The sequence below is a fragment of the Mesorhizobium sp. WSM4845 genome (assembly GCF_055811455.1).
This window is the reverse complement of the sequence record NZ_JBVVQA010000014.1, coordinates 62,887-116,018: the sequence shown is the minus strand read 5'-3', so window position 1 is coordinate 116,018 and position 53,132 is coordinate 62,887. Positions and strand designations below refer to the sequence as shown.

Below are 53,132 nucleotides of genomic sequence, written 5' to 3'. Positions count from 1 at the left end.
GCAGATGGGACCCGGGCACATGGCCCGGGTTCGGATGAAGATAGAAAAACCGGTCAGGCGGCCTGTTCCAGTTCCGGCTGCCATTTGCCAAGCGCTGCCAGGTGGTTCATGTGGGCGCGGTGGGCGAAGGCTGCCTGGGCAGCGGCGACGTTGGCCGCCTTGCCGCTCCATGCCTTCTGTGGCGCCGCCTGCAAGGCGCGGCCATAGGAGAAGGTCAGCTTCCATGGATGCGGGCCGATGGCGTTGATGGCGTTGAGGTTGGCGGTCGCCTCCTCATCCGATTGCCCACCGGAGAGAAAGGCGATGCCGCCAATCGCTGCCGGCACCGTCTCGCGGAACAGTTTTATGGTCTTTTCGGCGACTTCCTCGGGGCCGCTGGTGTTGCCCGACTTTTTGCCGGCGAGAACCATGTTCGGCTTCAGAATGGTGCCTTCAAGGACGACGCGGGCGGCGTAGAGCTCGGTGTAGAGTTTCGTCAGCGTTGCCTTGCTGATCTCGTAGCAGGTGCCGATGTCGTGGGCGCCGTCCATCAGCACCTCCGGCTCGACGATCGGCACGATGCCGGCCTCCTGGCAGAGCGCCGCATAGCGGGCGAGCGCATGCGCGTTCGAGCCGATCGACGTGGCGGAGGGCACGCCCCTGGCGACATCGATGTCGATCACTGCACGCCATTTGGCGAAACGGGCGCCGAGCTTGTAATAGTCGGCGAGCCGCTCGCGCAGGCCGTCGAGGCCTTCGGTGATGGTGTCGCCTGGGTACCCGGCCAGAGGCTTGGCGCCGGCATCGACCTTGATGCCTGGAATGGCGCCGGTCGCCTTGATGATGTCGACCAGCGGCGTGCCGTCGGCGGCTTTCTGGCGAATGGTCTCGTCATAGAGGATGACGCCGGAAATGTATCTGGTCATCGCCTCCCTGGCGCGGAACATCATCTCGCGATAGTCGCGGCGGCTGTCGGCGGTCGATTCGACGCCGATGACGTCGAAGCGCTTCTTGATGGTGCCGGAACTCTCGTCGGCGGCCAAAAGACCCTTGCCGTCGGCCACCATCGCAGCGGCAATGTCCTCGAGACGTTCGCTCATTGTGCATCCTCCTGAACCGGTTGTTCCAAACAGTGTGAAAATCCGGGCTAGCAGACCACTAGAGCAAAGCAGGTTCAAGTCGAACCATTCCAGGCGGAAAGCTCGAATCGATTGAAACGCGCAAACGCCCCTGTTCGCCTGTTGCCCGGTGCCTAGGGCCTCAGCGCTTCAGCACGTCGACACCGGGCAACGGCTTGCCCTCCATCCATTCCAGGAAGGCGCCGCCGGCGGTCGAGACATAGGTGAAGTCGTCGGCGACGCCGGCATGGTTGAGGGCGGCCACCGTGTCGCCGCCACCTGCCACCGAGATCAATTTGCCGGCCTTGGTGCGGGCCGCGGCGTGCCTGGCCGCCGCCACCGTCGCCCGGTCGAACGGCTCGATCTCGAAGGCGCCGAGCGGACCGTTCCAGACCAGCGTCGCGGCGCGGTCGATCCAGTCGGCAACGGTCTTCACTGTTTTTTCGCCGACATCGAGGATCATGGCGTCGGCCGGCACCTTCGGTATGGCGACGGTTTCGCTGGCGGCGCCCGCCTTGAATTCCCTGGCGACGACACCGTCGACCGGCAGGATGACGGCGCAGCCGGCTTCGGCCGCCTCGATCATGATCTGCTTGGCGGTGTTGGCGAGATCATGCTCGCACAGCGATTTTCCGACGGCGGTGCCGCGCGCGGCGAGGAAGGTGTTGGCCATGCCGCCGCCGATGACCAGCGCGTCGACCTTCTTCACCAGATTCATCAGGAGGTCGATCTTGCTCGAGACCTTGGCGCCGCCGACGATGGCTACGACAGGGCGGACGGGATTGCCGAGGCCCTTTTCCAGCGCGTCGAGTTCGGCTTGCATGGTACGGCCGGCGAAGGCCGGCAGCAGGTGCGCAAGCCCTTCCGTCGACGAATGGGCGCGGTGGGCGGCGGAAAAGGCGTCGTTGACGAAGATGTCGCCATTTGCGGCGAGCTTTTCGGTGAAGGCCGGGTCGTTCTTCTCCTCGGCCTTGTAGAAGCGGGTGTTTTCGAGCAGCAGCACGTCGCCGTTATTCATGGCGGCGACGGCGCTCGCGGCCTTGTCGCCGATGCAATCGGCCGCGAAGCCGACAGGGCGGCCAAGCACCTCCGCGGCCGCCCTGGCGATCGGCTCAAGCGAGAATTCGGGCGAAGGTCCATCCTTGGGCCGGCCGAAATGGGCAAGCAGGATGACCTTGGCGCCCTTGCCGGAAAGCTCGGCGATGGTCGGCGCGATGCGCTCGATGCGGGTGGCGTCGGTGACCTTGCCGTCGGCGACGGGAACGTTGAGGTCGACGCGCACCAGCACACGCTTGCCGTCGATATTGCCGATGTCGTCCAGTGTCTTAAAGCCGGCCATGCTGTTCCCTTTCGCGAAAAATCGCGGGGACCTTACCCCGCATCAACGACGATGCAAGACCTGCATGGGAGTTCACGGAAAATATGATCCACGCCTCGGTCGCAAGCAGTCAGCGCTCGCCGGTTGTTTTTTCCATCACTGGCTGTGGAGCCGGTTCCGCGTCGTCCGGCGCCTCGGCACCCGGCTTTTTGGTCCGCTTGCGCCAATTGCGAACAAAGCCAACGATGCGGTCCGCGATTTCGCCGGCACTCAGGAACACCGGCACCCGCGCCACCGGCGCGGTCGGCTCGAGGGAAAGACCGAGACCGGTGATCCTGCCCTTGTCGTCGACGTCGCGGACGATCAGCTCGATCGGACCAATCAGCACGCGGTCGGCATATTCGGCATGGCCGCCGAGCCGCGCCGTCACCAGGTCGCCGACGGTCAGCTTGCGTTCCTCCTCGGTCAGGCCCGGCGCGTAAGCGGCTTCCAGTTCTGCGGCGGAGCGTGCCGGATCGACGGCGAAGGCGCCGAAGAAGTCGGCATCCTCGGGATCGACCACGGCGCGGCTGGCGAACAGCTTGTCGAGCAGGGCGGGATAGCGATCCGGCACGAAGATGTAGACATGGTCGCCGGCGGCGAGCCTGCCCATGTCCTGGAAGCGCATCGAGCGGCCGTCGCGCAGCACGAGCGACGGCCGCGCCCAGCGCGGAATGCGCTCGCCGCGCGCCACCGGGCTGCCTGGTGCCACGCGGTAGGCGAGCAGTTCGTGATGGGCGGAGCCAGGCAGTTCGAGCTCGACCTTGTCCAACGGACCCAGCCGGGCGGGCACGATCAGACCGAGCCGGCGCGCCAGCGGTCCGACGGTCCATCCCTGGATGACCAGCGATACCAACACCACGATGAAGGCGGTGTTGAAGATGAGGCGGCCATGCTCAAGACCGCCAAGCAGTGGCGTGATGGCGAGCAGGATCGACACGGCGCCACGCAGACCCACCCATGAGACGAAGGCGACTTCCGGGCGCGGCAGACGAAACGGCATCAGGCAAAGCCAGACGGCGATCGGCCGCGCCACGAATATCAGGAACAGGCCCAGCAGCACCGCCGGCAGCAGGATCGCCGGAAATTGCGAGGGCGTCGCGAACAGGCCGAGGATCAGGAACATGATGATCTGCGCCAGCCACGACATGCCGTCCTGGAAGCGCTTGAGGATGGTGACGGCGCGGATGTCGGAATTGCCGGCAATGAGGCCGGCGAGATAGACCGCCAGAAAGCCGGAGCCGCCAATGGCGCCGGCGGCGGCGAACACCATCAGCGACAGCGTCAGCACGAAGATCGGCAGCAGCCCGTGGTCGAGATTGAGCCGGTCGACGAGGCGAACGATGGCGAGGCCGCCGAAAATGCCGACGACGGCGCCAAGCCCCATGTTGAGAAGGAAGCCGAGGACAAGGTCGGTAACCAGCACCCTGGCCTCGGGGCTGGCGTTGGCGGCGATGATCTCGACCAGGCTTATGGTCAGGAAGATGGCGATCGGGTCATTGGTGCCGGACTCTACCTCTAGCGTCGAGCGTACGCGTTCGCGCAAATTGATCTCGCCGGCGCGCAACAGGAAGAACACCGCTGCCGCGTCGGTCGAGGCGACAGCGGCCCCGAGCAGGAAGGATTCCAGCCAGCTGAGATCGAGCAGATAATGGGCGACCGCGCCGAACAGGCCAGTGGTCAAAAGGACGCCGATGGTCGCCAGCGACAGCGCCGGTCCGGCCGCCTGGCGCAACGCGTTGAGCGGTGTGCCGAAACCGGAATCGAACAGGATCACCGCCAGCGCCAGTGAGCCGGCAAAATAAGCCAGCCGCGCATTGTCGAACTGGATGCCGAGGCCGTCGGTTCCCGTGGCCAGGCCAATGCAGAGAAACAGCAGCAAGAGAGGGGCGCCGAAGCGGAAGGCGATCAGGCTCGAAAACGCGGCGGCAACGACGAGAGCGGCGCCGACCAACGTCACGAGATAGATCGCATGCTCCATCCGCCAATTGCCCCTCGAATTCGTGTCCCCTCTCGCTTTACGGGAGAGTGAGGCGAAGACATGACCGGTGCAAGGCGTGAGGGTGGTTTTTTGCCCTATGCCGCTGATTTTCGAGTGTTTTGGCGCTCAAGGCGCGGGTCTTGCCAAACAAACCCTTAGAGCGTCGTTGCGCATTCAAAAGGGCGCTGCGCGCTCTCATGAAAACGCCCGGACAGGCCGGGCGTTTCAAGTCGCAAGAAGATGGTTCTGCGGTCAGGCGATGGTCTTGCCGAAGGCGACGGCGGTGTCGGCCATGCGGTTGGAAAAACCCCATTCATTATCGTACCAGGACAGCACCGAAACGAAGTTGCCGTCCATCACCTTGGTCTGGTCGAGCGCCATGATCGAGGAATGCGGGTCGTGGTTGAAGTCGATCGACACGTTCGGATGACGGGTGACGGCGAGAACGCCCTTCAGCTTGCCGTTGGAGGCGGCGATCACCGCCTCGTTGATTTCTTGCACCGTGGTCGAACGCTTGGCGATGAACTTGAAATCGACGACCGAGACGTTCGGGGTCGGCACGCGGATGGAGATGCCGTCGAGCTTACCCTTCAGATCGGGCAGCACCAGGCCGATCGCCTTGGCCGCGCCGGTCGAGGTCGGGATCTGAGACAGCGCTGCGGCGCGGGCGCGGTAGAGATCCTTGTGCATGGTGTCCAATGTCGGCTGGTCGCCGGTGTAGGAGTGGATCGTCGTCATCATGCCCTTCTCGATGCCCACGGCCTCATGCAGCACGGCTGCCAGCGGCGCCAGGCAGTTGGTGGTGCAGGAGGCGTTCGAGATGACGATGTGGTTCTTGGTCAGCTTGTCATGGTTGATGCCATAGACGACGGTGAGGTCGGCGCCCTCGGCCGGCGCCGAGACGAGGACGCGCTTGGCGCCGGCGGCGAGGTGCGCGGCGGCCTTGTCGCGTGCGGTGAAGATGCCGGTGCATTCGAGCGCGATATCGATGCCGAGATCCTTCCACGGCAGCTGCGTCGGGTCCTTGATCGCGGTGACCTTGAATTTTTCGCTGCCGACGGTGATCTGGTCACCGTCGACCGTCACTTCATGCGGGAAGCGGCCATGCACGCTGTCGTAGCGCAGCAGATGCGCATTGGTCTCGACCGGGCCGAGGTCGTTGACGGCGACGACATCGATGTCCTTGCGACCGGATTCGTGGATGGCGCGCAGGATGTTGCGGCCGATGCGGCCGAATCCGTTGATGGCAACTCTGACGGTCATTTTTCTCTCCCTGGGAGTTGGAGGCCGAAGATCAAGTCCGCAGCTTCATAACGGCGGGCTGGCAAAGAATCCAGCCGTCGATGGGTTGGATTTAAGTCCATTAGGTCGCGGCTGCCGGCGAAACCGCCATATGCGGCTTCGCTGGAGACCAACATGTTTACTCGCCGTGCAGGCGGGCTTCCGCCGCCTTCACTGTCGCTTCGGCGGTGATGCCGAAATGCGGATAGAGCTGTTCAATCGTGCCAGAGGCTCCGAAGCCGGTCATGCCGATGAAGATGCCGTCGATGCCGATGAAATGATCCCAGCCCTGGCGGATGCCGGCTTCGATGGCGATCTTGACCGGCGCGGTGCCGATCGTCTTGTTGCGGTAATCAGCACTTTGCTTGTCGAACAATTCGAAGCAGGGCACAGAGACGACGCGGGTCGGATGGCCGTGCTTCTCCAATGCCTCGCGCGCCGCCAGCGCAATCTCGACCTCGGAACCCGAAGCGAAGATCGTCACCGCCGCATCGCCACTGGCAGCGGCCAGCTCATAGGCGCCCTGGCGACAAAGGTTTTCCGCAACGAAGTCGTTGCGCACCGCCGCCAGGTTCTGCCGGGTCAGCGCCAGCGTCGAAGGCGTCTTTTCCTGTTCGAGGGCCAGCTGCCAGCACTCGGCGGTCTCGACCGCGTCGGCCGGGCGGAAGACATTGTGGTTCGGGATGGCGCGCAATGCGGCCAGATGCTCGACCGGCTGATGGGTCGGGCCGTCTTCGCCGAGACCGATGGAATCGTGGGTCATGACGAAGATCGAGCGGATGCCCATCAGCGAGGCGAGCCGCATCGACGGACGGGCATAGTCGGAAAAGCACATGAACGTGCCGCCATAGGCGATGAGGCCGCCATGCAGCGTCAGTCCGTTGAGCGCGGCGGCCATGCCGTGCTCGCGGATGCCGTAGTGAACGTAGCGCTGGCCGTAGTCGTCTGAGGTAATGTTCTTGGTCTGGCTGGTCTTGGTGTTGTTGGAGCCGGTCAGGTCGGCCGAGCCGCCGATGGTTTCCGGCACGGCGCCGTTGATGACTTCGAGCGCCATTTCCGACGATTTTCGGGTGGCGACCTTCGGTTTGTCCGTGGCGAGCTTCTTCTTGTAGTCGGTGATGACGGCGTCGAAATTCGCCGGCAGCGTGCCACTGATGCGGCGCTCGAATTCGCTGCGCAACTGGGCGTCGGCCCTGGCAAGGCGGCCTTCCCAGTCGGCGCGTGCCTTGACGCCGGTCTTGCCGGCGTCGCGCCAGGAATCGAGGATATCGGCAGGAACTTCGAAGGGCGGATAATCCCAGTCGAAGAATTTTCTCGCGCCGGCGATTTCCTCGGCGCCGAGCGGCGAGCCGTGCGCCTTGTTGGTGCCGGCCTTGGTCGGCGCGCCGAAGCCGATCGTCGTCTTGCAGGCGATCATCGTCGGTTTGTCGGAATGGCGCGCCGCCTCGATGGCATAGGCGATCGCTTCCGGATCCTGGCCGTCGATGTGGCTGGCGTTCCAGCCGGACGCCTGGAAGCGGGCGACCTGATCGGTGTTGTCGGCCAGCGAAACCGGGCCGTCGATCGAGATGTTGTTGTTGTCCCAAAAGACGATCAGCTTGTTCAGCTTGAGATGTCCGGCAAGCGCGATGGCTTCCTGGGAAACGCCCTCCATCAGGCAGCCGTCACCGGCCAGCACATAGGTGTAGTGGTCGACGAGGTCGTTGCCGAAGGCGGCATTCATGATGCGCTCGCCGAGCGCGAAACCGACCGAATTGGCAAGTCCCTGGCCGAGCGGGCCGGTCGTCGTCTCGATGCCGGCGGCATGGCCATATTCGGGATGGCCCGCCGTCCTCGACCCCACCTGGCGGAAATGCTTGATCTGGTCGAGGGTGATGTCGTCGTAGCCGGTCAGATAAAGCAGCGAATAAAGCAGCATAGAACCGTGGCCGGCCGACAGGATGAAACGGTCGCGATCGGGCCAATGCGGGTTCTTCGCATCGTATTTCAGGAAACGCGTGAACAGCACCGTGGCGATGTCGGCGCAGCCCATGGGCAGGCCGGGGTGGCCGGACTGGGCCTTCTCGACGGCGTCCATGGAAAGAAAACGGATCGCATTGGCCATCCGGTCATGTTGTTCACGCGAGGTCATGCTTCCTCCAGTGTCGGGGTTCGGGGCCTTGGGAGAGCCCTGGAAAGGGGTGCGCGACACATAGCAGGCGCGGCTTTTTAGTCAACAAACCGGCGCGCTTTTGCCGATCTTGTTGGTCAGTAAACCGGCGCTTTTGCCGGTCTTGCGATGGCGCCAGGAGGGCTTTGGTGGCCTAAATTAGCGTTAGCAGGGGACAGTCGCGAGAGCTTTATTGACGTTGGCTTCACACGGCGCGTAATGTTTCAGACATAACGCGTTCTGAACGTGGATGATTCGGCGATGGGCAGGGCGCAGGACGAAAGCCATGACCGGGGAAACGACACTCAAGGAAGTCATCGCCAGGCTGGGTAAGGCCATCGAGGGGCTGGAAAACGCCGTCGCGGCCAAGCTCGAGCACGAGCGCGACTATACGGAAGCCGAGGCGGAGGTGCAGCGCATGAACGCCGACCGCTCGCGGCTGGCGCAGGAACTCGACAATTCCGAAGCGCGCGCCGAACGGCTGGAAGACGCCAACAAGGAAGTGTCGCGTCGGCTGGTGACCGCCATGGAAACCATCCGCGCCGTGTTGGATAGATAGGGGCTGGCCCAATGGCACAAGTCACGGTTTCCATCGATGGCAAGCAGTATCGCATGGCTTGCGACGAAGGCCAGGAAGAGCATCTGATCGACCTTGCCGAGCGCTTCGACCGCTATGTCTCGCATCTGAAAGACTCATTCGGCGAAATCGGCGACCAACGGCTGACCGTGATGGCCGGCATCATGGTCATGGACGAGCTTTCGGAACTGCAAAAACGCGTCAAGGGCATGGAAAGCGAAGTGCTGACGCTGCGCAAGACGCGTGACGATGCGCTGACCAAGGCCGACAAGAACGATTCCGTGCTGACCCAAGCGCTTGGCGCGCTCGCCCAGCGCATGGAAGATCTGGCCACGACGCTGGCGGTGAACAAGGCCTAGATTTCCACTACTGTCGCGCCCAACGCCCTATTGCGCCGGCATCAATGGGCGGGAAATGCTGCTGTTTACGACAAAAGGCGAAAAAGTTGTCGTCGCCGGCCCCGGTACCGGTGCAACAGGCGTATGAAGGATGACGCCGCAGTGGTAAAAAGGCGGAAGCAGGGCCGGTGGATGGTCCATGCCGGCTGCAATCACAGGGTAGGGACGCATCATGAGCCTTCGTATCAACGACACCGCGCCGGATTTCACGGCCGAAACCACGCAAGGGACGATCAACTTCCACGAATGGATCGGTGACGGCTGGGCGGTGCTTTTCAGCCATCCGAAGAATTTCACGCCGGTCTGCACGACCGAGCTCGGCACGATGGCCGGGCTGGAAGGCGAGTTCAAGAAGCGCAACGTCAAGATCATCGGCATTTCCGTTGATCCGGTCGAAAGCCATGGCAAATGGCAGGATGATATCAAAAAGGCGACCGGCCAATCGGTGAACTACCCGCTGATCGGCGACAAGGACCTCAAGGTCGCCAAGCTTTACGAGATGCTGCCGGCGGGCGCCGGCGAAACCTCGGAAGGCCGCACGCCCGCCGACAACGCTACGGTGCGTTCAGTTTATGTCATCGGCCCCGACAAGAAGATCAAGCTGGTTCTCACCTATCCGATGACGACCGGCCGTAACTTCGATGAGATCCTGCGTGCGATCGATTCCATACAGTTGACCGCCAAGCACCAGGTGGCGACGCCGGCGAACTGGAAGCAGGGCGAGGACGTCATCATCACCGCCGCTGTTTCCAACGAGGATGCGGTCAAGCGTTTCGGCGCCTTCGAGACGATCCTGCCGTATCTCCGGAAGACCAAGCAGCCCTCCGCCTGAGAAGGCGGCACGGAAGGATTTTCGGCTTTTTTGCCTCGGCGAAGCATGCGGTGCTTGACGGCGTGGCGCTGGCGAATGACCATGCTCTTCTTTTACCCCGGCAGGGAAAACCATTCCTGCCGGGTGGGAGTCGAGGGAGCCGGGATTGGACGCATCATCGGCCAAGCTGCAGGTGGCAGGCTTTTACGACAAGCCGAGCGGGTCCATCCAGTATGTCGTTGCCGACCCGCAGACGCGACGATGCGCAATCATCGATCCGGTCCTGGATTTCGACGAGAAGTCCGGCAGCACTGCCACGAAAAATGCCGACGCCCTGCTCGACTTCATTAGAGATCAACGGCTGGTTGTCGAATGGATCCTCGACACCCACCCGCACGCCGACCATTTCTCGGCGGCGCACTATCTCAGCACGAAGACAGGAGCGCCGACGGCGATCGGCGAGAAGGTCGTCGACGTCCAGAAACTGTGGAAGGCAATCTACAACTGGCCGGGGTTTCCTGCCGACGGATCCCAGTGGAACAGGCTGTTTGCCGACGGCGAGACATTTTCGGTCGGCGGCATCCCGGCAAAGGTGCTTTTTTCGCCGGGCCACACGCTGGCCTCGATCACCTATGTGATCGGCGACGCCGCTTTCATCCACGATACGCTGTTCATGCCGGACAGCGGCACGGCGAGAGCGGACTTTCCCGGCGGCAGTGCCGCGCAACTCTGGCGCTCGATCCAAAATATCCTCGCGCTGCCGGACGAGACACGTCTGTTCGTCGGTCATGACTACCAGGCGGAGGGGCGCGAGCCCTTGTGGGAGAGCACGGTCGCGGAACAAAAATCCAAGAACAGCCATGTTGCCGCTTGCAGGTCAGAGGCCGATTTCGTTGCGTTGCGCGAGGCGCGCGACAGGACGCTGCCGATGCCGAGGCTGATCCTGCACGCGCTGCAGGTCAACATGAATGGCGGGCGCTTGCCGGAACCGGAATCCAACGGCCGCCGCTATTTGAAATTTCCGCTCGATTGCCTTTGAGGAGTCGTTGGCAGACGGAACTTCGCATTCCGGAAGCCAGCGCCGCCCCTCATTGTCCTGCCCGTCCTCCCCAGCAGCTGCGCTGCAGCTGCGGAGGGTGGACCGGACATTTCTTCCCGTATAGTGACGGGGAGAAAGACGCTTTCACTGACGATTTCGCTAATTTTCGACGTTGCAACAAAGAGTGCCGGCGGTGCGATCTGCCTCTTCTCCCCGCCACTATACGGGGAGAAGGTACCCATCTATCAACTGGACACCGGCAGCCGGATGAGGGGCAGCGCAGAGGACAGCCAGCCTAGCTTCAGGGCTTTGTTCGGCGGACTAAATGTTCATACGTGATTTGCCAAGGGTCGCACTCGGAAGATCTTTCCTCGCCGATCCAATGGAAGCTGTTGGCGGTGATCTCAGTGAAACGCCATCGAGTTTTCAGACCGCGCGCGTCAGTGCCGAGTTGGACAATGCCCTTACCCTCGGCCCGCCCGATCTGGCGCGAGTGATCTCGGTTGAGCGGGTCGTTCCATATGATGTGCCAGCCATCGATCCCAGGATCGAAGATGCGCAAAGTCGTGCCATACATCGTGGACGGCGCAGGGCGCTTGGGCCTGATCCAGACGTCCTGAATCGCGCGGCCTTCGAGCACCCAGCCAAAATGGCATTCTCCGGTCCACTTCTGGATTGTGCCGTCGTCGAGGTGGTGGACCGTGTCCATTTCCCAGCTTCCAATTAGCCATCCATACAGGTCCATGTCTTTCGCTCGGTCGGCTGGGGGACCTTCGGATCCGAGAGCGGTGAGAAACGGAGAAATCGTCATCGTCATACTGCCTTTGGTTTCCAAATAGGCGAGCTCAACTGCCCAGCGCAGCCCCGACGGCCCATCGTCGCGTCCGCTTGCCGCAAGCGCCGCCTCGTGAAATTTCGCGACGGAAGCCGGTGTCGGCGCCGGAACATTGCCGCCACAATTTGCAGCGTTGCGGTTTCCAGGGCTTGGGGAAAATTGCTATATTGCCGCTATGAGCCAGCCAGGCTGATCACACCGAAGGTTGAGCTGACGACGGATCGGGCGTTCGCAAAGGCGCGGCGGAACCGGCAATCCAGCTAGACTATGACACCAAGGGACAGTTCCCCCGCAGTCAGTGGACCATAAAAAAGGCGACGCCAGTTACCTGACGTCGCCGCTATTTGTTTTTGCCGGAGGTTTTACGCCGCCGGCTGCGCCTCGATGGTGCGCAGCGCCTGCATCTGGCGCTTGGCTGCGGCCTTGACCGCGTCCTGCACCTTCTCGAAGGCGCGCACCTCGATCTGGCGCACGCGCTCGCGGCTGATGTCGAACTCGGCCGACAGCTCTTCCAGCGTCAGCGGCTCCTCGGCCAGGCGGCGCGCCTCGAAGATGCGCCGCTCGCGCTCGTTGAGCACGGCAAGAGCGCCGGACAGCATGCCGCGCCGGTTTTCCAGTTCGTCCTGCTCGATCAGCGCCTCTTCCTGGCTTTCGTGGTCATCGACCAGCCAGTCCTGCCACTCACCGGACTCGCCTTCGCTCGCCCGGATCGGCGCGTTGAGCGAGGCGTCGCCCGACAGGCGGCGGTTCATCGACACCACTTCCGCTTCCGACACGTTGAGGCGGGTGGCGATCTCGGCGATCTGCTCGGGCTTCAAGTCGCCGTCGTCGAGCGCCTGGATCTTGCCCTTCACCTTGCGCAGGTTGAAGAACAGGCGCTTCTGGTTGGCGGTGGTGCCCATCTTGACCAGGCTCCACGAGCGCAAAATGTATTCCTGGATCGAGGCCTTGATCCACCACATGGCGTAGGTGGCGAGCCGGAAGCCGCGCTCCGGTTCGAATTTCTTGACGGCCTGCATCAGGCCGACATTGCCTTCCGAGATCACTTCGCCGATCGGCAGGCCGTAGCCGCGATAGCCCATGGCGATCTTGGCGACGAGCCGAAGGTGGCTGGTGACGAGCTTGTGCGCAGCCGTGGTGTCCTCGTGCTCAGCGTAACGCTTGGCGAGCATGTACTCTTCCTGCGGCTGAAGCATCGGAAAGCGACGGATTTCTTCCAGGTAGCGGCTGAGGCCGCCTTCGCCGGAAACGATACTGGGTAGTGACTGGGCCATGATAGCGCCCCTCTCTCTTGGAGTGGTGCCCCCTAACGCGGCGGGCATATGTCACGAACGCCAAAAGGCTCGTTCGCGACAGCGGATGTATACAGGAACAAAACCAGAAAGGACAGCATTTGGTTCAACACGAAACAGTGTGTCACGCCAAAGTGAACAACGCGGGTCAGGTTTTTGCCGATCTGGTTTTGAATGGATGAAGCTGGTTCAGAGTCTGCGGAAGCCGTCCACGAGTTCCTCCATGTCGCTCGGTAGCGGCGCCTCGAACCTCATCGACAAATGGGTAGTCGGATGCCGAAATTCAAGCAGGCGGGCATGCAATGCCTGTCGCTGAAAGGCCTTCACCTGGCCTTTCAGCGGCTCGGGCAGCCGGTTCGCCTTGGTGCGAAAGGCCTGGCCGTAATCGGGATCGCCGACGACCGGATGGCCGATATGAGCCATGTGGACGCGGATCTGATGGGTGCGGCCGGTCTCGAGCCGGCATTCGACCAGGCTCGCCGTGGCAAACTCCTTTTGCTGCTCGCCAAAGCGCTCGACCACCGTGAAGTGGGTGACGGCGTGGCGGGCATCGTCGCGGCCCTCTGGCACCACGGCACGGCGCACGCGGTCGGCGGCGCGACCGAGTGGCTCGTCGACCGTGCCTGTCGGTCTCATCGGAATGCCCCAGACCAGCGCCAGATAGGCGCGTTTGAGATCGCCGGTCAGGCCATGGTCGGCAAAGGCCTCCGACAATGATTTGTGGGCGCGGTTGGTCTTGGCCACGACCATGACGCCGCTGGTCTCCTTGTCCAGTCGGTGGACGATGCCCGGCCGCCGCACACCGCCGATGCCGGAAAGACTGTCGCCGCAATGGTGGATCAGCGCATTGACCAGCGTGCCGGTCCAGTTGCCGGCGCCGGGATGGACGACCAGCCCCGGCGGCTTGTCGATGACGATCAATTCATTGTCTTCATAGAGGACGTCGAGCGGGATGTTCTCGCCTTGCGGCTCCGCCGGCTCCGGCTCCGGCATTTCGACCGATACCCGGTCACCGGCCGCCATCTTGCGTTTGGTCTCGTTGACCGGCCGGCCGCCGACCTTGACGGCGCCCTGTCTGATCAGCATCTGCACCCGGCTGCGCGACATGTCCGGGCCGAGCTTGCCCGCCAGCCATTGGTCGAGCCGCTGGCCGGCCGCATCGGGGCCTGCTTCCAGCACGACCGATCCGTCTGGCGATCCCTCGACAGTGTCTGGTGATCCGCCCGTCATTCCATCCTCTATCAATATCGGGGTCTCTTCGTTATGAGCGCTCATCGAAAATCGTTCCGGAATGGTTTGCCATGGCTGCTGCCGATGAAGACGAGGAAAAGCCGCTCGACCCCGAAGTCGAAAAGGTGCGCAAGAAGCTCGTCCGCTTCGTCGCTATCAATCTCGGCTTGCTGTTCCTCGCCCTTATGGTGGTGATTGCAGCCCTTGTCTACAAAACGCGCACCGCGCCACCGGCAGACCCGTCCCTTGCCGGCGACATCCAGGTGCCATCAGGCGAGCCGCTGACCGGCGACATCGTGCTGCCGGTCGGCGCCAAGGTCATCAGCCAGTCGCTTTCCGGCGACCGCGTCTCCATCGATGCGGAGCTTGCCGACGGCAGCCGCGCCATTTTTGTCTACGACATCACTGAGCGCCGCATCATCGGTCGCTTTTCGATCCGCAACAAATGATTGGTTTCGCCGAAAATCGCCGCGTCGCCATTGTCGCGCTTGTCGTCGCAAATTACGATGAGGCGATCGCCTGGTATGTCGACAAGCTGGGCTTTTTGCTCACCGAGGACGTCGATCTCGGCGGCGGCAAGCGCTGGGTCACGGTGGCGCCGGCGAACGGACAAGGCGCGCAGCTGCTGCTGGCCGAAGCGTCGGACGATACGCAAGCAACCCGCATCGGCAACCAGGCCGGCGGCCGCGTCTTTTTGTTTCTCGAAACCGATGATTTTGTCCGCGACCACGCGGCAATGCTCGCAAAGGGCGTTGAATTCCGCGAGGCACCTCGCGTTGAGCCCTATGGCACTGTGGCGGTTTTCGCCGATCTCCATGGAAATCCCTGGGACTTGATCGAGCCAAAACGATAGGTCTGCAACCGATATTTCCCCGACATCATTGACTGCCAGAAGCCCAGTTGCTTTTTCCCGGCCGTCAGCCTATATCGCCGGTTCTTGAACGCGCCCATCGTCTAGCGGTCAGGACACCGCCCTCTCACGGCGGGAACAGGGGTTCGATTCCCCTTGGGCGTACCAAGGATTTCAACGACTTAGCTGAAAACCTCGCCGACCTGTCCAACATTTGGCCAATTTCCTTTTTGGCCACAAACGAATCGTTAGGCCCGTCGCATAGGGCCCAAGTTCCGTGCGACTATCGCAATCGCTTAACACATACGGGCGGGTCCGCATGACATGGGTGATTGGAGCTTCCTCGGTCTTTGGCGTTGGCGTGCTCGTCTCGGACGTCAGGGTTTCGCTTCGGAACGGCCAGCGCCGCGACATGCTCAGGAAGGTCTACGCCCTGGGCCCGTACATTGGGCTAGGATTCGCCGGCTCGGTAGCCTGCGGTTTTGCCATCTGGGAGGTTCTGCAGAGCCGCTACAGCGTGGCAACGCCACCGGGGAAGACGTACGAGCCCGAGGCAGCGGCAGTGGACATCCAGCGCATCGCGCGGGAGGTGTTCAGGCGCCAGCCCGCCGCTGAGCGTGACGTCGGCTGCCAGTTGCTCTTGGTGGGCTGCTCATTCAAACGCGACATGGGCTGGCCTGGCGCTACGCCCATCGCCATAATCCGCATGGTGGCGCCGCATTTCGTGCCACACGCTGCTAAGCGAGACCTCTTCGCCGCTCTCCATATCGGCTCCGGGTCCAAGGTCCGCGAGTACAAAAGGCTGGTCCGAACCTATTTCCGTGAACCGGGCGCCACAATCAGTATGCAAGCAAGCGAGGGCTGGTCACAGATGATGGCGCTGTCTCTCAGCCTCGAAGTTTCTGACCATCCAGTGGATGGTGTGAGCCCGCATCTACACTTCATGACTATCAGGAAGGGTCAAATTGCACTCCAGACCAACGAGGTCAGTACGACCGACAAGGATGGCACCGAAACGAGGCGCCTGAAGATGCCTAAGGTCGCGGAGAACTACTCTGCCTCCTTGGAGATGGTGAACGCCGCTGGGAACGAGGCCGGCGGCGCTATTGCTTGACTGTTCAACTACGGGAACCGCAATCCAAACAGCCCGCCACCCTGAGGCAGCGGGCCTACTAGGTTTTCGTCTTGGTGCCGGGTTTCAGTGCCGTCCCGTGGGCCCTTCAAGAAACTCCATGAAGTTTTCCACCACTCTGTGGCTTGGCGTTGACCGGGAGTTGCAAGCACTAAGGATGGCGGCCGCGATTTTCAGCATGTCGGTGCGACTTCCAACAATCTTTGAGACCACGGCGTTTTCTGTGCCGCCGTCATAGGTCGACCGCTGCAAGACGTGCAGGGTTAGCCTGAGATTTTCGCCCATGAACTGGAGCGGGCCGGCGCCGGTGACGAACGTGTCAGAGACGCAAAACGGTTCGACGGTCGGTGCGGCGGTAACCGGATTCATACTGCACCACCTTTCCCTGCCCCGATCATGGACAGCAAGAGCGCGTCGACGTGTTCTTCCAAAAGCTGGCTGTAGGAAGTGTTGTGGAACCGCTTGAGATAGCGGCCCTTTGTGGCGAGGTCGGCATGAGTGCTGGCGGGGAACCGACACACGTTCCAGAGCGCGGAATATTCGCCATTGCTGGCATCGTCCCACGTCCGGTGTTCTGCGGCTGTGGCTTTCCGGCCAAGGGCTACCTCGTCGCAGCTGCTGCAAACGCTGTCCCAATGGGCGCGCGCTCTCTTGTGTGCCTTGATTGCTGCACGAAGCTCGGGCGAGGCATTTGCCCTCCCGGCTGGTGCGGCGTCGATCGGCACTGCCGTGGCTTTTCGAACGCTGGCAGCGGTGGCGGCGAGAGCGAGCCCTGCCCCGGTCAGGTTGAGAAGGCGGCGGCGGTTGACATCGGGCATGCCTTCGGCGGTTGCCTGAACAAGGGTGTTCGGCATCGGATCTTCTCCAATTCGGTTGTGTGTGAGGCTCTAGCGCTTCCGCAAGAACGGGAATTCTGATATCAGAGTTTTTATGCCAAAGCAAGAAACCGTGATATCAAAGAAACGGCGCGGCCCGGCCCCAACTGGTAAGGGTGTGCCGATCATGGTCCGCCTTCAACCGGACATGCTGGCGGGCGTCGATCAATTCGTTGCCGAGCATGATGTTTCGCGACCTGAAGCCGTCCGATTGATCATTCGTGACTGGTTGATCAGACACCAGGTACTGAGAGCCGAGTGAAAAACCCTGGGCGACTTTCCGCGTAGCGCTCGAATCCTGCCGGCATCGAGTTCATCTTGAACAGGCGGCGCTAGCGTGAGGCTCAAAGCGGGCGGCGGCATGGACAGCGGCAGATGAAGGGCACGGGGGCGAAGCTTTCGCGCGCAGGCTACCGACTCAAAGTAACTATCTGGGATAGCTCGGCGATATCGCCATAGATCATCGAACCTTTGACGAGAAAACACTTGTCACCGAGGACTTCGAAGAGTGAGTTTGACCCGTTGCAAACCGGCAGGTTCTTCGAATTGGCGTACGTACCGGGCGTCGCGGTTTCGACCTTACGGTCCGCGGCTTCGGCATAGCTGACGCTGATCGCGAGCATAGCGATAGCAAGCTGGCTCGGGGATAAGTAAGGTCGCGACATGCATCCAAAATAGCACCGGCCCTTGATGGGCTTCGTCCATCAATTGGATGAAGCGGTCACCTATATTAGCTATCACTTGACTAAAATGCCGCCCGCTCCAGACTCATGGAATGGCGCGGGGAATTGGGATTGGAGACCTGGTGGCGATCACGGCCACCGTCCGCAGGCGGGTCACTGAGGACCGTGTCAGCCTCTCAATCCCCTCGTACAACTTCCCGCATTCGATCATCGACAATACCAAAGTGAAGAAGGGGCAGCAGATCGAGCTTACCGGCGAGATCACGCGCATAGACGAGGAAAGCGGCAGGGCGACAATTGACCTTGGAACGCTTGTGACGGTCGATATCGACAAAGTCAGGCTAGTCGAGAAGTACAGGCCACCGAAGCAAAAAAAGCCGTTGCGTGACATGGTAGTAGATTGAATTATCGCACCTCGCCATTGTTCATATGCGTTATGAGGAACTGCTTTCTGTTGTGGCGCGTTAATCCTGTATCGGGAGATAGAAACATGTCTGTGCAAAACGAAGACTATCGAACGAACAGAGCCGACTACGCGATTGCCGCAAAGGATGGCCGAGCGGACTCTAAGGGAAATCGCCACAAACTGCTCGCAAGAAAAAAGAAGTTGCTGGTGGCACGCGATCGGAGGCTGCTTGCAAACCCATCGGAAAGCGCGCCGGATGATCCGAAAGTTGGGACGCGCGGTTAGTGTAGTCCGACCACTTCCTTCTGCTCAATCGTAAAATCGCCCTTGCGCAATGGGCTGCTGGCGCCAGCGGGCGCTGGCCACTTTCAGCCCCCCTCGTTCGAAAGTTGCGCGCCCGCTGCTGGCCTTCGTAGTCAGGAATGCATGTGAAGAACACCGGCCGGCGGTCACGGTCGGCAGCTTTGCAAGCTGAGCAGACAAAGAGCCCGACCAGATCGTCGTGCATCGAGCCGTGGTCACGGCCGAGCCTGATCAGCGCCCGGATGTCGAGCTTCGTCGATTTGCAGCACATCGGGTGTCCGCAATTGACATAGATGCTTTCGCGGGCGGCCAGGGTGCGAGGGTCTTTTGGGGCATGGCGATCTCCGTTGAGGGGCTCGCCGCAACGGGGAGGAATATAATCCTGAATGCTGATCCCTTGCCACTGGTCGCTAACTCTCATCCCAAAAATCCTGCAGCGAAGCGTGCCGAAGGTCTTCCTCCTGGCTTTACGCGGCCGATCATCCCGGCTTGACCCATTTGTGTCGCCGGCCGCTTCATGCCCTTTGGCGGCTGTCCTGGGGCTTTCTGAACCCGTTTCCAGAGCCGTTCCCGCATTTCCCGGTTCAAGGTGATTCCAGGCCGTGACCTTCACACCTCCGCGGTGCGTAACGGAACTCACGGCGCTATAGAAGAAACCTGCCAGCCTTGGCGTACCATGCCAACCCCAACATTGAGAGCACATACAGAACCAGGAACGGAACCACGGAAAGCTGGCTGTTGAGGACGGCGTCAGCTTCTTCCCATTCCTCGACCAAATTGCGATCCCGCCACGCCTCCGTGACCACCACTAGATCCTCGGGCAGGTTGCCCGGAAAACGCTCAGGAGGATAGTCGCCATCGTTCTTGTCCATCGCGCCAACAATGTTTCTGCCTCACTAATCTTCCAAGTTTCTGATGCAAGGAAACCGTCGAACGGTTAACCCGATGCCCAAACGAGTACTCCTCGTCATTGAAACCAGCAGGCGGCGGACCTGGGTTCCTACCCTGGGTCCAGTGGTGGCGCGCTGCCTAAAACTCGTATCCAAATCGCTCTATGTCAGTCCTGTAGATGGTCCACACCATGTTCCTTGTCTCGGGAGTGTAGTAGTCGCGGTAGTCGGCCTTTCGAATTGACTTCTTGCTATGCGGCAAGCGACGTTTGCTAACCCGATTCTCTCGGAAACGTGGGTGAATTCCTCACGGATCTGCTCAAAACGCCCGACGTGATCAACCAGCAAGCTTCCGTTGTTGTCATCAATGAACACGTGTTGTGCCCGCCATTGAGGATGATCGACGCGCTGGATAGCCTTCAGATACGAACGGAAAGACATAAAGCGGGTCAGACCAAGCATTTTGCGCAAATCACGGCGCCAGGTCTTGGTGTAGAGAAACTGTGAAACGGCTTTGTCCCATGGGTTTCTGACGAGGGAAAACTTGAACATACGATCAAAAGTCTCCGCCCCTATCTCTGACCGGATTTGGGCGGCGGTAAGGTGGTGCAGCCCTTCTTTCTGATGCCGGTTTAGTTCTGGGTTCTTCCAATATTGGTCGGCTGTTCGGTTACACCGATCCGGCCAGATGGCATCCTCGACACTGGTCCCGCCATTCTTCGGAATGTGAATAAACAAGCAGCCTAATTCTCGACTCAGCATTACCGCCCCCGCGATCCTACCGCGATCGATAGCATCGAAGACACGAAATTAGAAGTGATGCATGCCCTATGGTTGGCCCCGCCGTCACTCGCTGGTTTAGGCACCAAATTGACTCTGAGCTCATCCGATTTGATAGCCAGGGGAACGGAACGTGACAATTTTACTAAATTAGCAATTATGCATATATAGAAGTAGCCGGCGACCGTCCCGCAGATGCTCCGCCGGTTAGGCCCAGCGGCCACCACCCAAACTCCAACTGACTGCTGGGCCGCCCCATATCAGCTAGAAAGTATGGACGGCCAAGATAACATCTGCAACGCATGGGCCGCCCTCAAGCTAGTGCGCATGGCTATTGAACCGACTTGCCCTGCCGGCGTGCTGCCGAGCGAAGAAGCTGTCCTGCTGCTCTATGGTCCCGAGTCGGTCCATGAGGGCGAATGCAGCCTTGCCCCGTTCAAGAGATGCAAAAAGCCCGCTAGCCGAAGCCAGCGGGCAATTTTCAAGCCCCGCCGGCTTCAATATTTACGTGTTCCATGAAGACAGCGCATCGTTCGAACAGATGGAAAGCCGCCGGGCGGCGCCAGTTCCTGCCGCCTGAGATCTGTGGAGCGTCAGTGCAGCGGCTGTCGGGCCGACCATCTCAGCGAAATCGGTAACGGTAGGAGAAGCCCGCGCCTCTGGCGGAGAGCGCGGGCCCGATCGGGTGCGGCCCGATCTGCAGCGGGCGGAGGGCATGCCCACTGATCACAGACAATTTTTAGAAATCGCTAAAGTTCCATCTACGGCTGCCCTGCTGCCCTGCGTGTCCTCGCCCGCCGATGAAGAGCATGGCCCGTTGGGCCTGCCCTAAACTTCTAGGCTGACTTGCCGAACGCCGATCACGTCCATGCACATCATGAAGAACGCGGCGGTGAAGCTGCCCCGGCTTATCTTGTTGGCCAGATTGCTCGCTCTCGTGCGCCGCTCGTTCATAGCTAATCCCCCGGCGTTTCAGCTCGCCCTTCAGAATGTTTTTTGCTTTTTCTTTATAGAACGCGGTGGGGGAAACATCCTCGGACATCATCATATCTCCAGCGAAAAACACCGCAAATGATGATGTACCCCCTAGCATCTGCTGATTCAATATCCCACATCCGGCGTGCAACATCATCGGATTTGATATGTCTCGGCGCTTTTTCCTCCTCGTGGTTCTTTTCCTCAGCCCCTCATTGGCCATGGCCGGGAAGAACGATGCCGAGTGGAATCCGCCTGCTCGGTATGACCATTCTTGAAGTCGCTGTCGGTATCCTTATGGATCAACCCGATATACTGCTTCATTGTATCTACCGCAGCTTTAGACCGGATTGACGTTCAATGCTCCGCAAGGTTCCCAAAGGAATATCTTTGGGATGTGGAACCGTCACTCTACGGTGTGTCCTTTCCTGATTTTCCCGGCGTTGTCACCGCCGGCACCGATCTGGACGACGCTCGTGCTATGGCTGAGGAGGCCCTTGCCTTTCACATCGAAGGGCTTGTGGAAGATGGCGAAGCCATTCCAGAACCCTCCAGCCTGGAAGGCGTCATGGCCGACGCCGATAATCGAGACGGCGTTGCAATCTTGGTTTCGGTGAAGACCGAGGCCAAGAAAGCTGTCCGCGTGAACATCACGCTCGCTGAAGATGTTCTAAGCCAAATTGACGCCTTTGCCAAGGCGCACGGTTATACCCGGTCCGGCTTTATCGCGAAGGCGGCTCAAAGAATCATCGAGCTTGAGGGCGGCCGAAAGGCTCGCAGCGCTTAGCTACCGTTTGCGCTACCCAGGGCCTTCCAAGAAGCGTCCCTATGTGGCCTGGCTTCTGGCGCATCGTCGCCGGTTGATTTAGCATCTTCTGATAATCCTCGTGCCAGGCACAAGGCAGCACAACTGCGAGCGGCACCGGGGCGAGGTGAACACGACGACGACATCCGGCTGCCAGGGAGACGGCCAATGCAGAAATTGCAATCACAAGGCGTCCATCACATCACGCTGGTCGGCGCCGGGCGCCAGACCTCGATCGATTTCTGGGAAGGCGTGCTTGGCATGCCTTTCATCTTCGAGCAGCCCAACCTCGACAAGGCCAGCGAAAGCCACCTCTATTTCGATCCGGGCGACGGCCGGCTGATCACCATCTTCACCGACGAGAGCCGCACGCCGGTCAAACGGCGCACGCCGACCGATCCGGGCTGCGTCCATCACATCGCGTTTGCGGTGTCGCGGGTCACCTTCCTGCAGGCGGTCGCCCGGCTCGACGAGCGCGCCATCAAGCACAGCGGCGTCAAGGATCGCGGTTTTATGGATTCGATCTATTTCGAGGATCCGCTCGGCCTGCTGATCGAGCTCGCTTCCTACCGTTTCGAGCCGCCGGCGGGATTTACCCATGCCGACGTGCTGATGCAGGCGCACAAGCTTCGCGTCGCGCGCGGCGACTACGCAATCGCCGAAGTGCATCTCGCCGACGCGATCCAGGCGCTGGTCGAGCGCTCCCGTGCGACCTTATCGGAAGACCGCGCGCCGAAAAATCCATACTGACGACAGGCCAAAAAAGGGAGGAACACAATGGCAAAGACGACCACGAAAAGTGCGAAGAAGCCGGCCGCCAAGGCCGCTACGAAACCAGCTGCCAAGGCGACAAAGCCTGCGGCCAAGGCGACAACGCCTGCGGCCAAGGCGTCAGGCGCTTCCGCCAAGTCGGCAACGAAAGCCGCCGCAAAAGCTGCAGACAAGGCGTCCGCGAAATCGGCGCGGAAGACCAAGGCGAAATCAGGAAAGAAGCCTGCGCTGACGCTCAGCATGCTGAAGCCGAGCGTCAACAATATGAGCGTACGGGTGTTTGCGCGCGCGGCCGGGCTCGACCATTCCGAGACCGACGTATGGGGCCGCACGCGCTCGCCCGAGTATATGGCGCGAAACCCGGCCCATCTGACGCCGATGATTGAGGACAAGGGCCTGCCCAGGAGTGTGTTGTGGGAAAGCTGCGCCATCATGCAGTATCTCGCCAACAAGCACGGGCTGGAGAAATTATATCCCAAGGCGCCGGCCAAGCGGGCGATGATCGACAGCGCCATGTTCTATCTGATCGGCACGCTCTATCCCTATGTGGCGCGCGCCACCTATCCTGCGCTGAATTTCCCGCAATATGCCGGCGAGGTCGGCCACAGCGACGCTCATCCCGACAAGAAGGCGGAAGCCCAGAAGGCCGCTATAGCAGCGATAGCCGAGCCGCTGGAGGTCTTTCACAGCTTCTTCAGGAACGGCAAGCCGTTCATCGGCGGCAAGAACCCGTCGATCGCCGACATCCGCCTGGCGGCGACGCTCGAATTCCTGGCCGCCATCGACTACGCGCTGCCCCAATGGGCGAAGGAGTACATGACGGCGATCGAAAAGAAGCTCGGCAAGGCCTATGCCGAGCCGGCGGCCGACGTGCGCGGCTATATCGCCCATGTGAAGTCGCAGGCCGGGGCGTGAGGCTTTCACTCTCACGGTTTTGCTTGCCCAGGCCGATCTAACCGAGCCCGAAGGCCCGCCGCCTTTTACGGGACGTAAGGATGTTTGAAGCGTCGACGACGAAGCGACGATTGACCTGGAGGCAGCGGTCCTGATGATCAGGCCTGCGCGGGTGGCGTCCATAGAAGGGACTGTGTATGACCCGCAAACTGCCCTTATTCGCCGCGTTCGGCCTGGCGCTTGCTGCCCTGGCGGCGTGTGACCAAACTCAATCGGGAGGAACGCAGGCGACGACCGCTGGCCAATTGCCGCCACCTCCAGCCGACACGATGACGCCGGCACCCGCAACCCCGCCAGCTCAGACAGCCCCTGTTCAGTAGCAGACCGTCGTTTTCAAAAAGGAACCCTCGCCCCGAGAGGCGGGGGTTCGCTTTTGCCATTTCAGCTGCAAAGCGGTGCGGCATGACTGATGCTGCGCTTGTCGTTCAGGGACCGAACATTACAAGCTCGGTGAACGACAGATCTCCAAGCGAGGGTGGTCTGGGACCCCTAAAATATTTCAGCCCGCTGTTGGCGCGGTACCACCCGAACAGACCTCCAATCGGCTCCCTGGCGTCGACGACGCAAAGCAGGATGCCGCTTCGCAAGAGAAAGCGCCCGATGGCACCGGCGCACCGGCTCAAATCCGCGAGGGAGCGGCAATAGACGATCTGATAGGATGGGATAAGACCGCGCAATATCCGGCGCGGCATCAATACGAAAGGAAACGCTGCTCCGTCGCAAATGCAAATCAATGACCGGCAGCCAAGTGCTGAGTGTTCCGAGAGTATGTACCTCTCGCTGTCGGACAGCATCGCCATTTCCGCAAGATCGGGACGAGCTTCAAGCACGCGACATGACCGCTGCGCCGAACTAAAAGCCGGCAAGAAGGCAAATTGTCCGGTGGTGAAGGGCCGAAAACCGAGCGCCCAGTTGGCTTTCAATGTTGCGGGCGCCGGCGAAATATTGGTGTAGGTCACGTCCCTTCGCTTGAGAATCGTCGTGACCAATTTGGCGCCATAGGGACGGAATTCTGCATCGACGGACCAGCTTGAAAGGTTGCAGCGGACTTCGTCGCCTTCCTGCCCGGGATAACGGGTATAAAGGGTCAGCACAACGCCGACGATCCGATCGGCCTTCTCCAAGGCCAAGCCGTATTGTGGGAACTCGGCGACGGGAGGCCGCTGCGCCAAACGGGTCAGCGCCTGTATCCAGTAACTCCGGTCACGCTTCGGAAACCCCCGGCACAGGCAGTCGACCACTCCTTGCCAATCTGCTTCGCGAATTGGTCGACAGCGAACGCCAGGAGGGAGAGCGCCAAGCACGGCCATGAGTCGACTTCCAGAATAGGCTAAAGCGCGTCGCGGCCGAACGGATCCAATGCGACGCGCTTAAGCGCGACATGCATCTTCGATATGCCTCATACGCTAATACGTTGGTGTACAACGATTAATAATATGTGGCGTATTTAAAGACGACTTTCTGCACTGATCACGAAGACGCAAATCAGATTGGCCACGACGCGTCGACGAGCGGTTCCCGTCGGTTAAGGAATCGTTACCAGATCCCTATCTACTGGTCGGCAATTCACCTCCAACCCGTGACCACGGATGTACTGGCGCGGCCGAGGTGGAAGGAAAGGTCGGCCATGTGCCGGCCTTTTTGTCTCGAGGGCTATTGTTCCCGGGAAGCCGCGGCTTCAAGCGTAACGGCACGCTGATCGGGCCGCCGATTCAGCCAAGCGCTGTTCGGTGGCGTCACCTCGAGCGATCTGACCGGTTCACCAGATATCAGTGTTGCCCGCGTCTCGCATTGACATGGCGTGCCAATTCCGGCGTCTCGAAGACGTAGTCGCTCCAGGCCGATTCCGGAATCTGACCGGCCAGGTAGCATTCCAGCAAAAGACGTTGCTCAGGACTGAGAGGCCTCGGCGCGCGCTCATGGTCCCTTCTCAGCGAGTGAAACAGATTTCTGGTCACGTCCGAGACAGTGAAGTGAATGGACATGTGTTCGGTCTCCTTTGACCACCTAGCGCCCAGGGATCGGGATCGATCTCCGCCTCGCTGCGTTCGGTTCGGAAAGGATGCGCCAAATCGAAACGCTACAGCGTGTGTTGTGCGGGCACTGCGATGGCTGTTTAACGTCGAAGGCCGGATAAGGTTCAACGCGGCTGCCGGCAACGCCGATCAGGCAGCCCGAAACCCACCAGTCGGCTCATGCTCTCGGCCTGCGCGGACCGAACCGCTGCGGCGGGTGCGCAGCAACGTTTTCAAGGCGGCGCATCTTTTTAGCTGCCAGCGCTTGAATGCCGGCTGGCTATTCGCAGACCATGCGGACCCGTTTTCCTGGTTGGCTGACGTTCCTGCAGGTGAGCGGTTTCGCCGGCTCGGATGACGGCGTCGGTGGTTGTCTGGCAATCCTGGCGATTTTCCTTCTCGGCGCCACGGAGGTGTCGATTTTGCGGGCCGCCGCTGTTTCCGGCGTTTCGGGCGCCGCAGGAAAGACATCGGTCTGCAGCAACTGCGGCTGTTCGGCTTGCGCCTGCTGCTGCGGCCGGTCCCAGAACCGCCGGACATCGAGCGGCCTTGGAATGACGACGGTGCCGTCGTAGCTGCGCGAGCAGCCGCCCCCTAGCAGCAGCATCGGGCACACGAAAAAAGGCAGGATCCGTCGCAACATCGGCAACACCCTTGCGGGATCTATAACGCGGCTTCGGTTCTACCGACAACCGTCGGAATACACTGCGGGCAAGGCTAGCGCATGACCCGGAGAATCGGAATCAATTTCGCTGGGGATCATGCGCAAAAATCAAAGTGCCGCAGCGTCCCTGGCGCGACTTTGGCGCGATTGGGGGTCGGGCATGGACGATTGCCTGCCCAAGCCCATCAGCCCTAAGCCCATTAGCCCCAGGCGGCGCCTTGCTCGAAAAGGTCCGCGGACGGGGAAATCCAAACGGGAGATAGCCACGTCAGCCTATCGGGTCCAGCCGATTCGGCGACGCGTTGCGACAAGACTATGGTGCGATCGCACCATACCAAATCATGCGTCTGGTTGGAACAATAAGCGCATTCGAGTTCCGCTCCTCCAGTTACGGGCGGGAGCAGCGACCGCCGGCAAGAAGCAGGGTCAGATTTACCCCAACGGACCTGCTTCGGCGATGGCACGGCCATGACCTCCTTGGCCGCATGCAACGCGCTCCCGCCCGGATTTTCTTTTTCGGCGCCAATTGTCCGTCCGTCCAGGCAAATGCCGGCCGCAAATCGCGCAAGCTGCTGATTCCAGCGGCAAACCACGGCTGTTGCGGCGAGACCCGCAGCGCTGCCTTTTCGACAGGGCTGTGCGGCGGTTACCGGGCTGACATCAAACTGTCATGTGACTGTAATAATCGGGGGCTATGGCCTCAGCGGGCGCCGAAGGAATGGCGCTGAGAGACCATTTTTCCGAACAGGAGCAGGCCACATGAAGAAATTCCTCCTTACGGCGTCGGCCGCGGCGCTTGCGCTCGCCGCGTCGGCTGGTTATGCCGCCGCGCGCGACCAGATTCAAATCGTTGGTTCGTCCACAGTGTTCCCCTTCACGACGGCTGTCGCTGAAAAGCTCGGCCAGAGCGGAAAGATCAAGACCCCGGTCGTCGAGTCGACTGGCACCGGCGGCGGCATGAAGCTGTTTTGCCAGGGCGTGGGCGAAAATACCGCCGACTTCACCAATGCCTCGCGCGCCATCAAGGATAGCGAGCTTAAAACCTGCAAGGCAAACGGCGTGACGCCGGTCGAGATCAAGGTCGGCTTCGACGGCATCGTACTGGCCAACTCGAAGGCAGGGACTGTCGTCGATCTGACCAAGGAACAGGTTTTCAAGGCGCTCGCCAAGAACGTCGCTGTTGACGGCAAGGTCGTCCCCAACCCCTACAAGAACTGGTCGGATGTCGATTCATCCCTTCCCGCGACAAAGATAGAGGTGCTTGGCCCGCCGCCGACATCCGGTACCCGCGATGCATTCGTTGAGCTCGTCATGGATGCGGCCTGTCAGGAAGAAGTGAAGGCGGCTAATGAAAAGGGCTGCGGCGAGATTCGCGAAGACGGCGCTTTTGTCGAGGCCGGCGAAAACGACAATCTGATCGTCCAGAAGCTGGAAGCCAACCCCAATGCCTTCGGCGTCTTTGGCTTCTCGTTCCTTGACCAGAACGCCGACAAGCTGCAGGGCCACAAGGTCGATGGCGTCGAGCCGACTTTCGAGAACATCGCATCCGGCGATTACGGCGTTTCCCGCTCGCTCTTTGTCTATGCCAAAAAAGAGCATGTCGGCGTCATTCCCGGCATGCAGGAGTTCATCGCCGAGTACACCTCGGAGGCTGCATGGGGTCCTGATGGTTATCTGGCCGACAAGGGCCTGATCCCGCTGCCGGACGCCGAGCGCGCCAAGTCGGCCGAAAACGCCAAGGCCCTGAAGGGCATGGGCTCCTGATGTTTCGGGGGTCCGAGCGTACCGCTCTGACCCCTCATATCCTAAAGCACAAAGCGCGGGACCATAGGTCCCGTGCTTTGAGCCGGTGAATGACCGGCGGTCGAGGGGACGTCCCGAATCATGGTCGGTTATCTCGTTGTTTTTCTGGTGGTTCTGGCCGCTGCTGCCTATTGGCTCGGCCGGACCCGCGCTATTGCCAGCGTCAATGGCGACGTCGCGCGACTGCATTCGCTGCCTGGCCAGCATGGCACGTTTCTGGCGCTTTTTGCCGCCGGTCCCGCGCTGCTTGCGATCGTGTTGTGGTCGCTGGTGACGCCAGGAATTGAATCGTCGATCGTTACCGACCGCTTCTCCTCCGAGTTGTCGGGAATGGGCGTCCCGCAGGTCGAAGCTTTCATCCGCGACGCTCGCGCGATGGCCTTTGGCGGGCTTGTCGGCTTTGCCGATCCGACGAAAGAGGCGGCCGCCGCCCTCTACAAATCGGTCCATGCGACCAGCACCTGGATCATCTGGACCGTCGCGCTCGTGCTTTCCGCGTCCGGATTTTACTGGGCCTATTCCCGCATCGCACAGGCCTACCGGGCGCGCCACGTGGTCGAGCGCGTTCTTCGCGCATCCTTGATCGCCTGTTCGGTGGTCGCGATCCTGACGACGATCGGCATCGTCCTGTCGCTTATCTTCGAGTCGCTGCGGTTCTTCCAACAGGTGCCGTTCTACAAGTTCCTGTTCGGCACGCATTGGTCGCCGCAGAGCGCCTTCACCGGCGCGGGAGCGGAGGCCGGGGCGGTCAACGAGGACATTTTTGGCATGGTGCCGCTCTTTGCCGGCACGTTGCTCATCACCTTCATCGCCATGCTGGTGGCTGCGCCTATCGGGCTGATGGCTGCGATCTACCTTTCGGATTACGCCTCCAAAAGCGTCCGCGCGGTCGCAAAGCCGGTTCTGGAAATCCTCGCCGGCATTCCGACCGTCGTCTACGGCTTCTTCGCCGCGCTGACGGTTGCGCCCTACTTCCGCGGTATCGGCGAAAGCCTGGGCCTCAACGTCGCGTCTGAATCCGCGCTCGCCGCAGGCGTGGTCATGGGTATCATGATCATTCCCTTCGTTTCCTCGCTTTCCGACGATGTAATCAACGCCGTTCCGCAATCCCTGAGAGACGGTTCTGCCGGCCTCGGCGCGACCAAGTCGGAAACCATCCGCAAGGTGGTCCTTCCCGCTGCCCTTCCGGGCATCGTTTCGGCGATGCTGCTTGCCGTCAGCCGCGCGATCGGCGAAACGATGATCGTGGTCATGGCGGCGGGGCTGGCGGCAAACCTCACGGCCAACCCGCTCGAAGCAGTCACCACCGTGACCGTGCAGATCGTGACGCTGCTGGTGGGCGACCAGGAGTTCGACAGCGCCAAGACGCTTGCAGCATTCGCACTCGGCCTGGTGCTGTTCTGCATCACGCTTACCCTCAACATCGTCGCTTTGCGCGTCGTCCAGAAATACCGAGAGCAATATGACTGATGCGATCTCGTCATTCGGCGCCGTCGGACGGCCGGTCAGCATTCATACCGACGATGCCGCGAAGGCGCGGCTAAAGGGCCGCTACCGTACCGAAACGTGGTTCAAATGGCTCGGCGCCGCAGCTGTCGCGTTGGCCGGCTTGTTCCTTGTGCTGCTCCTGTCGACGATCGTCACGCAGGCGATTCCGGCGCTGCGGCAGAACTATGTGACGCTGCCGATCGATCTTTCAGCGGCCAAGGTCGACCCGGCGAAACTCGATGAAGTGAACTACGACGCCATCGCTCAGGAAGCGCTTACGGCAAAATTTCCGGATGTGAAGAGCCGCCAGGACAAGCGCCTTCTGCGCGGGCTGATTTCCACCGGCACAGGCGTGTTCCTGCGCAAGGATATTGCGGCTGATCCGGGGATGCTCGGAGGAACGGTGGACTATGCGGTTCCACTTGACGATTTTGCCGACCTCTATCTCAAGGGTTTGCTTGCCGACGTCGGTTCGGACGAAGCGATTTCGACAAGCGTCACGCCTTCGGAAACCAGCGGCGACATCGATCTGACCTTCGGCGACGATGCCATGCTGGCGCTGGCGCGCGGCCATGGTGCGACCGAGGGCGAAAACGGCATGTTTACGCTGACGAGCGGCGCGTCGTCGCTGCTGGTCGCGTTCAATGGCGGCACGGTCAAGCTGACCTCGCTGTCGTCTGCGGCCAACGGCACGGTGATCGCAAAAGGCACGGTGATCGAGGCGCTGGACAGCACGGCGCCCGCCGCGAGCGGCCAGGCATTCCTGCGCGTCATCGAGACGCCGGAAGCATCGCGAAAGATTTCGGACAAGGTGATCGTCTGGCTCGACACGCTGAAGAGCGCCGGCCTGATCGAAAGCCGGTTCAACTCGATCTTCTTCTTCACCGGCGCAAGCCGCGAGCCGGAATTGGCTGGTGTCTGGGGCGCGGTCGTCGGATCGTTCCTGACCATGATCGTAACCCTCGCAATCGCCTTCCCGATCGGCGTTTCAGCGGCGATCTATCTTGAGGAATTTGCGCCCAAGAACCGGCTGACGACGATGATCGAAGTGAATATCAACAATCTGGCGGCGGTGCCTTCGATCGTCTTCGGCCTGCTTGGACTTGCCGTATTCCTGAATTTCTTCGGCATGCCGCGCTCAGCCCCGGTGGTCGGCGGCATGGTGCTGGCGCTGATGACCCTGCCGATCATCATTATCGCCTCGCGCGCTTCGCTGCGCGCCGTGCCGCCTTCGATCCGCGAGGCGGCGCTTGGCATCGGAGCGTCCAAGGTCCAGACCGTATTCCATCACGTCCTGCCACTGGCGATGCCGGGCATCATGACCGGCACCATCCTCGGAATGGCGCATGCGCTCGGCGAAACCGCGCCGTTGCTGATGATCGGCATGGTCGCCTTCATCGTCGACATTCCCGGCGGCTTCACCGATCCCGCGACGATCCTGCCGGTGCAGATTTTCATGTGGGCGGATTTCCCGGAAGCGGGGTTCCAGCAGAAGACTTCGGCGGCGATTTTGATTTTGCTGGTGTTTTTGGTCATCATGAATGCCATCGCGGTGATACTGCGCAGGCGCTTCGAGCGGCGCTGGTAAGGAGTAGAGGATATGAACATCATGACGGAAGCCGGCGTCGAGCAGAAACTGAGCAGCGCAACCAACGCCCCTTCGATCAAGATGAAGGGCGAAAAGGTCTCTGTTCACTACGGCGAGAAGCGAGCTCTGTTCGACGTCGATCTCGATGTCCGCGAGCATCAGGTGACGGCGTTGATCGGGCCATCGGGCTGCGGCAAGTCGACGTTCCTGCGTTGCCTGAACCGAATGAACGACACCATCGATATCGCGCGGGTGAGCGGCAAGATCACGCTCGACGGCGAGGACGTCTACGATCCGAAAATCGATGTCGTCGAGCTGCGAGCTCGCGTCGGCATGGTATTCCAGAAGCCGAACCCGTTTCCGAAGTCGATCTACGAAAACGTCGCCTACGGTCCGCGCATCCACGGCCTGGCCAGGAGCAAGGCCGAGTTGGACGGCATCGTCGAATCGAGCCTGAAGAAGGCCGGCCTGTTTAACGAGGTCAAGGATCGCCTACTCGAGTCGGGAACCGGTCTGTCCGGCGGACAGCAGCAGCGTCTTTGCATTGCGCGCGCCATCGCCGTGTCGCCGGAAGTGATCCTGATGGACGAGCCCTGTTCGGCGCTCGATCCAATCGCCACCGCCCGCGTCGAGGAACTGATCGACGAACTGCGCCAGAATTATACGATCGTCATCGTCACCCATTCGATGCAGCAGGCGGCGCGCGTGTCGCAACGCACGGCGATGTTCCATCTCGGGTATCTGGTCGAGGAGGGCGCGACCGACAAGATGTTCACCAACCCCGACGACAAGCGCACCCAGGACTACATCACCGGCCGGTTCGGCTGAGCGGTCCGGCGAATTTCGAACACGAGGACAGCACCATGGGTGAACACACCGTCGCATCTTTCGACGAGGAACTGGAGCACATCGACCGGCTGATCCGCGACATGGACGAGCTCGCCGCCGCAATGGTCGCGGCCTCGATCCGCGCGTTGCTTGCGTCGGACAATGCGATGGCGCAGCGCGTCGTCTCGGACGACGCCATCATGGATGCGCGGCAGCGCGAACTCGACGACAGCGCCATCACGCTGATCGCCAAACGGCAGCCGATGGCGCAGGATCTGCGCGCCGTGGTTGGCGCAATCCGCATGGCCGGCGATCTCGAGCGCATCGGCGATCTGGCCAAGAACATAGCCAAGCGGGTCAGCGCAGTCGGGCAGAGCGCGACGCCGCGGAATCTGTCGCACGGTATCGATGCGATGGCGGATCTCGTTCTTGTGCAGCTGCGCGGCGTGGTTGAGCACTATGTGTCGCGCGATGCCGGCGCGTTGAAGGAACTGCGCGCCGACGACCAGAAGATCGACGTGAAATACACGGCGGTTTTTCGCGAGCTCCTGACCTACATGATGGAGGACCCACGCAACATCACCGCCTGCACGCACCTTCTGTTCTGCGCCAAGAATCTCGAGCGTATCGGCGATCATGTCACCAACATCGCCGAAAACGCCTATTTTGTCGTGACCGGGCAGCAATTGCCGGCGGATCGCCCGAAGCTCGACGAAACGACGATGTCGGCGCTGGCGACATGACAGGAGTAACCGGCCGATGATCGCGCCGCGCATCATGGTGGTGGAGGATGAAGAGCCGCTGGGCGTCCTCCTCCGTTACAATCTTGAATCCGAAGGCTATCAGGTCGAGGTGGTGACGCGCGGCGACGAGGCCGAAATCCGGCTGCAGGAAAACGTGCCCGATCTTTTGGTGCTCGACTGGATGGTGCCGGCGGTTTCCGGCATCGAGCTTTGCCGGCGCCTTCGGGTGCGCCCCGAAACCGAGCGGCTGCCGATCATCATGCTGACCGCGCGCGGCGAGGAGAGCGACCGGGTGCGCGGCCTTTCGACCGGAGCCGACGACTATCTGGTCAAGCCGTTCTCGACACCGGAATTCATGGCCAGAGTCAAGGCGCTGCTGCGCCGCGCCAAGCCCGAAGTGCTGTCCAGCGTGCTCAAGGTCGGCGACATCATGCTCGATCGTGAATCGCACAGGGTCTATCGCAAGAAGAGCGAGATCCGGCTCGGGCCGACCGAATTCCGGCTGCTCGAATTCATGATGCGCCACCCCGGCCGGGTCTTCTCGCGCAGCCAGTTGCTCGACAATGTCTGGGGCGAGACGATCTACATCGACGAGCGCACGGTGGACGTCCATGTCGGCCGGTTGCGCAAGGCGGTCAACAATGGTCGCATGCCCGATGTCATCCGCACCATCCGCGGCGCGGGCTATGCGATCAGGGAAGACTAGGTCGTGAACTCATAAATTCGGCATGACCGGCATGGGTGGAAAGCGGAACCGCGGCGACATACAGTAGTGGCCATGATGGTCCGCAAGCCGAGCCTCATCGAAATGGCAGTCCTAGCATCTCTTTGCGTTTTCCTCCTGTTGCTCGTCCTTGACTATCTCGAAGCTTCGAAGGCGGCCGCATGCTGGCCACCACCGGCTGCGCAGCGGTGCTATCCTTGGGGAATGACGGAGGGACCGAGGAGGGCGGCTCCTGGAACTATGCGAACAAGGAAATCTATCTGAGATCAGCATTGGTCCGGGTTGGTATCCCCGCAATGGCTATTTTGTCGCCCTTCGCTATGCGGGGTATTTGGACCGGACTGGTTGCCATCGCTATCATACTTGCCGCAGGATTCTACAGCGCGGAATGGATGACCGGGTTCTTGCTATAGCGACCTCCTAGCGAGATCAGATTCCGCCTCAATATGAAAGCCTCAGTCGGAAAGCGATCCATTGCGGACGCTTTCCGACTTGGAATACCTTCCCTTCGCAATCATCCTAATCACAAAGGCAACTTGCACCGGTGGAGTTCGGATGACGCGAGGTTTAATTCTTCTTGCATGGATTGTCGTCGGAGCGTGGACTAGTTCGGCATTAGCTCAAGATGCCACCGAGAAAACCTTTCCCCACGACATCACGCTTAGCGATGTAGCTCCCTTGAAGCTTGCAATCCGGAAGCACCTTGCCATCTCGACGGAACCAATAGTGTGGATCGCGATGGCTCGCATAGGAGAAAGTGGGGGTGTCTACCTTTGTGGGCTTACGAATGGTGGCAGCGTGTCGACCTCCATTCTCTTCTTTGCGCATAAGACAGATGGGGCTGTCGAAGTCGAAGAAATTGATAGTGACTCCAAAATCGATGGCAGGGCCAAAAAGCTTTGCGACACTCACGGCTTCCGCACCCCTATCCCCGGCTGAACCTCCGCAACCTTTAAGGACAGCTTCCCATTTCACCCATCTTGGTCATCCCCGCATTTATGAGTTCACGGCCTAGCTGATGGTTCAGGTGATGCCGGCCTGCGAACGGCTGATACCTGCGCTTCCGGTGCTGACGTACCCAAAAGTACGCTCCGCTCCGGTTCTCGGAACCCACCATTCTCGACTCGGCCTGACCTGAATCTCAACACACCCCAAGTCGCGACCCGGGAATCCTTCAAGCCACGTTCTTTCCGACCGAGCCGGCTCGTGCCTGGATGCTCGGCGCGAAAATCTCCTGGTCGACGAAGCTTAGCGCCCGCATGGCGCAGCCTTCGCGGATCAGCGGCAACTCGTTCGGCTCGGTGTCGAAGGAAATCGAACCCGAATGCTGGCCGCCGGCGGTCTGGGCGATAGCCTCGCGCAGCGCCGGCTCGATCAGGTCGAAGGCGGCAGCGCTGGCGCCGACCATGGCCACGGGCGCCGGATCGATCAGCGCGAACAGGCTGCCGAGCCCGAAGCCGAGCGCCTCGCCGGCCTTGCGGTAGGCTTCGCGCTCCGGTCCGTCCATCTCGCGCGCCCGGGCCGCCAGTGCCCGCATCTCGGCGTCGCTGACATCGGCGACCGGCTCGGCGTTTTCGCTCAATTGCCTTGCATTGCGCCAGATGGCGTAGTTGCCGGCATAAGCCTCGACGCAGCCGCGCCGCCCGCAGCGGCAAAGCGCGCCGCCCGGCCGATGGATCATGTGGCCGAATTCGCCGCCCGAGGAGTGGGTGCCGGTGAACAGCTCGCCCTTCAGCACCAGCCCCATACCGATGCCGTGCGAGAGCAGGATGGCGATGAAATCGTCGCGGTAGCGATCCGGGTGGCGCCAGCGCAGCGCCACGGCCATCATGTTGCAGTCGTTCTCCATGATGGCCGGGATGCCGAACTCGCGTTCCAGAATGTCGGCGAAGGCGATGTTCGTCTGCGGCGTGATCGGCGACCACAACATGGCGCGCGCGTGGGAATCGGTGATGCCCTGGATCGCCAGCGCGATGCGGGCGACGCTTTGGACATCGAGGTCGGGATCTTCGAGCCGGCGCCGGACGATGGCGACACATTCGCCGATCAGCTCGTCGCGCGACATGGTCAGCGTGTCCAGCCGGCGCTGTTCCTCGGCGACCACTTGTCCGGCATAATCGATGACGGCGACCGACAGGAAATTCAGCGACAACACGACGGCCAACACCGCAGCGGCTTGCGGATTGAGGCTGAGGCCGACCTGCGGCCGGCCGCGTTTCAGCGAAACCGTCTCGCTCGCCTTGCTCTCGGCCAGGATGCCTTCCTGGATCAGGTCGGCAGAGATCGCGGATATGGTCGAATGGCTGAGGCCGGTGGTCGCGGCGATCTCGGTCCGCGACGGCTGGCCTGCCCGGCGCACGGCCGAAATCACCATCGCCCGGTTGCGCCGGCGCAGATCGTCATGACGGATTCCCACCGACATTTTTTGTTTCCTCCTCATCGCCGCGGCCGCTCATGAATCGGAAGGCCGTCGGTAATGCCGACAAATACTGGCAGAAGCAGAAGGGGCTGTCATTATTTATTCCGAGCCTCGAAAAAAAGCCCGACAGGACCTCAAAATCCATCAGAATTGGTGTTGACAGCGGTTCGGCGTTGGACCAGTATTTTTTCGAGGCTCGAAAAAATAGAGCCTTTGTGCCGGCCTTCGGGCCAGTTGGTCGCGCCCTACGCGGCGCAGGGAGGAATATCATGAAGAGATTCGCAGCCGCCATTCTGGCGGGGGTCGCCATGTCGCTGACGCTCGCGTCGGCCGCGCAGGCCAAGGACAAGGTCATTGGCGTTTCGTGGTCGAACTTCCAGGAAGAGCGTTGGAAGACCGACGAAGCCGCCATGAAGGCGGCGATCGAGGCCGCCGGCGACAAATATATCTCCGCTGACGCACAGTCCAATCCCGGCAAGCAGCTGACCGACGTCGAAAGCCTGATCTCGCAGGGCGCCAACGCGCTGATCATCCTTGCGCAGGATGCCTCGGCCATCGGTCCGGCGGTGCAGAAGGCGCTGGACGAAGGCATTCCGGTCGTCGGCTATGACCGGCTGATCGAGAACAAGGACGTCTTCTATCTGACCTTCGACAACCAGGAAGTCGGCCGCATGCAGGCCCGCGAAGTGTTCAAGGTGGCGCCGGAAGGCAATTACGTCTTCATCAAGGGCTCGGGCGCCGACCCTAATGCCGATTTCCTGTTCGCCGGCTCCATGGAAGTGCTCAAGGATGCCATCGACAGCGGCAAGATCAAGAATGTCGGCGAGGCTTATACGGACGGCTGGCTTCCCGCCAACGCCCAGAAGAACATGGAACAGTTCCTGACCGCCAACGACAACAAGGTCGATGCGGTGGTTGCCGCCAATGACGGCACCGCCGGTGGCGTCGTCGCGGCGCTGACGGCGCAAGGCCTGGCCGGATCCGTCCCGGTTTCGGGCCAGGACGGCGACCATGCCGCGCTGAACCGTATCGCGCTCGGCACACAGACCGTATCGGTGTGGAAAGACGCGCGCGAGCTCGGCAAGAACGCCGCCGAGATCGCCTCGCAGCTGGCCGACGGCAAGCCGATGACAGACATTGCCGGCGTCAAGGATTTCACCACGCCGGGCGGCAATGTCGTCAAGTCGCTGTTCCTGACGCCGATTGCCATCACCAGGGACAATCTCAACGTCGTCATCGACGCCGGCTGGATCAAGCAGGAAGAGGTCTGCGCCGGCGTGGCGGCGGGCACCGTCCCGGTCTGCAACTGATCCGCCTTCGCCAAAAAACCTGAAAAGCCGCGGCTTCACGCCGCGGCGTTTTTTTCAAAAGAGTTGTTTTTCCGCGTCTCGCGGGTAATTTCTAAGCTGCTTCCGGCATCCGCGGCAGACGGCAACGGTGGGAGGACATCATGACCGACACGACTTCCAACACGCCGGTTGCTGATCGGGCGCGTGAATCCGAGCTCAGCCCCTTCGGCCGCTTCCTCAAGGCGACCGAGCTCGACATACGCATGCTCGGCATGGTCGGCGCGCTGCTGATCATCTGGGTTGGAATCCACATCCTGTCGGGCGGGCTGTTCCTCACGCCGCGCAATCTCTGGAACCTGTCGGTGCAGACTTCCTCGGTCGCGATCATGGCGACCGGCATGGTGCTGGTCATCGTGATGCGCAACATCGATCTTTCGGTCGGCTCCGTCGAAGGCGTCATCGGCATGGTGATGGGCGTTGCGCAGGCAGAATTCCTCATCCGCGTCATCGGATTCCAGCTTGGAAATCCCTGGATATGGGTCATCGCACTGGCTGCCGGCGTGGCGCTTGGCCTCATGATCGGCGCGCTTCAGGGCTTCATCATCGCCTATCTCGAGGTTCCGGCCTTCATCGTGACGCTGGGCGGCCTGCTGATCTGGCGCGGCATGGCGTGGCTGATGACGAGCGGGCGCACCGTCGCGCCGCTCGATGCCACGTTCCAGCTGATGGGTGGCGGGCCGCGTGGCTCGATTGGGGCGACCGCGAGCTGGATCGTCGGCATTCTCGCCTGTGTGGCCGTCGCCTTGATGCTGCTCAACGGCCGGTCGCAGCGCAAGCGCTTCAAGTTTCCGTTGCGCCCGGTCTGGGCGGAGAGCCTGCTTGGTGTTGTCGCCTGCGCCGCCATCCTCGGCGCCGTCTGGATCGCCAATTCCTATCCCTGGCCGATCGGCATCGTGCGCCAATACGCCCAGCGGAACGGCATCACCATCCCCGAAGGCGGGCTGTTCATCGCCCATGGCATCGCCATACCGGTGCTGATCGCGGTCGCAGTCGGCATCGTCATGACCTTCATTACCCGGCGCACCCGTTTCGGCCGCTACGTCTTTGCCATCGGCGGCAACCCGGAAGCGGCGGAACTCGCCGGCATCAACACGCGCTGGGTGACCATGAAAGTGTTCATGATCATGGGCGTTCTGGCCGCGATCAGCGCGGCAATTGCTTCGGCCCGCCTCAATGCGGCGACCAATGCGCTGGGCACGCTGGACGAACTCTTGGTCATCGCAGCAGCCGTCATCGGCGGCACGTCGCTGGCCGGCGGCTCCGGCACGGTGCTCGGCGCCATGCTGGGCGCGCTTCTGATGCAGTCGCTGCAGTCCGGCATGGTGTTGCTCGGCATCGATTCGCCGCTTCAGAGCGTCGTCGTCGGCGCCGTGCTGGTCGTCGCCGTCTGGCTCGACACAGTCTACCGCAAGCGGGTCTGAGCATGATCCCGAGCCGAAGGTCCGCGTCAGCGAAAAGTGGACATCCGTCTCGGTCCAGCATCATGCTCGGCAAAACCATGGAAAGGAACGATCATGGCTGACACGACTGCTCCCACGCCACTGATCGACATGCGCAACATCTCGATTGCCTTCGGCGGCATTCGCGCCGTCGACGATGCGTCGATCGACCTTTTCCCGGGCGAGGTCGTGGCGCTGCTCGGCCACAACGGCGCGGGAAAGTCGACGCTGATCAAGATCCTGTCCGGCGCCTACAAGCGCGATTCGGGCCAGGTCTTCGTCAATGGCGAGGAGGCTTCGATCGCCAATCCGCGCGACGCCAAGAAATACGGCATCGAGACGATCTATCAGACGCTGGCGCTCGCCGACAATGTCGATGCCGCCGCCAACCTGTTCCTCGGCCGCGAGCTGATGACCGGCTGGGGCACGCTCGACGATGGCGCCATGGAGGCCGAGGCGCGCAAGGTGATGGGCAGGCTCAATCCCCGTTTCCAGCGCTTCAAGGACCCCGTGATCAAGCTTTCGGGCGGTCAGCGGCAGTCGGTGGCGATCGCGCGCGCCATCCTGTTCAACGCCCGCATCCTGATCATGGATGAGCCGACGGCGGCACTGGGACCGCAGGAAACGGCGCAGGTCGGCGAACTGGTCATGCAGCTCAAGGCCGACGGCATCGGCATCTTCCTGATCAGCCATGACATCCACGATGTGTTCGAGCTTGCCGACCGCGTCTGCGTCATGAAGAATGGCCGGGTCGTTGGAACGGCGCGCACCGGCGACGTCACCCAGGACGAGGTGCTCGGCATGATCATTCTGGGCAAGTGCCCGCCCGGCGCCATTCCGGGACCAGGCGCGCTGAAGATCGCCGCCTGAAGCGTCAACTACCTGTCATGTGATATGCCAGCCGTCATGATGGTTTGGCCGCGCCATTGTGTTGCCACGGGGACTTGCCCATAAGATGGGGAACCATGGGTCGCAGCAGCAATTTGAAGAAGTTCTTCCCGATCGTCGCGTTCATTGCCGTCGCGCTGATCAGCCTGACAATGGCGGGATTCGCCTATTTCGCCACTCAGGAAGCGGCGCGCATCAAATTCGAGGCGACGGCGGACGACGCCCTCAACCGGATCGATAGCCGCATCGACCTGCATCTGTCACTGCTGCGATCGACACATGCGCTGTTCGAGGCTCGCAATGGTGACATTTCGCGGAGCGAGTTCAAGGCGTTCTTCGATGCGCTGGGTATCAACGACAATTTCGCCGGCCTGCGCGGCATCGGCTTTCTCCGGCTGGTGAGAGCCGGCGACGAGGCAGCCGTCGAGCGTGCCATCCTGCACGACTATGGCGTCAGCGATGCGATCTATCCGGCCACGACAACGCTGCCATGGCGTGCGCCCATCACGCTGTTCGAGCCGCTGGACCCTTCCAATCAATCCGGCATCGGCTACGACATGTTCACCGAACCGGTGCGGCGCGAGGCGATCGAAAGGGCGATGGCCGACAACCAGCAGCACGCGAGCGGGCGCGTGCAGCTGGGCCAGGAAACAGGTGCTGCGCAGACCTTCACCGGCTTCCTGGTCTTCGTGCGGCTCAACATCGAAACCGCGGCGGACGGCATCGATGCGTCCAGATCCTCGACAACAGGCTTGCTTTATGCGGCGTTCCGCGCCCGCGACCTGTTCCAGACCGCGCTCAGCCGGACGCCGTTGCTGCCGGTCAACATCGAAATCTATGACGGCAAGGTGGATGCCGACCATCTTTTGTTCCAGTCGGAAACGCCGCCGGCGTCGAGCTTCGGCGACAGGTTGCTGGTTTCTCGCGAACTCACCATCGCCGGGCGTCCATGGACCGTCCTGTTCAGGCCGACAAGCGCCTTCTCGCAACCGTCCTCGCGCGCCATTCCGGTGATGCTCGGCCTGTTCGGCCTGCTGCTCGCGGGAACCATCGCGCTGGTGGCGCGCTATCAGGAGCGGGCCTATGACGCGGTCTCGCTGCTTCATGAGACGACGGAAAAAAGCCTGCTCGAAAAAGACCTGATGCTGCAGGAGATGAAGCACCGCATCAAGAACTCGATCACGCGGGTGCTGGCGATTGCGCGCCAGACGGCGTCGCACGCCACCGACGTCCACGAGTTCTCGTCCTCTTTTTCGGCCCGGCTGCAAGCGATGGCGGCGTCCCAGGACATGCTGACGCGCTCGCGCTGGCAGAAGGCCGATCTTGGCGATCTCTTGCGCATCGAGCTTGGCCAGGTGTTCGGCAAGGAGCTTCCCGACGGGATATTGTCGGGGCCAGAGGTGTTGCTCGACGAGACGACGACGCAAGCGCTCGGCCTGACCTTTCACGAACTGGCGACGAATGCGCTAAAATATGGGGAAACCGGCAATTCGGCCATTACCAGGAACGGCGACTGGTCACTCAAGGTCGACTGGTCGGTCGAAGGCCACAGGAGCGACCGAACGTTGGTTCTCAACTGGCGCGAAGCCGGCAAGAAGAAGCTCGAGCCACCTGTCAAAACCGGTTTCGGCACCAAGTTGATCGATCTGAACGTGACGCGCGAATTGCGCGGTACGATCAATCGCGATTTTCACGATGGCGGGTTGAGCGTGGAAATCAGGATCCCGCTGTCGGACTGAAACACTGCCGCAAACCGAGCGTTTTCGAAGGCGCCCAAATACAGCGTCCCAAATACAGCGTCCAAGTAAACAGAGACCGGCTCGTCCGGTCTCCGCTTCCAATGCCTCTTGCGTTTGAAACGGATCAGCAGCGCGCCGTAAACAGACGGCCACGGTTGTCGCGGTACTGGCAATAGCCATTGCGCAGGTTGCGCACCAGCAGGCCGGTACCGGCACCGATGGCTGCGCCCACCAGCGCACCCTTGCCGCCGTCAATCAGGCCGCCGGCCAGAGCGCCGACACCGGCGCCGACGCCGACATCCTGCTCGGTGGTGCTGCAACCGCTGACCGCGATTGCGGCAACCATGGCAATAATCATCTTCCGCATAGGGTCACTCCTCGCCTTTGTCCTCAATTGTAGCTCCGCCCGTCATTTATCACGCGAAAAAGTGTTTTGCCCTGTTCGATTTCATTGTTGGCTAAGAGAGTCTTTTTCCGGACGCGTGCCGCTCGAGGCAAGCTCGAGGTCGGAAATCTCCACGGAAGCGTCGAGCGTGCCGTCTGCGCGCACGTTCCAGACGATCTGGTCGTAATCATCCTCAAGTGCCGGATCGACCGAAAGGCATTTGGCAATGATGCGCGGAGCCTGACCCTGCACATCGCTCATGGCAAACGGACGCGCGGCTGTGCACTCCTGAGCGGTTTCGAAAACGCTCACCGATACGGGCAATTCACGGCACTCGGTCATCGTGTTCGAACAGCCGATGACCAGCAGCACGGCAGCGATATGTTCCATGGCGACGGTCCTCCCGCCATAGAACGGGCCACATCCGCCAAAGTTCCTGCGATGCCGGCTGGCGCGACCATTGGAGATCAAGCCGACATCAGGCAAGCGCGAGCCGCCGGCCACTTGCGTCCGACGCTTTGCATTAAATTGTTATCGCAAAACCGCTGCACACCCTCGGTTCAAGCCCGAGGGCATCCCTTTGCGTGACATGCACTAGACCAACTGGAACGCGGCGGCCAGGACGACCACTGCAGCCAGCCCGATTGCGGCGAGGCCGAGGATCGGCAGGGAAGCACGGGGCGACCGCATTGCGGATGCTTCGGGATCCTGAAACCCGCTCATCGAAACGCGTGCGGCCTGTTCCAGCCTGTTGATGTCGGCAACCGTCAAAGCCATTCCTCCCGTGCGCAGCAACTGCGATCGAAAACGTCATGCGGAGTGGTGCCTGAGAAAAACAGCATCGAACTTTATGGTGAACAGATGGTTAAGCCGGCGCGACCGGTATCAAATCCCAGCTCTTGCCCAACCCCCTCGGGCTCGGCTGTTGCCCCTTCAATCCGTCTCGAAATTGCTGCGAGGAACGACGAGATGGTACTCGAGACGATCCCCGCTGATTTCAAGTTTCGCCGTGCCGTTCAACGACGCAGGCACGACGCGCTCAAGCGCGACGCTGCCAAAGCGCTTCTCGCTGGGCTGATTGTCATTGGCTCCGATGGCCTCGGCCCATGTCAGCGACAGTGCGGTCTCGCCAGCGGCAGCGGCCGTCAGGTCGGCCGTCACCTCGACGAACCCGTCGGCTCGCGACAGAGCGCCATAACTGACAGAATTGACGGCAAGTTCGTGCATGGCCAAGCCGATATGCAGGGCGGCATTGGGATTGAGGTAGGGGTTTGCACCGCGAAAACGCAGGCTGCGCACAGGGTCGGCTCCATAGCGGCCGACCTGGCCGGACACCAGTTCGCGCAATGCCGCTCCCCGCCAGTTGGACGAGGTCACCAGGTCCTGCGATGAGGCAAGCGACTGCAGCCGGCCGCGAAAGCGTGTCAGGAAATCACTGAGCGTGTCCGAATAACGGCTGGTCTGGGTGGCGATGCTCTGGATGATGGCCAAAAGGTTCTTCGAACGGTGGCTGACCTCGCGCAGCAGCGTCTTCAGGGTTTGCTCGCGACGTTTCTGCTCGGTCGTTTCGACCATGGTGGTGACGACGCCCTGCACGGCGCCGCCGTCGTCATGATCCGCGTCTACCCATATTTGGAACCAGCGGACGCCATCGTCGGCGGGAATGCTGAGCTCAAGATGTTCCGGATTGCCGGATGCGACGACCTTGCGTTTGGCCGCGCCGATGCGCTCCGCCTGCGCAAGCGGCAGGATGCCGTTGCCGTCGCCCGTGTCGGAACCCCCCGTGTCGGAAACCTCCGTGCCGGAAATCCCCGTGTCGGCAATCCAGGGCGGGCGCATGTTGCGGGCCCAGACGGTGTTCATCTCGCGATCCTGATAGAGAACCGAAATACCGGCATTGTGCAGTGCATGGAGAAGGGCCCGGCCAAGCTGCATTCCACTCTCAGCGGACTGCAAAGCAATGATCTCATCGCTCCGTCCGCTGTCTTTCATGTCTCCCACTCTGGATTGCATCGGTCAGTTCGCCCGCCCAATGCAGGCTGAACGGCTGACGGAAAATTGGGTTCCAAAAAGAAGTCCGCCGAGCGACGTCCTGCTAAGGACATCGCCCGGCGGTAGCTGGAAACCGCTTGAGGGGTGCGGCTCCCAGTGTTCGATCGCAGTTCACGACGCGCGTTTGAACAAGCCCGCAATAAGCGAAATGATCAGGAACGCGAGAAAGATGAAAAACAATATCTGCGCTATACCAGCCGAGGTGCCGGCAATACCGCCGAAGCCAAGAGCGCCTGCAATGATCGCGACGACGAGAAATACGAGGGCCCAGTAAAGCATGGTCCATCTCCTTCAAATAGTATGCCAAAAACGTCTTTCGCTGCCGTTTGTTCCAGCATTTCCGAAAAAGACGATCCCTGGAAAGCTTTCCCGCTCGAATTGACTCGAAGGACCATCATGCGCAGGGAGTTGCAAGTGATGGTCGCCGGCCGCAAGCGGCCAGTTCTACCATCTGTGGAAAACGGGCGATCAGAGGAACTGTGGAAAGGGGCGCTCAGGGCCGGGCTGCCCGGCCCTATGCAGCGGCTTTCGCATGCCGGTCGAAGAACAGCGCCTGGCTGATCAGGGCCTTGACCATCTCCGGATTGAACGGCTTGGTGACGAGGAATGCCGGCTCCGGCCGCTCGCCGGTAAGGAGGCGCTCGGGAAAAGCGGTGATGAAGATCACCGGCACCGGGGTGGTCGACAGGATCTCGTTGACCGCTTCGATGCCCGAGCTGCCGTCGGCAAGCTGGATGTCGGCCAGCACCATCTTCGGCCGCGTCTTGGCGAACATCGCCACCGCCTCGGCATGGGTACGCGCCGTTCCGACAACGCGATGGCCCAGACTCTCGACCATTTGCTCGATGTCCATGGCGATCAGCGGCTCGTCCTCGATGATCAGCACATCGGTTGCCACCTGGCGGGAAATCTCGTTGCTGGCCTCGGCAAGAAGCTCGGAGAACTCCTGATCGTCGACGTCGAGGATCTCCGCCGCCTCGTCTTCGCTGAAACCTTCGACGGCGACCAGCAGGAAGGCTTGGCGCGGACGGGGTGAGATCGCGTTCAGATTGGCGGCGGCGCGCTGTTCCCACGCCGACTGCGGGTGTTCTTGCGGAACGCGGATGGCGACCGAGGTGAACAGCCTGGCGAAGACCTTGTAGAGCGCGATGCGGTCGTTCGACGCGTTCGGAAAGATGTCGACGTCGGCGATGATGGCTTCAAGCATCGCGGCGACCAGCGCGTCGCCACTCTCCTGCGATCCGGAGACGGCCCGCGAAAAGCGGCGCAGGAACGGCAGGTGTGGAGCGATGGTTGCGGATAGGCTCATGATAGACGTCTCCCTCTGACGTAATTGCATAGGTTGCAGGCCAAGCTGATGACAAGCCCCGAAAATAAAACCCTGAAGACATAAACGCCGGCTTTCCGAAAAAGTTCCGAGGCCTTGGAACTAATCTAAGCGGAAGGCGTTTGAGATCGGGACTGGCAACCAGACGAGGGGGCCGCCTGCTTTGCGTCGTGTATTGAAGGGCGGCAGGGTACTGGGAACAAAGGGCGAAATGACGACATGAGGAAAGACAACACGGCTGGCGCTGCAACGAACAGGCGCCGGGCTGCTTCCGGCGACCCGCTCGGGCCAAACTCGGAAATCGGCCGCAAACTCAAACAATATTACGACGAGCTGGTCTCCGACAATGTGCCGGATCGCTTCGCCCAATTGCTCAGACAGTTGGAACAGGCCCAACCTGCACCTGCACGGAAAAAGGATTGAGGCATGGCGGCCGTGTCCCAGAGCTTCAAGACGGATCTGCTCGCCTCGATTCCGAGCCTGCGGGCCTTTGCCGTGTCGTTGACGCAAAACGCCGACAAGGCCGACGATCTGGTGCAGGAAACGCTGGTGAAGGCGTGGGACAAGCATGAGAGCTTCGAGCCGGGCACCAATCTCAAGGCATGGCTGTTCACCATCCTGCGCAACGAATTCTATTCGCAGATGCGCAAGCGCGGCCGCGAGGTGCAGGACAGCGACGGCATCATGACCGCCAGGCTAGCCGTCCATCCGGCCCAGCACGGCCAACTCGACCTCAAGGACTTTCGGAGCGCGCTCGAGCAATTGCCTGAGGACCAGCGCGAAGCCATCATCCTCATCGGCGCGTCGGGCTTTTCCTACGAGGAAGCCGCCGAAATTTGCGGCTGTGCGGTCGGAACGATCAAGAGCCGCGTCAGCCGCGCCCGCACGCGGCTGCAGGAAATCCTGAAGATTTCCGGCGATGACGAGTTTGGTCCGGATGCGATCTCGGCTCAGGTGACGGGGTCGAACGCCGCCTGAATACGCACCACCGGTAATGGGACCCTGTAATCGGGCTCCGGTTTCTGGGACATCAAACAACAGGTCCGCGCCCGCACGCCGACGCCACTGCCTCCACGAGATCGTCTCCCGAATAGGGCTTGGTGACCAATCTGACATCCGGAAACGTCACCTTGATTTCGTCCATGTCGGAATGGCCCGAGGCGAAGACGAAAGGCACGCCCGATTCGTGCAGCCGCGAAGCGAAATCGAGTGTCGAAGTGCCGCCCAGCATGAGGTCGACGATGGCCGCGTCGAATCGCGAGGCAATGCTCTGCCGATCGATCTCAGCCAGATCGCGGGCGACGACCACATCGCCGGCGCCATAGTCGCGGCAAAGCTGCTCGACATCCATGGCGATCAGGAATTCATCCTCCAGAACAAGAATCCGCAATCCGTCCAGCAATGGGGGCACGTGGCGATGTCTCCGTGGGGCGCAGGGAACAGGGAGCGCAAGGGCTTTAGGAGTCATGATCCCTATTTGGCTTCCTGTCATTTAAAGTTATTTCGCATCCTGTCATTTAAAAAAGACATGCCGCCGCAGATGGCGGAACCTCGACGCCTGCAGGACGTTTGCTATCGCCCTCCGGAAGAGGGCTTCGCAGAGGGATTGAAATGTCTGGCCAGAACGGCCGTTCCTTGTCCGCCCGCCGGTATTCATGTGAGAACTGCCCACTGCGGCCGTTGCCGGCGTTCCGGGCGTTCGAGAAGCAGGAACTCGTCTTCGTCAATGGCTTCAAAAAGGGCGAACTGGCCGTCGAGAAGGGCGACACGGTTCTGGTTGAGGGAAGCCGCAGTGCCCATCTGTATACAGTGCTGTCGGGTTGGGCCTTCCGTTACAAATTGCTGTCGGATGGCCGCCGGCAGATTTTGAATTATTCCATGCCAGGCGACCTCATTGGTCTGCAAGGCAGTCTGATGGGCGAAATGCAGCACTCCGTGGAAGCTCTGTCGCCGATGCTGCTCTGCCTCTTCGAGCGGGAGGCCCTCCCCGAACTCTACCGCAGCCATCCGGGCCTCGCCTACGACATCACCTGGATCGCTGCGCGAGAGGAGCGCATGCTCGACGAGAACCTGCTCAGTATCGGCAGACGCACCGCGCTCGAGCGTGCTGCCTATCTCATCGCCTTCATCTCCACTCGCGCCATCTCCACTCGCGCCAGGGTGGTCGGGTTGAACGGCAGGAAGCCCGTGCAGATTCCGATCACTCAGCAGCACCTCGCCGATACGCTCGGCCTGTCGCTGGTCCACACCAACAAGACGATCCGCAAGCTGATCGACCGCAAGCTTATCTTCTGGCGCGACGGCGGCTGCGAGGTGGTCGACAACGAAAGGCTCAAGGACCTCGCCCGCTGGGAAGGGTTGAGCGAAGGTCGCCGACCGCTGATCTGAGCGGCTAGCGGAGACGTGCCGGCTGGACTCGGCCGCGCAAACACCCTTTCATGGCAGTTGTTCCGATTTCGGAACCTTGGGGTGGGTCGAACGTTTCGACCCGAGCAAACGCAAGGAGTCAAGCAATGGCGACTGCCGCAGGAAAGTCCCCGAACGAAAGCCGGCCGAATTCGGACCTTGAAGAAGACATCAGGCAGCTGAAAGTCGACATTCAGAAACTCACCGAACAGCTGGCCGAGACCGGCCAACACGGTTACGGGGCTGCTCGTCGGGTTGCTGCGGAAGGGGTCGAGCAATTGCGCTCCCAAGGCGAAGCAGCCTTTGAAAATATGCGTAGCAACGCCAAGGATATCGAAGCTCAAGTGGTGGCGAGCGTGCGCGAAAAGCCGGTCACGTCGCTGGCAATCGCGGCAGGCGTCGGCTTTCTGTTTGCGCTTCTCGCACGCCGCTAGTCTCAGCCCAGATGGGAATGCTGGCATCGTTACTCTCGGGCCTCGCCTCGGGTGAAGCCGTTGCCGCCGTGCGCCGCGCGCGCACGGCTGCGATCGTCTATGCGTTCGCAGCACTTGCAGCACTGTGCGGCCTCGGTTTCCTCGTCGGAGCGGCCTATGTCTGGGTGGCGGGTCGCTATGGGCCGATGGCAGCTTGCCTTGGTTTCGGGGTCGGCTTCCTGGTGATCGCAGGGCTCCTCCTGCTCATCCATCAACTGTCGGCCGGCGCGCGCGCCCGACGCCGGGCGCGGAGGCGCAATGCCGATATGAAGGCGGTCGGCATCACGGCCGCGCTCGCCGTGCTGCCGGCGCTACTCAAGGGGAAAGGCGGCCTCGGCACCATACTCGCCCCGGCGATTGCGCTCGCCGCCTACGCCATCTACCGCGAGAACACAAAGCCCGATGCCGACGATCCGGATGCCGGCGCGGCGAAATAGCTCGAAGCGTTTCTTCTTCTTGTTCGGCAATGATCCGAAAAACCGGGTTCCACTTTTCCCTGACGCGGACCTTTGGTTCGGGTCCATAGTCGAGCGGTCACTTCGGCAGATCCTCCAGCGGCATCGATATTTCGGCGAACACGCCTTCCGGCCGGAATTCGTGGGTCACTTCACTGGAGATGACCTTGGCCAGGCTGCGGCGGATCAGGATCGAGCCAAAGCCGTGGCGTTCGGGCGAGGCAACTTCAGGCCCGCCGCTTTCGCGCCAGGTCAGCACCAGGCGCCGGGCGCCTTTCCTAACCTGTGCCTCCCAGTCGAGATCGACCTTGCCCGACACCGCCGACAGCGCTCCGTGTTGCAGCGCGTTGCTGGCCAGTTCATGCAGGATCAGGCCAAGCCCGACTGCCTGGTCGGGCGAAAGCAGCAGATCGGCGCCTGAGATCGTCATGCGCGGCTGATCGGCGGTGTCGAATGGCTTGACCTCGATCTGCACGAGTTCGCGGATGCCAATGCCGCGCCACTCGCGGTCGGACAGCAGGCTGTGGGCGGCGCCCAGCGCCTGAAGCCTGGCGCTGAAGGCGTCGAGGAAATCCCTCGGCTGGCGGGCATGGCGAACTGTCTGCGTCGCCAGCGCCTGGACGGTGGCCAGCGTGTTCTTGACGCGATGGTTCAGCTCGCGCAGCAACAGCCGCTGCCGCTCATCGCCGAGCTTGCGTTCGGTGATGTCGTAGTTGACGCCGAAGATCAGCGTCGGCTTGCCGTCGCCGTCACGCTCGATGACCCGGCCGCGCGTAGCGAGCCAGCGCGGCGGGCTGAAGCCCTTGACGCGGTATTCGCCAAAATAATCGTCGCCGCCGCTCAGCACGTCGCGAAAGCGCGTCTCGGTGTGGTAGGCGTCACGCGGGTCGATGGCGGCGAGGATATCGCGTGCTCTCAGCCGGGTCGAGCGCGGCAGGTCGAACAGCTCGGACAATCGGGCATCGCATTCGATCATATCGCTATGGATATCCCATGCCCAGCTCGCGAGCGATGCGGCATCGAGCGCAATGCCGCGCCGCTTTTCCTCGCGCGCCAGTGCCGCAGCGGCGCTGGCGGCGTTGCGGGTGGCGTTCTTCAACGCGAACAGGCTGGCAGCGAGGCTGGCGAGCGCCGTCAATTGTTCGAGCTGGGCGGCGGACGGCCACGCGCGCGGCCTCCGGTCGAGCACGCAGAGCGTGCCGACCCGGGCGCCGGCCACCACAATCGCCGCACCCGCATAGAAACGGAAATGATGCTCGCCAGTGACCAGCGGGCTGGCGTTGAAGCGTGAATCCGTGGTCGCGTCGGTCACCACCATCGGCTGGTCGCCGGCGGCGATGGTGTGGGCGCAGAAAGACGTATCGGTCGCGGCCTCGGTCTCGTCGAGGCCGACACAGGACTTGAACCATTGCCGCTCGACATCGACGAGCGTCACCAGCGCGACGGGCGCTTGCATCGCCGCGGCGGCGAGCCAACTGATTTTGTCGAAGTCAGGATCGGCCGCCGGGTCGATTGCGTCGAGACTGTGGAGTACGGCAAGCCGGTCCTGCGCCCTTACCACGCCAAGGACATCGACCGGCAGATTCGGCTTTTTCACTACCGTGCTATTCACAAGGCCCCCAAATGCATCGGCTTGCAGCCATCCGCGCTGGGCCCAGTTGCCGGGCCCTGAAACCGGAACCTTCGCCCTGAGGAACCGTTACCCAACCACATTTTGCCAGCCGCGCCGCCAGCGCCAACCGACATGCCAGCGCCAAAAGAAATGCCAGCGCCAAACGAAATGGAGGCCGATCATGCCCAAGATCGTTCCTGAAGACAAAGCCCGCCAGGGACGCTGGGGGTGGCACACCTTCCGTATCTTGATCGCCGCGCTGCTTTTGGCGTTTATCGCTTGGGGCATCGCTGAGATCTACGGCAACATGATAGACCGGACGCCGACAACCGAACAGGGCGAGCTTCCCAGGAACGAACAGGGCGAGATTCCCAGAGGCTGAAGCCTTCCGATCGACTATGCCGGGATGCATCACGCGGCCTTCGCCTGGACAGCGCGCGGCGGGACGAGAACGTTCAGCGCACCAGGATGAATTTCGATCGTGGTTTCGCGGTCAAGCCTGACCAGTTCGCCATCCATGACGGCGCGAAATGTCTTCGCAGCCGAGTGGAGTTTCAAAACGGCCCGGTCAGCCTGGTGGATCTCCACATGCTCACTGTCGCGCCATTTGCCGCGCGCCATGTCGAAGAGGACCCTGACCAGTTCGCCACGCCGCCGCGCCACCGTGACATAGATGCCGAGCACGCCGCCGGCGGGGTTGTCGGCATAGGGCAGATGACCCTCACCGAACAGATTGTTGGTGATGCCGATGCCAGTGGTGCGCGTCACGATCTCAGCCTCGCCGATGGTCAGCGTCACCTTCATCGCCGAAGGGTTTTTGATCGCCGCCCAGGCAGCCTTTGCCGAAGCCCGCATCTTTCCCAACCGCGAGCCATACTCCATGGCCTGGCGAAGCTGAACCATCCTGGCATGCATGCCGATCGAGAACTGATGCACGAATGGCTTACCGTTGGCGGTTGCCATATCGACTGCGATAACCTCGCCGTCGGCAAAAGATTTCACGGCCGCGTCAAGGGTCTGTGGAATGCCGAGCCCGCGCGCGAACAGGTTCATCGTGCCAGCCGGCAGAATGGCCAATGCTTTCTTGCTGCCCATCAACCGAGCCGCCGCGGCCGAAATGGTGCCGTCGCCGCCACCGGCCAGCACAATGTCGACACTGTGCCTGGAAGCGATGCGGTCCAGCGTTGCGACGATGTCCTTGCCGGCAACGATTTCGATATCGATGCAGTGACCTGCTGCCTCCAATGCCTGGCGCATCCGGTCGGTGAAGGCGGAGAGATCAATCGTTCGCAGGGTGCCGCCCTCCTGGTTCAGCACCGCCGCAAATCGCATTCCCCCGCTCCGATTTTTCTTGGCTACCATTGGATAATCATCGGCCGCAACAGACCGAGCCATGGGCCGAAACGGGGCGGTTGAAAAAAAGTTCCGCAGCTCTAACGAAAATACAGGAGCCAATGTCACCCGGCCAAACGCATAATTGAGCGCGATTCGGGTGGTTTTTTCACAACGCTCGCCCTGGTGTCGGAACAACGGCGCGGTCACGACGTTGTGAAATGTGTAACGCCGCGACCGATCTCCCTGCTCGCGGCCAGAGATAACGCACGAGGAGGATTACGATGATCCGCACCCTTTTATCCACCACCGCACTGGCAGCGTTGATTGCGACCGGTGCGTATGCGCAGGAAGCCACAACACCGGCGCCCACCCAGGACCCGGCGGTCCAGGAGACCGCTCCGGCGGCTCCCGTTGCGCGGGCCGAGGGCAGCCTGATGACCAATATCATTGGTGAATCCGTCTATAACGGCACCGGCGACGATGCCGAGAACATCGGTGAGGTCAGTGATGTCGTCTTCGATGAAAACGGTCAGGCGAAATCCGTCGTCATCGGCGTCGGCGGCTTTCTTGGCGTCGGTGCCAAGAATGTCGCTTTCGACTACAACAAGCTGCAATGGGCCGAACGGAATGGCGACCGCTGGCTGATTGCCGAAACCACAAAAGATGAGTTGACGGCTCAGCCGGACTTCGATCGCAAGCCCTATGATCCGGCTCCTACGGCCACCGACACCACGGCTACGGCTCCCGCTCCATCGACCTCGACGGATACAACGGCGCAGAATGCTCCGGCGGCTCCAGCCGATAGCGCCGCAGCTCTGGCCGAACCTGTGAAGAGTGCCGACGGCAACCTTGCCACGAACATCATCGGCGAAACCGTCTATAACGGCACTGGCGACGACGCTCAAAACATCGGCGACGTGAACGATATCGTCCTGGCCAAGGATGGCAAGGCCGAGTCGCTGATCATTGGCGTCGGCGGCTTCCTCGAGGTTGGCGAAAAGAATGTCGCCTATCAGTTCGACAAGGCCAAGTGGGCGGAGAGGGACGGCGACCGCTGGCTGGTCGCCGAGACCACGAAGGAAGACCTGGAGGCGCTGCCGGAGTTCGACCGCGAGCCCTATGATCCCGCCCCGGCGACAACCGCATCGACTGACGCGGCGACGCCGGCGCCAGTGACCACCACCCCTGCTGTCACTGCGGCTCCAGCCCCGGCGGAGAAGACTGCGGAAGCTCCGGCGGCAACGCCTGAACCCGCTGCTCCGGCTCCAATGGACAAGACAGCCGAGGCTCCGGCGACGACGCCAGACCCGGCTGCTCCGGCACCGGCGGACAAGACAGCCGAGGCTCCGGCTGCAGCAACGCCTGACACCACTGCTCCGGCGCCGGCGGACAAGACGGCCGAGGCTCCGGCTGCAACAACGCCTGACGAAACCCCCGACCAGACGAAGACCGCGGCGATCGACAAGTCGGCGCTGACCGAAATGCCGATCAACGAAATCCGCTCCGAGGATTTGGTTGGAACCACCGTCTATGGCGCCAACGATGTCAACGTCGGTGAGATTGGTGACGTCGTGCTGACCGGCGACAAGAAGGTCGACGCCGTCATCATCGACGTCGGTGGTTTCCTCGGCGTTGGCGAGAAGGAAGTGGCGATCGGCATGGACAACCTTAAATTCATGACCGACAAGGATGGCAATCGCTATCTCTACACGAACTTCACCAAGGAGCAGCTCGAGGCGCAGGCTCCCTATGACAAGGCCACATATACGCAAAACCGCGACACCCAGCGCATGATGATGCGCTAGCTCGCGCCAACGATGAAAGAGGCCCGCGCCGGCCACGGCCCGGGCCGTTTGCTGCCGGGTAAAGTGGCAGGCCGGCGGCGTGGGCGCCCCCGCCCGCCCCGGGGCGTTGGGCCCGCGCCCGCGG

At 61.5% G+C, this 53,132-nt stretch carries 58 protein-coding genes, 1 tRNA gene and 1 pseudogene; 32 read left to right on the top strand and 28 right to left on the bottom strand.

What is annotated here, in order from left to right; all coding sequences use genetic code 11:
- Positions 1–53: 53 nt before the first annotated feature.
- The 5 genes from AC0L2C_RS17640 to tkt all read right to left on the bottom strand — a co-directional run bounded on the left by AC0L2C_RS17640 (position 54) and on the right by tkt (position 7,847).
- Positions 54–1,079, bottom strand: coding sequence for a class I fructose-bisphosphate aldolase (locus AC0L2C_RS17640; protein WP_128246009.1), 1,026 nt, complete (start codon positions 1,077–1,079; stop codon positions 54–56).
- 160 nt (positions 1,080–1,239) lie between these two features.
- On the bottom strand, positions 1,240–2,436 hold the full coding sequence (locus AC0L2C_RS17635; RefSeq protein WP_128246010.1) for a phosphoglycerate kinase: 1,197 nt from the start codon (positions 2,434–2,436) through the stop codon (positions 1,240–1,242).
- Positions 2,437–2,545: 109 nt separating this feature from the next.
- Complete coding sequence (locus AC0L2C_RS17630) at positions 2,546–4,435, bottom strand: potassium/proton antiporter (protein ID WP_128246011.1); 1,890 nt, start codon at positions 4,433–4,435, stop codon at positions 2,546–2,548.
- A gap of 252 nt (positions 4,436–4,687) precedes the next feature.
- A complete protein-coding gene (gene gap / locus AC0L2C_RS17625) occupies positions 4,688–5,698 on the bottom strand; it encodes a type I glyceraldehyde-3-phosphate dehydrogenase (protein ID WP_473524000.1) in 1,011 nt (336 codons plus the stop codon).
- Between the two features lie 157 nt (positions 5,699–5,855).
- Positions 5,856–7,847 (bottom strand): transketolase, encoded by a 1,992-nt coding sequence (gene tkt / locus AC0L2C_RS17620; RefSeq protein WP_473523999.1) that lies wholly within the window; start codon positions 7,845–7,847, stop codon positions 5,856–5,858.
- A 304-nt stretch (positions 7,848–8,151) separates the two neighbouring features.
- On the opposite strand from tkt, the gene AC0L2C_RS17615 reads away from it, so the two are divergent.
- From AC0L2C_RS17615 to AC0L2C_RS17600, 4 genes are all read left to right on the top strand, one after another.
- Positions 8,152–8,424, top strand: coding sequence for a DUF4164 domain-containing protein (locus AC0L2C_RS17615; RefSeq protein WP_023797069.1), 273 nt, complete (start codon positions 8,152–8,154; stop codon positions 8,422–8,424).
- Between the two features lie 11 nt (positions 8,425–8,435).
- Positions 8,436–8,801: a cell division protein ZapA gene (locus AC0L2C_RS17610; RefSeq protein ID WP_023797070.1), complete on the top strand. Its 366-nt coding sequence runs from the start codon at positions 8,436–8,438 to the stop codon at positions 8,799–8,801.
- 211 nt (positions 8,802–9,012) lie between these two features.
- Positions 9,013–9,672 carry a peroxiredoxin gene (locus AC0L2C_RS17605; RefSeq protein WP_077380501.1) on the top strand — a complete coding sequence of 220 codons (660 nt, stop codon included), beginning with the start codon at positions 9,013–9,015 and terminating at the stop codon, positions 9,670–9,672.
- A gap of 145 nt (positions 9,673–9,817) precedes the next feature.
- Complete coding sequence (locus AC0L2C_RS17600) at positions 9,818–10,690, top strand: MBL fold metallo-hydrolase (protein ID WP_128246014.1); 873 nt, start codon at positions 9,818–9,820, stop codon at positions 10,688–10,690.
- A gap of 301 nt (positions 10,691–10,991) precedes the next feature.
- Here the strand turns inward: AC0L2C_RS17600 and AC0L2C_RS17595 are convergent, their stop codons facing one another.
- The 3 genes from AC0L2C_RS17595 to AC0L2C_RS17585 form a co-directional block, all read right to left on the bottom strand.
- Positions 10,992–11,399 carry a hypothetical protein gene (locus tag AC0L2C_RS17595; protein WP_287238262.1) on the bottom strand — a complete coding sequence of 136 codons (408 nt, stop codon included), beginning with the start codon at positions 11,397–11,399 and terminating at the stop codon, positions 10,992–10,994.
- 488 nt (positions 11,400–11,887) lie between these two features.
- On the bottom strand, positions 11,888–12,799 hold the full coding sequence (gene rpoH / locus AC0L2C_RS17590) for an RNA polymerase sigma factor RpoH (RefSeq protein ID WP_023797074.1): 912 nt from the start codon (positions 12,797–12,799) through the stop codon (positions 11,888–11,890).
- 207 nt (positions 12,800–13,006) lie between these two features.
- Positions 13,007–14,092, bottom strand: a complete 1,086-nt coding sequence (locus AC0L2C_RS17585) for an RluA family pseudouridine synthase (protein ID WP_287238261.1) — start codon at positions 14,090–14,092, stop codon at positions 13,007–13,009.
- Positions 14,093–14,118: 26 nt separating this feature from the next.
- Here AC0L2C_RS17585 and AC0L2C_RS17580 point away from each other — a divergent pair, with 26 nt between their 5' ends.
- The 4 genes from AC0L2C_RS17580 to AC0L2C_RS17565 all read left to right on the top strand — a co-directional run bounded on the left by AC0L2C_RS17580 (position 14,119) and on the right by AC0L2C_RS17565 (position 16,011).
- On the top strand, positions 14,119–14,496 hold the full coding sequence (locus AC0L2C_RS17580; protein WP_287177018.1) for a fimbrial protein: 378 nt from the start codon (positions 14,119–14,121) through the stop codon (positions 14,494–14,496).
- Positions 14,493–14,900 carry a VOC family protein gene (locus tag AC0L2C_RS17575; RefSeq protein WP_473523998.1) on the top strand — a complete coding sequence of 136 codons (408 nt, stop codon included), beginning with the start codon at positions 14,493–14,495 and terminating at the stop codon, positions 14,898–14,900. The genes AC0L2C_RS17580 and AC0L2C_RS17575 overlap by 4 nt, the downstream gene beginning before the upstream one ends.
- A gap of 90 nt (positions 14,901–14,990) precedes the next feature.
- Positions 14,991–15,065: transfer RNA gene (locus AC0L2C_RS17570), tRNA-Glu, on the top strand.
- A 151-nt stretch (positions 15,066–15,216) separates the two neighbouring features.
- Positions 15,217–16,011, top strand: a complete 795-nt coding sequence (locus tag AC0L2C_RS17565) for an Ntn hydrolase family protein (RefSeq protein ID WP_473523997.1) — start codon at positions 15,217–15,219, stop codon at positions 16,009–16,011.
- A gap of 84 nt (positions 16,012–16,095) precedes the next feature.
- Here the strand turns inward: AC0L2C_RS17565 and AC0L2C_RS17560 are convergent, their stop codons facing one another.
- Complete coding sequence (locus tag AC0L2C_RS17560) at positions 16,096–16,398, bottom strand: hypothetical protein (protein ID WP_473523996.1); 303 nt, start codon at positions 16,396–16,398, stop codon at positions 16,096–16,098.
- Entirely contained in the window at positions 16,395–16,883 is a 489-nt protein-coding gene (locus AC0L2C_RS17555; protein ID WP_473523995.1) for a hypothetical protein, read from the bottom strand. The genes AC0L2C_RS17560 and AC0L2C_RS17555 overlap by 4 nt, the downstream gene beginning before the upstream one ends.
- A gap of 76 nt (positions 16,884–16,959) precedes the next feature.
- Here AC0L2C_RS17555 and AC0L2C_RS17550 point away from each other — a divergent pair, with 76 nt between their 5' ends.
- Both AC0L2C_RS17550 and AC0L2C_RS17545 read left to right on the top strand, forming a co-directional pair.
- On the top strand, positions 16,960–17,166 hold the full coding sequence (locus tag AC0L2C_RS17550; protein WP_031256390.1) for a ribbon-helix-helix domain-containing protein: 207 nt from the start codon (positions 16,960–16,962) through the stop codon (positions 17,164–17,166).
- Between the two features lie 543 nt (positions 17,167–17,709).
- A complete protein-coding gene (locus AC0L2C_RS17545; RefSeq protein ID WP_353842963.1) occupies positions 17,710–17,991 on the top strand; it encodes a hypothetical protein in 282 nt (93 codons plus the stop codon).
- A gap of 162 nt (positions 17,992–18,153) precedes the next feature.
- Here the strand turns inward: AC0L2C_RS17545 and AC0L2C_RS17540 are convergent, their stop codons facing one another.
- The 5 genes and pseudogenes from AC0L2C_RS17540 to AC0L2C_RS17520 all read right to left on the bottom strand — a co-directional run.
- Positions 18,154–18,717, bottom strand: coding sequence for a hypothetical protein (locus AC0L2C_RS17540; RefSeq protein WP_287238256.1), 564 nt, complete (start codon positions 18,715–18,717; stop codon positions 18,154–18,156).
- A gap of 223 nt (positions 18,718–18,940) precedes the next feature.
- Positions 18,941–19,168 carry a hypothetical protein gene (locus AC0L2C_RS17535; RefSeq protein ID WP_287238255.1) on the bottom strand — a complete coding sequence of 76 codons (228 nt, stop codon included), beginning with the start codon at positions 19,166–19,168 and terminating at the stop codon, positions 18,941–18,943.
- 180 nt (positions 19,169–19,348) lie between these two features.
- The gene (locus AC0L2C_RS17530; protein WP_473523994.1) at positions 19,349–19,948 is read right to left on the bottom strand and encodes a sulfotransferase family 2 domain-containing protein; all 600 of its coding nucleotides are present in this window, start codon (positions 19,946–19,948) and stop codon (positions 19,349–19,351) included.
- A 757-nt stretch (positions 19,949–20,705) separates the two neighbouring features.
- Positions 20,706–21,071 carry a DUF6471 domain-containing protein gene (locus AC0L2C_RS17525; RefSeq protein ID WP_473523993.1) on the bottom strand — a complete coding sequence of 122 codons (366 nt, stop codon included), beginning with the start codon at positions 21,069–21,071 and terminating at the stop codon, positions 20,706–20,708.
- A 199-nt stretch (positions 21,072–21,270) separates the two neighbouring features.
- Positions 21,271–21,366: pseudogene (locus tag AC0L2C_RS17520) on the bottom strand (type II toxin-antitoxin system HicA family toxin); the annotation flags it as partial.
- Between AC0L2C_RS17520 and AC0L2C_RS17515 the strand changes: the two are divergent.
- The 3 genes from AC0L2C_RS17515 (at position 21,339) to AC0L2C_RS17505 (ending at position 23,432) form a co-directional block, all read left to right on the top strand.
- Positions 21,339–21,728, top strand: coding sequence for a type II toxin-antitoxin system HicB family antitoxin (locus tag AC0L2C_RS17515; RefSeq protein ID WP_287238252.1), 390 nt, complete (start codon positions 21,339–21,341; stop codon positions 21,726–21,728). The pseudogene AC0L2C_RS17520 and the gene AC0L2C_RS17515 overlap by 28 nt on opposite strands.
- A 186-nt stretch (positions 21,729–21,914) precedes the next feature.
- A complete protein-coding gene (locus tag AC0L2C_RS17510) occupies positions 21,915–22,496 on the top strand; it encodes a VOC family protein (RefSeq protein ID WP_027153486.1) in 582 nt (193 codons plus the stop codon).
- A 27-nt stretch (positions 22,497–22,523) separates the two neighbouring features.
- Positions 22,524–23,432 (top strand): glutathione S-transferase family protein, encoded by a 909-nt coding sequence (locus tag AC0L2C_RS17505; protein WP_473523992.1) that lies wholly within the window; start codon positions 22,524–22,526, stop codon positions 23,430–23,432.
- Positions 23,433–23,896: 464 nt separating this feature from the next.
- Here AC0L2C_RS17505 and AC0L2C_RS17500 read toward each other — a convergent pair whose 3' ends face one another.
- The 3 genes from AC0L2C_RS17500 to AC0L2C_RS17490 all read right to left on the bottom strand — a co-directional run bounded on the left by AC0L2C_RS17500 (position 23,897) and on the right by AC0L2C_RS17490 (position 26,093).
- Positions 23,897–24,781, bottom strand: coding sequence for a hypothetical protein (locus AC0L2C_RS17500; RefSeq protein WP_236368840.1), 885 nt, complete (start codon positions 24,779–24,781; stop codon positions 23,897–23,899).
- A gap of 459 nt (positions 24,782–25,240) precedes the next feature.
- Positions 25,241–25,456 (bottom strand): hypothetical protein, encoded by a 216-nt coding sequence (locus tag AC0L2C_RS17495; RefSeq protein ID WP_473523991.1) that lies wholly within the window; start codon positions 25,454–25,456, stop codon positions 25,241–25,243.
- A gap of 310 nt (positions 25,457–25,766) precedes the next feature.
- On the bottom strand, positions 25,767–26,093 hold the full coding sequence (locus tag AC0L2C_RS17490; protein ID WP_287305578.1) for a hypothetical protein: 327 nt from the start codon (positions 26,091–26,093) through the stop codon (positions 25,767–25,769).
- 816 nt (positions 26,094–26,909) lie between these two features.
- Here AC0L2C_RS17490 and AC0L2C_RS17485 point away from each other — a divergent pair.
- The 8 genes from AC0L2C_RS17485 (at position 26,910) to AC0L2C_RS17450 (ending at position 34,263) form a co-directional block, all read left to right on the top strand.
- Positions 26,910–27,914, top strand: coding sequence for a PstS family phosphate ABC transporter substrate-binding protein (locus tag AC0L2C_RS17485; protein ID WP_128181844.1), 1,005 nt, complete (start codon positions 26,910–26,912; stop codon positions 27,912–27,914).
- Positions 27,915–28,034: 120 nt separating this feature from the next.
- Positions 28,035–29,423 carry a phosphate ABC transporter permease subunit PstC gene (gene pstC, locus AC0L2C_RS17480; RefSeq protein WP_473523990.1) on the top strand — a complete coding sequence of 463 codons (1,389 nt, stop codon included), beginning with the start codon at positions 28,035–28,037 and terminating at the stop codon, positions 29,421–29,423.
- On the top strand, positions 29,416–31,029 hold the full coding sequence (gene pstA, locus AC0L2C_RS17475) for a phosphate ABC transporter permease PstA (RefSeq protein WP_473523989.1): 1,614 nt from the start codon (positions 29,416–29,418) through the stop codon (positions 31,027–31,029). Before pstC ends, pstA begins: the two co-directional genes overlap by 8 nt.
- A gap of 12 nt (positions 31,030–31,041) precedes the next feature.
- The gene (gene pstB / locus AC0L2C_RS17470; RefSeq protein WP_023797094.1) at positions 31,042–31,857 is read left to right on the top strand and encodes a phosphate ABC transporter ATP-binding protein PstB; all 816 of its coding nucleotides are present in this window, start codon (positions 31,042–31,044) and stop codon (positions 31,855–31,857) included.
- Between the two features lie 35 nt (positions 31,858–31,892).
- The gene (gene phoU, locus AC0L2C_RS17465) at positions 31,893–32,600 is read left to right on the top strand and encodes a phosphate signaling complex protein PhoU (RefSeq protein WP_473523988.1); all 708 of its coding nucleotides are present in this window, start codon (positions 31,893–31,895) and stop codon (positions 32,598–32,600) included.
- 16 nt (positions 32,601–32,616) lie between these two features.
- A complete protein-coding gene (gene phoB, locus AC0L2C_RS17460; protein WP_031254097.1) occupies positions 32,617–33,306 on the top strand; it encodes a phosphate regulon transcriptional regulator PhoB in 690 nt (229 codons plus the stop codon).
- Between the two features lie 179 nt (positions 33,307–33,485).
- Positions 33,486–33,737: a hypothetical protein gene (locus AC0L2C_RS17455; RefSeq protein ID WP_473523987.1), complete on the top strand. Its 252-nt coding sequence runs from the start codon at positions 33,486–33,488 to the stop codon at positions 33,735–33,737.
- Positions 33,738–33,879: 142 nt separating this feature from the next.
- Positions 33,880–34,263 (top strand): hypothetical protein, encoded by a 384-nt coding sequence (locus AC0L2C_RS17450; protein WP_287229973.1) that lies wholly within the window; start codon positions 33,880–33,882, stop codon positions 34,261–34,263.
- Positions 34,264–34,498: 235 nt separating this feature from the next.
- Here the strand turns inward: AC0L2C_RS17450 and AC0L2C_RS17445 are convergent, their stop codons facing one another.
- Complete coding sequence (locus tag AC0L2C_RS17445; RefSeq protein ID WP_287175720.1) at positions 34,499–35,746, bottom strand: ROK family protein; 1,248 nt, start codon at positions 35,744–35,746, stop codon at positions 34,499–34,501.
- A 266-nt stretch (positions 35,747–36,012) separates the two neighbouring features.
- On the opposite strand from AC0L2C_RS17445, the gene xylF reads away from it, so the two are divergent.
- From xylF to AC0L2C_RS17425, 4 genes are all read left to right on the top strand, one after another.
- Positions 36,013–37,053, top strand: coding sequence for a D-xylose ABC transporter substrate-binding protein (gene xylF, locus AC0L2C_RS17440; protein ID WP_091593248.1), 1,041 nt, complete (start codon positions 36,013–36,015; stop codon positions 37,051–37,053).
- 140 nt (positions 37,054–37,193) lie between these two features.
- A complete protein-coding gene (locus AC0L2C_RS17435; RefSeq protein ID WP_287259261.1) occupies positions 37,194–38,513 on the top strand; it encodes a sugar ABC transporter permease in 1,320 nt (439 codons plus the stop codon).
- A gap of 93 nt (positions 38,514–38,606) precedes the next feature.
- On the top strand, positions 38,607–39,401 hold the full coding sequence (locus AC0L2C_RS17430) for an ATP-binding cassette domain-containing protein (protein ID WP_128246030.1): 795 nt from the start codon (positions 38,607–38,609) through the stop codon (positions 39,399–39,401).
- A gap of 113 nt (positions 39,402–39,514) precedes the next feature.
- On the top strand, positions 39,515–41,158 hold the full coding sequence (locus tag AC0L2C_RS17425) for a CHASE domain-containing protein (RefSeq protein ID WP_473524018.1): 1,644 nt from the start codon (positions 39,515–39,517) through the stop codon (positions 41,156–41,158).
- Between the two features lie 124 nt (positions 41,159–41,282).
- Here AC0L2C_RS17425 and AC0L2C_RS17420 read toward each other — a convergent pair whose 3' ends face one another.
- From AC0L2C_RS17420 to AC0L2C_RS17395, 6 genes are all read right to left on the bottom strand, one after another.
- On the bottom strand, positions 41,283–41,525 hold the full coding sequence (locus tag AC0L2C_RS17420) for a YMGG-like glycine zipper-containing protein (RefSeq protein ID WP_027153471.1): 243 nt from the start codon (positions 41,523–41,525) through the stop codon (positions 41,283–41,285).
- Between the two features lie 81 nt (positions 41,526–41,606).
- Entirely contained in the window at positions 41,607–41,933 is a 327-nt protein-coding gene (locus tag AC0L2C_RS17415) for a hypothetical protein (RefSeq protein WP_473523986.1), read from the bottom strand.
- A gap of 204 nt (positions 41,934–42,137) precedes the next feature.
- A complete protein-coding gene (locus tag AC0L2C_RS17410; protein ID WP_473523985.1) occupies positions 42,138–42,320 on the bottom strand; it encodes a hypothetical protein in 183 nt (60 codons plus the stop codon).
- A gap of 156 nt (positions 42,321–42,476) precedes the next feature.
- Entirely contained in the window at positions 42,477–43,556 is a 1,080-nt protein-coding gene (locus AC0L2C_RS17405) for a sensor histidine kinase (RefSeq protein WP_473523984.1), read from the bottom strand.
- A 150-nt stretch (positions 43,557–43,706) separates the two neighbouring features.
- The gene (locus AC0L2C_RS17400; RefSeq protein ID WP_023797107.1) at positions 43,707–43,874 is read right to left on the bottom strand and encodes a DUF1328 domain-containing protein; all 168 of its coding nucleotides are present in this window, start codon (positions 43,872–43,874) and stop codon (positions 43,707–43,709) included.
- Between the two features lie 235 nt (positions 43,875–44,109).
- Entirely contained in the window at positions 44,110–44,904 is a 795-nt protein-coding gene (locus AC0L2C_RS17395; protein ID WP_023797108.1) for a response regulator, read from the bottom strand.
- Positions 44,905–45,141: 237 nt separating this feature from the next.
- Between AC0L2C_RS17395 and AC0L2C_RS17390 the strand changes: the two genes are divergently transcribed.
- On the top strand, positions 45,142–45,345 hold the full coding sequence (locus AC0L2C_RS17390) for a NepR family anti-sigma factor (RefSeq protein ID WP_287066581.1): 204 nt from the start codon (positions 45,142–45,144) through the stop codon (positions 45,343–45,345).
- Between the two features lie 3 nt (positions 45,346–45,348).
- Positions 45,349–45,900, top strand: a complete 552-nt coding sequence (locus tag AC0L2C_RS17385; protein ID WP_023797110.1) for an RNA polymerase sigma factor — start codon at positions 45,349–45,351, stop codon at positions 45,898–45,900.
- A gap of 52 nt (positions 45,901–45,952) precedes the next feature.
- Here the strand turns inward: AC0L2C_RS17385 and AC0L2C_RS17380 are convergent, their stop codons facing one another.
- Entirely contained in the window at positions 45,953–46,273 is a 321-nt protein-coding gene (locus tag AC0L2C_RS17380) for a response regulator (protein WP_473496905.1), read from the bottom strand.
- A 260-nt stretch (positions 46,274–46,533) separates the two neighbouring features.
- Here AC0L2C_RS17380 and AC0L2C_RS17375 point away from each other — a divergent pair, with 260 nt between their 5' ends.
- From AC0L2C_RS17375 to AC0L2C_RS17365, 3 genes are all read left to right on the top strand, one after another.
- Entirely contained in the window at positions 46,534–47,310 is a 777-nt protein-coding gene (locus AC0L2C_RS17375; protein ID WP_287066579.1) for a Crp/Fnr family transcriptional regulator, read from the top strand.
- 125 nt (positions 47,311–47,435) lie between these two features.
- A complete protein-coding gene (locus AC0L2C_RS17370; RefSeq protein WP_287066577.1) occupies positions 47,436–47,762 on the top strand; it encodes an ElaB/YgaM/YqjD family protein in 327 nt (108 codons plus the stop codon).
- Positions 47,763–47,773: 11 nt separating this feature from the next.
- On the top strand, positions 47,774–48,238 hold the full coding sequence (locus AC0L2C_RS17365; RefSeq protein ID WP_473523983.1) for a hypothetical protein: 465 nt from the start codon (positions 47,774–47,776) through the stop codon (positions 48,236–48,238).
- 97 nt (positions 48,239–48,335) lie between these two features.
- Here AC0L2C_RS17365 and AC0L2C_RS17360 read toward each other — a convergent pair whose 3' ends face one another.
- Positions 48,336–49,853 (bottom strand): sensor histidine kinase, encoded by a 1,518-nt coding sequence (locus tag AC0L2C_RS17360; protein ID WP_473523982.1) that lies wholly within the window; start codon positions 49,851–49,853, stop codon positions 48,336–48,338.
- A gap of 196 nt (positions 49,854–50,049) precedes the next feature.
- On the opposite strand from AC0L2C_RS17360, the gene AC0L2C_RS17355 reads away from it, so the two are divergent.
- Positions 50,050–50,250 carry a hypothetical protein gene (locus tag AC0L2C_RS17355; protein ID WP_023797117.1) on the top strand — a complete coding sequence of 67 codons (201 nt, stop codon included), beginning with the start codon at positions 50,050–50,052 and terminating at the stop codon, positions 50,248–50,250.
- A gap of 29 nt (positions 50,251–50,279) precedes the next feature.
- Here the strand turns inward: AC0L2C_RS17355 and AC0L2C_RS17350 are convergent, their stop codons facing one another.
- Positions 50,280–51,200: a diacylglycerol/lipid kinase family protein gene (locus tag AC0L2C_RS17350; RefSeq protein ID WP_473523981.1), complete on the bottom strand. Its 921-nt coding sequence runs from the start codon at positions 51,198–51,200 to the stop codon at positions 50,280–50,282.
- A 284-nt stretch (positions 51,201–51,484) separates the two neighbouring features.
- Between AC0L2C_RS17350 and AC0L2C_RS17345 the strand changes: the two genes are divergently transcribed.
- Positions 51,485–53,008 (top strand): PRC-barrel domain-containing protein, encoded by a 1,524-nt coding sequence (locus AC0L2C_RS17345; RefSeq protein ID WP_473523980.1) that lies wholly within the window; start codon positions 51,485–51,487, stop codon positions 53,006–53,008.
- The last annotated feature ends 124 nt before the right edge of the window (positions 53,009–53,132 follow it).

What these genes read in the sequence shown, in the direction of transcription:
- AC0L2C_RS17640 (WP_128246009.1), bottom strand. Translation starts at nt 1,079, where the DNA reads ATGAGCGAACGTCTCGAGGACATTGCCGCTGCGATGGTGGCCGACGGC.
- AC0L2C_RS17635 (WP_128246010.1), bottom strand. Translation starts at nt 2,436, where the DNA reads ATGGCCGGCTTTAAGACACTGGACGACATCGGCAATATCGACGGCAAG.
- AC0L2C_RS17630 (WP_128246011.1), bottom strand. Translation starts at nt 4,435, where the DNA reads ATGGAGCATGCGATCTATCTCGTGACGTTGGTCGGCGCCGCTCTCGTC.
- gap (WP_473524000.1), bottom strand. Translation starts at nt 5,698, where the DNA reads ATGACCGTCAGAGTTGCCATCAACGGATTCGGCCGCATCGGCCGCAAC.
- tkt (WP_473523999.1), bottom strand. Translation starts at nt 7,847, where the DNA reads ATGACCTCGCGTGAACAACATGACCGGATGGCCAATGCGATCCGTTTT.
- AC0L2C_RS17615 (WP_023797069.1), top strand. Translation starts at nt 8,152, where the DNA reads ATGACCGGGGAAACGACACTCAAGGAAGTCATCGCCAGGCTGGGTAAG.
- AC0L2C_RS17610 (WP_023797070.1), top strand. Translation starts at nt 8,436, where the DNA reads ATGGCACAAGTCACGGTTTCCATCGATGGCAAGCAGTATCGCATGGCT.
- AC0L2C_RS17605 (WP_077380501.1), top strand. Translation starts at nt 9,013, where the DNA reads ATGAGCCTTCGTATCAACGACACCGCGCCGGATTTCACGGCCGAAACC.
- AC0L2C_RS17595 (WP_287238262.1), bottom strand. Translation starts at nt 11,399, where the DNA reads ATGGACACGGTCCACCACCTCGACGACGGCACAATCCAGAAGTGGACC.
- rpoH (WP_023797074.1), bottom strand. Translation starts at nt 12,799, where the DNA reads ATGGCCCAGTCACTACCCAGTATCGTTTCCGGCGAAGGCGGCCTCAGC.
- AC0L2C_RS17585 (WP_287238261.1), bottom strand. Translation starts at nt 14,092, where the DNA reads ATGAGCGCTCATAACGAAGAGACCCCGATATTGATAGAGGATGGAATG.
- AC0L2C_RS17580 (WP_287177018.1), top strand. Translation starts at nt 14,119, where the DNA reads ATGGCTGCTGCCGATGAAGACGAGGAAAAGCCGCTCGACCCCGAAGTC.
- AC0L2C_RS17575 (WP_473523998.1), top strand. Translation starts at nt 14,493, where the DNA reads ATGATTGGTTTCGCCGAAAATCGCCGCGTCGCCATTGTCGCGCTTGTC.
- AC0L2C_RS17565 (WP_473523997.1), top strand. Translation starts at nt 15,217, where the DNA reads ATGACATGGGTGATTGGAGCTTCCTCGGTCTTTGGCGTTGGCGTGCTC.
- AC0L2C_RS17560 (WP_473523996.1), bottom strand. Translation starts at nt 16,398, where the DNA reads ATGAATCCGGTTACCGCCGCACCGACCGTCGAACCGTTTTGCGTCTCT.
- AC0L2C_RS17555 (WP_473523995.1), bottom strand. Translation starts at nt 16,883, where the DNA reads ATGCCGAACACCCTTGTTCAGGCAACCGCCGAAGGCATGCCCGATGTC.
- AC0L2C_RS17550 (WP_031256390.1), top strand. Translation starts at nt 16,960, where the DNA reads ATGCCAAAGCAAGAAACCGTGATATCAAAGAAACGGCGCGGCCCGGCC.
- AC0L2C_RS17540 (WP_287238256.1), bottom strand. Translation starts at nt 18,717, where the DNA reads ATGAGAGTTAGCGACCAGTGGCAAGGGATCAGCATTCAGGATTATATT.
- AC0L2C_RS17535 (WP_287238255.1), bottom strand. Translation starts at nt 19,168, where the DNA reads ATGGACAAGAACGATGGCGACTATCCTCCTGAGCGTTTTCCGGGCAAC.
- AC0L2C_RS17530 (WP_473523994.1), bottom strand. Translation starts at nt 19,948, where the DNA reads ATGCTGAGTCGAGAATTAGGCTGCTTGTTTATTCACATTCCGAAGAAT.
- AC0L2C_RS17510 (WP_027153486.1), top strand. Translation starts at nt 21,915, where the DNA reads ATGCAGAAATTGCAATCACAAGGCGTCCATCACATCACGCTGGTCGGC.
- AC0L2C_RS17505 (WP_473523992.1), top strand. Translation starts at nt 22,524, where the DNA reads ATGGCAAAGACGACCACGAAAAGTGCGAAGAAGCCGGCCGCCAAGGCC.
- AC0L2C_RS17500 (WP_236368840.1), bottom strand. Translation starts at nt 24,781, where the DNA reads ATGGCCGTGCTTGGCGCTCTCCCTCCTGGCGTTCGCTGTCGACCAATT.
- AC0L2C_RS17495 (WP_473523991.1), bottom strand. Translation starts at nt 25,456, where the DNA reads ATGTCCATTCACTTCACTGTCTCGGACGTGACCAGAAATCTGTTTCAC.
- AC0L2C_RS17490 (WP_287305578.1), bottom strand. Translation starts at nt 26,093, where the DNA reads ATGCTGCTGCTAGGGGGCGGCTGCTCGCGCAGCTACGACGGCACCGTC.
- AC0L2C_RS17485 (WP_128181844.1), top strand. Translation starts at nt 26,910, where the DNA reads ATGAAGAAATTCCTCCTTACGGCGTCGGCCGCGGCGCTTGCGCTCGCC.
- pstC (WP_473523990.1), top strand. Translation starts at nt 28,035, where the DNA reads ATGGTCGGTTATCTCGTTGTTTTTCTGGTGGTTCTGGCCGCTGCTGCC.
- pstA (WP_473523989.1), top strand. Translation starts at nt 29,416, where the DNA reads ATGACTGATGCGATCTCGTCATTCGGCGCCGTCGGACGGCCGGTCAGC.
- pstB (WP_023797094.1), top strand. Translation starts at nt 31,042, where the DNA reads ATGAACATCATGACGGAAGCCGGCGTCGAGCAGAAACTGAGCAGCGCA.
- phoU (WP_473523988.1), top strand. Translation starts at nt 31,893, where the DNA reads ATGGGTGAACACACCGTCGCATCTTTCGACGAGGAACTGGAGCACATC.
- phoB (WP_031254097.1), top strand. Translation starts at nt 32,617, where the DNA reads ATGATCGCGCCGCGCATCATGGTGGTGGAGGATGAAGAGCCGCTGGGC.
- AC0L2C_RS17455 (WP_473523987.1), top strand. Translation starts at nt 33,486, where the DNA reads ATGCTGGCCACCACCGGCTGCGCAGCGGTGCTATCCTTGGGGAATGAC.
- AC0L2C_RS17450 (WP_287229973.1), top strand. Translation starts at nt 33,880, where the DNA reads ATGACGCGAGGTTTAATTCTTCTTGCATGGATTGTCGTCGGAGCGTGG.
- AC0L2C_RS17445 (WP_287175720.1), bottom strand. Translation starts at nt 35,746, where the DNA reads ATGTCGGTGGGAATCCGTCATGACGATCTGCGCCGGCGCAACCGGGCG.
- xylF (WP_091593248.1), top strand. Translation starts at nt 36,013, where the DNA reads ATGAAGAGATTCGCAGCCGCCATTCTGGCGGGGGTCGCCATGTCGCTG.
- AC0L2C_RS17435 (WP_287259261.1), top strand. Translation starts at nt 37,194, where the DNA reads ATGACCGACACGACTTCCAACACGCCGGTTGCTGATCGGGCGCGTGAA.
- AC0L2C_RS17430 (WP_128246030.1), top strand. Translation starts at nt 38,607, where the DNA reads ATGGCTGACACGACTGCTCCCACGCCACTGATCGACATGCGCAACATC.
- AC0L2C_RS17420 (WP_027153471.1), bottom strand. Translation starts at nt 41,525, where the DNA reads ATGCGGAAGATGATTATTGCCATGGTTGCCGCAATCGCGGTCAGCGGT.
- AC0L2C_RS17415 (WP_473523986.1), bottom strand. Translation starts at nt 41,933, where the DNA reads ATGGAACATATCGCTGCCGTGCTGCTGGTCATCGGCTGTTCGAACACG.
- AC0L2C_RS17410 (WP_473523985.1), bottom strand. Translation starts at nt 42,320, where the DNA reads ATGGCTTTGACGGTTGCCGACATCAACAGGCTGGAACAGGCCGCACGC.
- AC0L2C_RS17405 (WP_473523984.1), bottom strand. Translation starts at nt 43,556, where the DNA reads ATGCAATCCAGAGTGGGAGACATGAAAGACAGCGGACGGAGCGATGAG.
- AC0L2C_RS17400 (WP_023797107.1), bottom strand. Translation starts at nt 43,874, where the DNA reads ATGCTTTACTGGGCCCTCGTATTTCTCGTCGTCGCGATCATTGCAGGC.
- AC0L2C_RS17395 (WP_023797108.1), bottom strand. Translation starts at nt 44,904, where the DNA reads ATGAGCCTATCCGCAACCATCGCTCCACACCTGCCGTTCCTGCGCCGC.
- AC0L2C_RS17390 (WP_287066581.1), top strand. Translation starts at nt 45,142, where the DNA reads ATGAGGAAAGACAACACGGCTGGCGCTGCAACGAACAGGCGCCGGGCT.
- AC0L2C_RS17385 (WP_023797110.1), top strand. Translation starts at nt 45,349, where the DNA reads ATGGCGGCCGTGTCCCAGAGCTTCAAGACGGATCTGCTCGCCTCGATT.
- AC0L2C_RS17380 (WP_473496905.1), bottom strand. Translation starts at nt 46,273, where the DNA reads ATGGATGTCGAGCAGCTTTGCCGCGACTATGGCGCCGGCGATGTGGTC.
- AC0L2C_RS17375 (WP_287066579.1), top strand. Translation starts at nt 46,534, where the DNA reads ATGTCTGGCCAGAACGGCCGTTCCTTGTCCGCCCGCCGGTATTCATGT.
- AC0L2C_RS17370 (WP_287066577.1), top strand. Translation starts at nt 47,436, where the DNA reads ATGGCGACTGCCGCAGGAAAGTCCCCGAACGAAAGCCGGCCGAATTCG.
- AC0L2C_RS17365 (WP_473523983.1), top strand. Translation starts at nt 47,774, where the DNA reads ATGGGAATGCTGGCATCGTTACTCTCGGGCCTCGCCTCGGGTGAAGCC.
- AC0L2C_RS17355 (WP_023797117.1), top strand. Translation starts at nt 50,050, where the DNA reads ATGCCCAAGATCGTTCCTGAAGACAAAGCCCGCCAGGGACGCTGGGGG.
- AC0L2C_RS17350 (WP_473523981.1), bottom strand. Translation starts at nt 51,200, where the DNA reads ATGCGATTTGCGGCGGTGCTGAACCAGGAGGGCGGCACCCTGCGAACG.
- AC0L2C_RS17345 (WP_473523980.1), top strand. Translation starts at nt 51,485, where the DNA reads ATGATCCGCACCCTTTTATCCACCACCGCACTGGCAGCGTTGATTGCG.